Annotated in this window: 69 protein-coding genes and 1 other annotated feature (1 of these 70 running past the window's edge); of the genes, 4 read left to right on the plus strand and 65 right to left on the minus strand. The window is 40.1% G+C overall.

Going from position 1 to position 57,671, the window contains the following annotated elements; translation table 11 throughout:
• The first annotated feature begins 202 nt into the window (after positions 1-202).
• A complete protein-coding gene (locus ABS917_RS08560; RefSeq protein WP_350478616.1) occupies positions 203-847 on the plus strand; it encodes a hypothetical protein in 645 nt (214 codons plus the stop codon).
• Positions 848-918: 71 nt separating this feature from the next.
• On the opposite strand, the gene ABS917_RS08565 is transcribed toward ABS917_RS08560, so the two are convergent.
• Entirely contained in the window at positions 919-1,599 is a 681-nt protein-coding gene (locus tag ABS917_RS08565; RefSeq protein WP_350478617.1) for a KinB-signaling pathway activation protein, read from the minus strand.
• 148 nt (positions 1,600-1,747) lie between these two features.
• On the opposite strand from ABS917_RS08565, the gene gerD reads away from it, so the two are divergent.
• Complete coding sequence (gene gerD, locus ABS917_RS08570) at positions 1,748-2,362, plus strand: spore germination lipoprotein GerD (RefSeq protein ID WP_350478618.1); 615 nt, start codon at positions 1,748-1,750, stop codon at positions 2,360-2,362.
• A gap of 43 nt (positions 2,363-2,405) precedes the next feature.
• On the opposite strand, the gene ABS917_RS08575 is transcribed toward gerD, so the two are convergent.
• The 5 genes from ABS917_RS08575 to ABS917_RS08595 form a co-directional block, all read right to left on the minus strand.
• Positions 2,406-3,461 (minus strand): P-loop NTPase, encoded by a 1,056-nt coding sequence (locus ABS917_RS08575; RefSeq protein ID WP_350478619.1) that lies wholly within the window; start codon positions 3,459-3,461, stop codon positions 2,406-2,408.
• 73 nt (positions 3,462-3,534) lie between these two features.
• On the minus strand, positions 3,535-4,248 hold the full coding sequence (locus ABS917_RS08580; RefSeq protein WP_350478620.1) for an N-acetylmuramoyl-L-alanine amidase: 714 nt from the start codon (positions 4,246-4,248) through the stop codon (positions 3,535-3,537).
• 58 nt (positions 4,249-4,306) lie between these two features.
• Positions 4,307-6,115, minus strand: a complete 1,809-nt coding sequence (locus ABS917_RS08585; RefSeq protein WP_483316053.1) for an ABC transporter ATP-binding protein — start codon at positions 6,113-6,115, stop codon at positions 4,307-4,309.
• Positions 6,108-7,847, minus strand: a complete 1,740-nt coding sequence (locus ABS917_RS08590; protein WP_350478621.1) for an ABC transporter ATP-binding protein — start codon at positions 7,845-7,847, stop codon at positions 6,108-6,110. Before ABS917_RS08590 ends, ABS917_RS08585 begins: the two co-directional genes overlap by 8 nt.
• Positions 7,848-7,879: 32 nt before the next feature.
• Positions 7,880-8,164, minus strand: coding sequence for a 2-keto-3-deoxygluconate kinase (locus tag ABS917_RS08595; protein ID WP_350478622.1), 285 nt, complete (start codon positions 8,162-8,164; stop codon positions 7,880-7,882).
• Between the two features lie 167 nt (positions 8,165-8,331).
• On the opposite strand from ABS917_RS08595, the gene ABS917_RS08600 reads away from it, so the two are divergent.
• Positions 8,332-9,369 (plus strand): C45 family autoproteolytic acyltransferase/hydrolase, encoded by a 1,038-nt coding sequence (locus tag ABS917_RS08600; protein WP_350478623.1) that lies wholly within the window; start codon positions 8,332-8,334, stop codon positions 9,367-9,369.
• A 70-nt stretch (positions 9,370-9,439) separates the two neighbouring features.
• Here ABS917_RS08600 and rpsI read toward each other — a convergent pair whose 3' ends face one another.
• From rpsI to ABS917_RS08800, 40 genes are all read right to left on the minus strand, one after another.
• A complete protein-coding gene (rpsI, locus tag ABS917_RS08605) occupies positions 9,440-9,832 on the minus strand; it encodes a 30S ribosomal protein S9 (protein ID WP_008406708.1) in 393 nt (130 codons plus the stop codon).
• Positions 9,833-9,861: 29 nt separating this feature from the next.
• Positions 9,862-10,299 carry a 50S ribosomal protein L13 gene (rplM, locus tag ABS917_RS08610; protein WP_008406709.1) on the minus strand — a complete coding sequence of 146 codons (438 nt, stop codon included), beginning with the start codon at positions 10,297-10,299 and terminating at the stop codon, positions 9,862-9,864.
• A 230-nt stretch (positions 10,300-10,529) separates the two neighbouring features.
• Entirely contained in the window at positions 10,530-11,276 is a 747-nt protein-coding gene (gene truA / locus ABS917_RS08615) for a tRNA pseudouridine(38-40) synthase TruA (protein WP_350478624.1), read from the minus strand.
• A 12-nt stretch (positions 11,277-11,288) separates the two neighbouring features.
• Positions 11,289-12,086, minus strand: coding sequence for an energy-coupling factor transporter transmembrane component T family protein (locus tag ABS917_RS08620; RefSeq protein ID WP_350478625.1), 798 nt, complete (start codon positions 12,084-12,086; stop codon positions 11,289-11,291).
• Complete coding sequence (locus ABS917_RS08625; RefSeq protein WP_350478626.1) at positions 12,083-12,955, minus strand: energy-coupling factor ABC transporter ATP-binding protein; 873 nt, start codon at positions 12,953-12,955, stop codon at positions 12,083-12,085. The genes ABS917_RS08620 and ABS917_RS08625 overlap by 4 nt, the downstream gene beginning before the upstream one ends.
• On the minus strand, positions 12,931-13,776 hold the full coding sequence (locus ABS917_RS08630) for an energy-coupling factor ABC transporter ATP-binding protein (RefSeq protein WP_350478627.1): 846 nt from the start codon (positions 13,774-13,776) through the stop codon (positions 12,931-12,933). Before ABS917_RS08630 ends, ABS917_RS08625 begins: the two co-directional genes overlap by 25 nt.
• Before the next feature lie 443 nt (positions 13,777-14,219).
• Positions 14,220-14,597 (minus strand): 50S ribosomal protein L17, encoded by a 378-nt coding sequence (rplQ, locus tag ABS917_RS08635; protein WP_008406715.1) that lies wholly within the window; start codon positions 14,595-14,597, stop codon positions 14,220-14,222.
• 56 nt (positions 14,598-14,653) lie between these two features.
• Complete coding sequence (locus ABS917_RS08640) at positions 14,654-15,598, minus strand: DNA-directed RNA polymerase subunit alpha (RefSeq protein ID WP_008406717.1); 945 nt, start codon at positions 15,596-15,598, stop codon at positions 14,654-14,656.
• A gap of 144 nt (positions 15,599-15,742) precedes the next feature.
• The gene (rpsK, locus tag ABS917_RS08645; RefSeq protein WP_008406718.1) at positions 15,743-16,132 is read right to left on the minus strand and encodes a 30S ribosomal protein S11; all 390 of its coding nucleotides are present in this window, start codon (positions 16,130-16,132) and stop codon (positions 15,743-15,745) included.
• A gap of 26 nt (positions 16,133-16,158) precedes the next feature.
• Positions 16,159-16,524, minus strand: a complete 366-nt coding sequence (rpsM, locus tag ABS917_RS08650) for a 30S ribosomal protein S13 (protein ID WP_008406720.1) — start codon at positions 16,522-16,524, stop codon at positions 16,159-16,161.
• A 24-nt stretch (positions 16,525-16,548) separates the two neighbouring features.
• Positions 16,549-16,662 (minus strand): 50S ribosomal protein L36, encoded by a 114-nt coding sequence (gene rpmJ / locus ABS917_RS08655; RefSeq protein WP_000868344.1) that lies wholly within the window; start codon positions 16,660-16,662, stop codon positions 16,549-16,551.
• Positions 16,663-16,699: 37 nt separating this feature from the next.
• Positions 16,700-16,918, minus strand: coding sequence for a translation initiation factor IF-1 (gene infA, locus ABS917_RS08660; protein ID WP_008406932.1), 219 nt, complete (start codon positions 16,916-16,918; stop codon positions 16,700-16,702).
• Positions 16,919-17,331: 413 nt separating this feature from the next.
• Positions 17,332-17,985: an adenylate kinase gene (locus ABS917_RS08665; protein ID WP_251690856.1), complete on the minus strand. Its 654-nt coding sequence runs from the start codon at positions 17,983-17,985 to the stop codon at positions 17,332-17,334.
• Between the two features lie 62 nt (positions 17,986-18,047).
• Positions 18,048-19,343 (minus strand): preprotein translocase subunit SecY, encoded by a 1,296-nt coding sequence (gene secY / locus ABS917_RS08670; RefSeq protein ID WP_350478628.1) that lies wholly within the window; start codon positions 19,341-19,343, stop codon positions 18,048-18,050.
• On the minus strand, positions 19,343-19,783 hold the full coding sequence (rplO, locus tag ABS917_RS08675; protein ID WP_008406935.1) for a 50S ribosomal protein L15: 441 nt from the start codon (positions 19,781-19,783) through the stop codon (positions 19,343-19,345). The genes secY and rplO overlap by 1 nt, the downstream gene beginning before the upstream one ends.
• 33 nt (positions 19,784-19,816) lie before the next feature.
• Complete coding sequence (gene rpmD, locus ABS917_RS08680; protein ID WP_008406936.1) at positions 19,817-19,996, minus strand: 50S ribosomal protein L30; 180 nt, start codon at positions 19,994-19,996, stop codon at positions 19,817-19,819.
• A 14-nt stretch (positions 19,997-20,010) separates the two neighbouring features.
• Positions 20,011-20,511, minus strand: a complete 501-nt coding sequence (gene rpsE / locus ABS917_RS08685) for a 30S ribosomal protein S5 (RefSeq protein WP_008406937.1) — start codon at positions 20,509-20,511, stop codon at positions 20,011-20,013.
• A gap of 21 nt (positions 20,512-20,532) precedes the next feature.
• Positions 20,533-20,892 carry a 50S ribosomal protein L18 gene (gene rplR / locus ABS917_RS08690; RefSeq protein WP_350478629.1) on the minus strand — a complete coding sequence of 120 codons (360 nt, stop codon included), beginning with the start codon at positions 20,890-20,892 and terminating at the stop codon, positions 20,533-20,535.
• A gap of 42 nt (positions 20,893-20,934) precedes the next feature.
• Complete coding sequence (gene rplF / locus ABS917_RS08695; RefSeq protein ID WP_350478630.1) at positions 20,935-21,474, minus strand: 50S ribosomal protein L6; 540 nt, start codon at positions 21,472-21,474, stop codon at positions 20,935-20,937.
• A gap of 31 nt (positions 21,475-21,505) precedes the next feature.
• Positions 21,506-21,904 (minus strand): 30S ribosomal protein S8, encoded by a 399-nt coding sequence (gene rpsH, locus ABS917_RS08700; RefSeq protein WP_008406947.1) that lies wholly within the window; start codon positions 21,902-21,904, stop codon positions 21,506-21,508.
• A 30-nt stretch (positions 21,905-21,934) separates the two neighbouring features.
• Positions 21,935-22,120 carry a 30S ribosomal protein S14 gene (rpsN, locus tag ABS917_RS08705; RefSeq protein WP_008406949.1) on the minus strand — a complete coding sequence of 62 codons (186 nt, stop codon included), beginning with the start codon at positions 22,118-22,120 and terminating at the stop codon, positions 21,935-21,937.
• A gap of 21 nt (positions 22,121-22,141) precedes the next feature.
• Positions 22,142-22,681 (minus strand): 50S ribosomal protein L5, encoded by a 540-nt coding sequence (rplE, locus tag ABS917_RS08710; RefSeq protein WP_079523482.1) that lies wholly within the window; start codon positions 22,679-22,681, stop codon positions 22,142-22,144.
• Positions 22,682-22,709: 28 nt separating this feature from the next.
• Positions 22,710-23,018, minus strand: a complete 309-nt coding sequence (gene rplX, locus ABS917_RS08715; RefSeq protein WP_191701161.1) for a 50S ribosomal protein L24 — start codon at positions 23,016-23,018, stop codon at positions 22,710-22,712.
• A 37-nt stretch (positions 23,019-23,055) separates the two neighbouring features.
• A complete protein-coding gene (rplN, locus tag ABS917_RS08720) occupies positions 23,056-23,424 on the minus strand; it encodes a 50S ribosomal protein L14 (protein ID WP_008406955.1) in 369 nt (122 codons plus the stop codon).
• A 46-nt stretch (positions 23,425-23,470) separates the two neighbouring features.
• A complete protein-coding gene (gene rpsQ, locus ABS917_RS08725; protein WP_008406957.1) occupies positions 23,471-23,734 on the minus strand; it encodes a 30S ribosomal protein S17 in 264 nt (87 codons plus the stop codon).
• An 18-nt stretch (positions 23,735-23,752) separates the two neighbouring features.
• Entirely contained in the window at positions 23,753-23,953 is a 201-nt protein-coding gene (gene rpmC, locus ABS917_RS08730; protein ID WP_008406958.1) for a 50S ribosomal protein L29, read from the minus strand.
• On the minus strand, positions 23,943-24,377 hold the full coding sequence (gene rplP, locus ABS917_RS08735) for a 50S ribosomal protein L16 (protein ID WP_079523484.1): 435 nt from the start codon (positions 24,375-24,377) through the stop codon (positions 23,943-23,945). Before rplP ends, rpmC begins: the two co-directional genes overlap by 11 nt.
• Before the next feature lies 1 nt (position 24,378).
• Positions 24,379-25,035 (minus strand): 30S ribosomal protein S3, encoded by a 657-nt coding sequence (gene rpsC, locus ABS917_RS08740; RefSeq protein WP_008406961.1) that lies wholly within the window; start codon positions 25,033-25,035, stop codon positions 24,379-24,381.
• A 3-nt stretch (positions 25,036-25,038) separates the two neighbouring features.
• Entirely contained in the window at positions 25,039-25,383 is a 345-nt protein-coding gene (gene rplV / locus ABS917_RS08745) for a 50S ribosomal protein L22 (protein ID WP_008406963.1), read from the minus strand.
• Between the two features lie 22 nt (positions 25,384-25,405).
• A complete protein-coding gene (gene rpsS / locus ABS917_RS08750; protein WP_004233637.1) occupies positions 25,406-25,684 on the minus strand; it encodes a 30S ribosomal protein S19 in 279 nt (92 codons plus the stop codon).
• Positions 25,685-25,744: 60 nt separating this feature from the next.
• Positions 25,745-26,575 (minus strand): 50S ribosomal protein L2, encoded by an 831-nt coding sequence (gene rplB, locus ABS917_RS08755; RefSeq protein ID WP_008406964.1) that lies wholly within the window; start codon positions 26,573-26,575, stop codon positions 25,745-25,747.
• Positions 26,576-26,618: 43 nt separating this feature from the next.
• Entirely contained in the window at positions 26,619-26,903 is a 285-nt protein-coding gene (rplW, locus tag ABS917_RS08760) for a 50S ribosomal protein L23 (protein ID WP_008406966.1), read from the minus strand.
• Positions 26,903-27,526 carry a 50S ribosomal protein L4 gene (rplD, locus tag ABS917_RS08765; RefSeq protein ID WP_251690867.1) on the minus strand — a complete coding sequence of 208 codons (624 nt, stop codon included), beginning with the start codon at positions 27,524-27,526 and terminating at the stop codon, positions 26,903-26,905. The genes rplW and rplD overlap by 1 nt, the downstream gene beginning before the upstream one ends.
• Before the next feature lie 27 nt (positions 27,527-27,553).
• Positions 27,554-28,183 carry a 50S ribosomal protein L3 gene (rplC, locus tag ABS917_RS08770; RefSeq protein ID WP_008406969.1) on the minus strand — a complete coding sequence of 210 codons (630 nt, stop codon included), beginning with the start codon at positions 28,181-28,183 and terminating at the stop codon, positions 27,554-27,556.
• 51 nt (positions 28,184-28,234) lie between these two features.
• A complete protein-coding gene (gene rpsJ, locus ABS917_RS08775; RefSeq protein ID WP_008406970.1) occupies positions 28,235-28,543 on the minus strand; it encodes a 30S ribosomal protein S10 in 309 nt (102 codons plus the stop codon).
• Positions 28,544-28,904: 361 nt separating this feature from the next.
• Positions 28,905-30,224 carry a Na+/H+ antiporter family protein gene (locus ABS917_RS08780; protein ID WP_350478631.1) on the minus strand — a complete coding sequence of 440 codons (1,320 nt, stop codon included), beginning with the start codon at positions 30,222-30,224 and terminating at the stop codon, positions 28,905-28,907.
• Positions 30,225-30,349: 125 nt separating this feature from the next.
• The gene (locus ABS917_RS08785; protein WP_350478632.1) at positions 30,350-32,335 is read right to left on the minus strand and encodes an FtsX-like permease family protein; all 1,986 of its coding nucleotides are present in this window, start codon (positions 32,333-32,335) and stop codon (positions 30,350-30,352) included.
• The gene (locus tag ABS917_RS08790; protein ID WP_350478633.1) at positions 32,325-33,086 is read right to left on the minus strand and encodes an ABC transporter ATP-binding protein; all 762 of its coding nucleotides are present in this window, start codon (positions 33,084-33,086) and stop codon (positions 32,325-32,327) included. The genes ABS917_RS08785 and ABS917_RS08790 overlap by 11 nt, the downstream gene beginning before the upstream one ends.
• A gap of 97 nt (positions 33,087-33,183) precedes the next feature.
• On the minus strand, positions 33,184-34,155 hold the full coding sequence (locus ABS917_RS08795) for a sensor histidine kinase (RefSeq protein WP_350478634.1): 972 nt from the start codon (positions 34,153-34,155) through the stop codon (positions 33,184-33,186).
• A complete protein-coding gene (locus ABS917_RS08800) occupies positions 34,152-34,832 on the minus strand; it encodes a response regulator (protein ID WP_350478635.1) in 681 nt (226 codons plus the stop codon). The genes ABS917_RS08795 and ABS917_RS08800 overlap by 4 nt, the downstream gene beginning before the upstream one ends.
• A 119-nt stretch (positions 34,833-34,951) precedes the next feature.
• Between ABS917_RS08800 and ABS917_RS08805 the strand changes: the two genes are divergently transcribed.
• Positions 34,952-35,839, plus strand: a complete 888-nt coding sequence (locus ABS917_RS08805) for a LysR family transcriptional regulator (RefSeq protein ID WP_350478636.1) — start codon at positions 34,952-34,954, stop codon at positions 35,837-35,839.
• Between the two features lie 185 nt (positions 35,840-36,024).
• On the opposite strand, the gene ABS917_RS08810 is transcribed toward ABS917_RS08805, so the two are convergent.
• The 19 genes from ABS917_RS08810 to rlmB all read right to left on the minus strand — a co-directional run.
• A complete protein-coding gene (locus ABS917_RS08810; RefSeq protein WP_350478637.1) occupies positions 36,025-38,202 on the minus strand; it encodes a malate synthase G in 2,178 nt (725 codons plus the stop codon).
• 204 nt (positions 38,203-38,406) lie between these two features.
• Complete coding sequence (gene tuf / locus ABS917_RS08815; RefSeq protein ID WP_079523494.1) at positions 38,407-39,594, minus strand: elongation factor Tu; 1,188 nt, start codon at positions 39,592-39,594, stop codon at positions 38,407-38,409.
• A gap of 140 nt (positions 39,595-39,734) precedes the next feature.
• Positions 39,735-41,813 (minus strand): elongation factor G, encoded by a 2,079-nt coding sequence (fusA, locus tag ABS917_RS08820; RefSeq protein WP_350478638.1) that lies wholly within the window; start codon positions 41,811-41,813, stop codon positions 39,735-39,737.
• Positions 41,814-41,894: 81 nt separating this feature from the next.
• Positions 41,895-42,365, minus strand: coding sequence for a 30S ribosomal protein S7 (rpsG, locus tag ABS917_RS08825; protein ID WP_008406982.1), 471 nt, complete (start codon positions 42,363-42,365; stop codon positions 41,895-41,897).
• A 41-nt stretch (positions 42,366-42,406) separates the two neighbouring features.
• The gene (gene rpsL / locus ABS917_RS08830; RefSeq protein ID WP_008406983.1) at positions 42,407-42,826 is read right to left on the minus strand and encodes a 30S ribosomal protein S12; all 420 of its coding nucleotides are present in this window, start codon (positions 42,824-42,826) and stop codon (positions 42,407-42,409) included.
• Positions 42,827-42,926: 100 nt separating this feature from the next.
• Entirely contained in the window at positions 42,927-43,178 is a 252-nt protein-coding gene (locus ABS917_RS08835; protein ID WP_340802834.1) for a ribosomal L7Ae/L30e/S12e/Gadd45 family protein, read from the minus strand.
• Positions 43,179-43,358: 180 nt separating this feature from the next.
• The gene (gene rpoC / locus ABS917_RS08840; RefSeq protein ID WP_350478639.1) at positions 43,359-47,039 is read right to left on the minus strand and encodes a DNA-directed RNA polymerase subunit beta'; all 3,681 of its coding nucleotides are present in this window, start codon (positions 47,037-47,039) and stop codon (positions 43,359-43,361) included.
• A 274-nt stretch (positions 47,040-47,313) separates the two neighbouring features.
• Positions 47,314-50,868, minus strand: a complete 3,555-nt coding sequence (gene rpoB, locus ABS917_RS08845) for a DNA-directed RNA polymerase subunit beta (protein ID WP_350478640.1) — start codon at positions 50,866-50,868, stop codon at positions 47,314-47,316.
• A 243-nt stretch (positions 50,869-51,111) separates the two neighbouring features.
• Entirely contained in the window at positions 51,112-51,714 is a 603-nt protein-coding gene (locus ABS917_RS08850; RefSeq protein ID WP_350478641.1) for a class I SAM-dependent methyltransferase, read from the minus strand.
• Positions 51,715-51,904: 190 nt separating this feature from the next.
• Positions 51,905-52,267 carry a 50S ribosomal protein L7/L12 gene (gene rplL / locus ABS917_RS08855; RefSeq protein WP_079523499.1) on the minus strand — a complete coding sequence of 121 codons (363 nt, stop codon included), beginning with the start codon at positions 52,265-52,267 and terminating at the stop codon, positions 51,905-51,907.
• A gap of 72 nt (positions 52,268-52,339) precedes the next feature.
• Positions 52,340-52,840, minus strand: a complete 501-nt coding sequence (gene rplJ, locus ABS917_RS08860; protein ID WP_350478642.1) for a 50S ribosomal protein L10 — start codon at positions 52,838-52,840, stop codon at positions 52,340-52,342.
• 32 nt (positions 52,841-52,872) lie between these two features.
• Positions 52,873-53,019, minus strand: a sequence feature (ribosomal protein L10 leader region).
• 73 nt (positions 53,020-53,092) lie between these two features.
• A complete protein-coding gene (gene rplA / locus ABS917_RS08865) occupies positions 53,093-53,791 on the minus strand; it encodes a 50S ribosomal protein L1 (RefSeq protein WP_350478643.1) in 699 nt (232 codons plus the stop codon).
• 132 nt (positions 53,792-53,923) lie between these two features.
• On the minus strand, positions 53,924-54,349 hold the full coding sequence (rplK, locus tag ABS917_RS08870) for a 50S ribosomal protein L11 (protein ID WP_008406998.1): 426 nt from the start codon (positions 54,347-54,349) through the stop codon (positions 53,924-53,926).
• Between the two features lie 180 nt (positions 54,350-54,529).
• A complete protein-coding gene (nusG, locus tag ABS917_RS08875) occupies positions 54,530-55,069 on the minus strand; it encodes a transcription termination/antitermination protein NusG (protein ID WP_079523503.1) in 540 nt (179 codons plus the stop codon).
• Between the two features lie 180 nt (positions 55,070-55,249).
• The gene (gene secE / locus ABS917_RS08880; RefSeq protein WP_008407002.1) at positions 55,250-55,435 is read right to left on the minus strand and encodes a preprotein translocase subunit SecE; all 186 of its coding nucleotides are present in this window, start codon (positions 55,433-55,435) and stop codon (positions 55,250-55,252) included.
• 41 nt (positions 55,436-55,476) lie between these two features.
• Complete coding sequence (gene rpmG, locus ABS917_RS08885; protein WP_251690894.1) at positions 55,477-55,623, minus strand: 50S ribosomal protein L33; 147 nt, start codon at positions 55,621-55,623, stop codon at positions 55,477-55,479.
• 77 nt (positions 55,624-55,700) lie between these two features.
• Complete coding sequence (gene sigH, locus ABS917_RS08890) at positions 55,701-56,324, minus strand: RNA polymerase sporulation sigma factor SigH (RefSeq protein WP_350478732.1); 624 nt, start codon at positions 56,322-56,324, stop codon at positions 55,701-55,703.
• 94 nt (positions 56,325-56,418) lie between these two features.
• Positions 56,419-56,931, minus strand: coding sequence for an NYN domain-containing protein (locus ABS917_RS08895; RefSeq protein ID WP_008407006.1), 513 nt, complete (start codon positions 56,929-56,931; stop codon positions 56,419-56,421).
• A gap of 4 nt (positions 56,932-56,935) precedes the next feature.
• On the minus strand, positions 56,936-57,671 hold the 3' portion of the coding sequence (rlmB, locus tag ABS917_RS08900; RefSeq protein WP_350478644.1) for a 23S rRNA (guanosine(2251)-2'-O)-methyltransferase RlmB. Its footprint extends 128 nt past the window's final position; only the last 736 of its 864 coding nucleotides appear in the window; its start codon lies off the right edge, out of view; it ends in the stop codon at positions 56,936-56,938.

Genomic DNA, 57,671 nt, shown 5'->3' on the forward strand with positions numbered 1-57,671 from the left:
TGAAATCTATTGTTTGCTTCATTTAAGAAGCTTGTTTCATTAACGTTGCTTGTTCAGTTTTCAAGGTTCATTGTGTTTCGTTTATCGCGTCATCTCTTGGCGACCTACTTATAGTATCACCCCCTTGTTATATCCGTCAACACTTTTTCATAAGTTTTTTATATAATCGCGTTTAAAACTAATTGAAAGTGGGTAGTAAAGCATGTACAAAATGTTGGTATCACTGGTTTTATGCTTATTTTTAGTTTTTATTTATTTTGATGATAAAAATAGTATTTCCCCTGTATTTCAATTAACAGAAGCCCCTGCAGTCATCACAAAAGGTCAGTTTGGGCAAAGCTTAATCATTGAGTTAAGTTATTCCCATAAAGGTTTTGAGGACTGGATTACAAATCTTCGTGAACCATATCCGCTTATATTGGCTGATAGTGACTGGTTGTTACGGAGTCCCGATCTGGTAAAGATGCTGAGGGAGAAAAATATTCGTGTCGGATTGCTTGGTTCTAATAGTGATCAATACGAAGATAAGAATCTATTAAAAAAGGAAATCGCAATCTATGAAAAAACTTTTTACAAAAAACCACTTTGGTTTGCGACCGCTGATTATAAAGTCGATACTACCATGCAAACTGCTTTGCATGAGCTGGGAATCAACATTGTTGCTCCGACATATACGTTTCCTATAGAAGAAAATAAAATTCCTGAAGGTTCATTTGTAAGTATTCCTCTACATCGAGACAAGGAAGTTTCTTTTGAAGGTATTAACGAATTTATAAAAACGCATAAATTTGTACCTATAGAACAAAATATATTTGGCTATGAAATTTCTACAAAACGTTATCCTTAAGTTTGGGGAATCTACTATATAAATAAAAAAGGGCTGACACGAAATTTTTCATTTCTGTGATCGCCCTTTTTTTATGCTTTTACAGTTTTAGCTGTTTCTTTTCGTGCTTTGCGACGCTCTTCCAACCGTTTTCGATCTTCTTCTGACTGTGCATTGTATTTTGGCAGCATTAAAATTTGGTATGCATTAACGGCTACTAATGGGAATAATAATAATGCGACATATACATCTATATTATCTTGTCTTCCCATTAAAGCAATGATCCATTCCAAAGATGTAATAACAATCATGAAAAACAATGTTGAAATCAACACATGCGGTTTTTGCGTCATTTTGATTTTTTTAAATGCTGTCCATGTAGCCGAACCGACCAACACTGCAAGTAAGAAGCCGTAAAAAATCCAGTCTCCCGCTGCATTTGCTCCTGGTGCAAAACGGAAAACAACAATATCCGCTAACACGATAATTATTAATAATATTTGAATCCAATTCCAAAGTGTTAACGTTCTAAATATATTGACCCCGACTTGATGTAATGTTAAATAAGCGAAAAAGCCTGCTTGTGCCATTACACTCATCGTCATCCCTAATACGATATTCCAAACTACTGCAGCAAGAAATTCTGAGATTTCCCCATTCGCTAAGTATGGCTGGTAAAAGTCCCAACGAATAATTAACGAGGCAACTGCATTAACTAAACCACCGATTACTAATGCCCAAAAAGCAAACTTCACCCAGTTCCGTATCGTCACGAACAAATTCCCCCATTTTTTAATATATCTTGTATATTTTATCAATTTGGTTTCAAAAAAGCGACCTCTCTTAAAAGATGTTACATATAAATTATAAAATTGTGAACAATAAGCTAAAGCGCATAAATGAAGAAAGGACGTGAGAAAAGTGAAACGTTTGATCATACTAGCCTTTTCCCTCATTCTCCTTGCCGGTTGTAATGATGCTAAATCGACGACATTATCCTATGATGAAGTAAAGAAAATTATGGTCGATGCCATTCAAACAGAGGATGGGAAAAAAGCAATTCGCCAAATGTTTGAAGATAAGAATTTCCGGGAGTTGCTTATTTTAAATACGGAAGAAGTAAAAAAAGCGACCGAAGAGACAATGTTGTCAAAAGATGCGATGGATTTTTGGATTAAAACATTTGAAGACCCTAAATTCAAAGAGACATTTGCTAAAAGTATGCAGGATCAGCAGGAAGACTTAATGAAGAACTTACTGAACGACGCCAGCTACCAAGAATCTTTAACGTCTTTCTTCGGCCAGCCTGATATGCAAAAGCAGCTTGAAAGTATCATGAAAGGTGCTGTTATGCGAAAAGAGCTGGAGAAAATCGTAATGGAAACAATCGAAAATCCGCTTATGCAGACAAAATGGCAGGAGCTTATTAAGAAAAGCGGTGAAGCTACATCCGAAAAGGATTCTGGTTCGGGGTCTGAATCCGGATCTGGCTCAGGAAAGGAAAGCGGTGGCGGTAAAGACAGCGGTGGTGGATAAAAAACAACCAGTCGTCTCATTGAGACAACTGGTTGTTTTTTTGTTATTTATTTAACTCTGAAATAATTTCTTCAGCAATTTGCAAGTAGATTTTACCTGTTGGGTGCGTTTCTGCATATACAGAAGGTGCGAAGTCTTCCTCTGTCCAATCTGGTTGTCCTAACGGGATTTGCCCAAGTAATGTTGTGCGCAGTTCATCAGCCAGCTTCGGACCGCCGCCTTGACCAAATACGAATTCTTTTTCGCCTGATTTACTTTCATACCAAGCCATATTTTCAATAACACCTAGGATTTCATGATTTGTTTGTAATGCCATCGCACCTGCACGAGCTGCTACGAAAGCTGCTGTCGGGTGAGGTGTTGTCACAACAATCTCTTTTGAAGACGGCAGCATTTGGTGAATATCCAGTGCTACGTCTCCTGTTCCTGGTGGTAAATCCAATAGTAAGTAGTCTAAATCGCCCCACTCTACATCACGGAAGAACTGGTCCAATACTTTACCAAGCATCGGTCCGCGCCAAACGATTGGTGCATTGTTTTCAACAAAGAACCCCATTGAGATAACTTTTACACCAAGACGTTCCACCGGGTAAATACGGTCATCTTTTACGACCGGCATTTCTGTTACACCCATCATGTCCGGTACAGAGAAACCATAAATATCAGCATCGATTAAACCGACTTTTTTGCCTAGGCGTGCTAGTGCAACTGCCATATTTACAGATACCGTCGATTTACCTACTCCACCTTTACCTGAGGCAATTGAAATAAATTGTACGCTTGATAAAGGTGATAAAATATCTTGTGCTTCTGCTTCGGTCGCTTGTCCACGGAATGATTGCAGTACTTCTGCCGGTAGCTCTTCAAAACGAATCCCAACGGAAGCTGCGCCATTTTCTTTTAATACTTCAACAATTTTCATTTGAAGTGTCATTTGTTCAGGCGTATTAGTTTTTGCAATTGCAATACGAACACTAACATGCGCTTTTTCTGCTTTAATCGAAACGTTTGTTACACCTTTTGTTTCTGCTAGTGATTTATGTAAAAACGGATCTTGTAGTTCTCCTAATAGTTCTCGGACTTGTTCCTCATTTAACATATCAAACACTCCCCTGAATGAAATTACAATTGTTAGTATATCATAATCGATTCGTATTGTTATTACATGTTGCCTACTCGTATTTTACATGAATATAATTTTCAATTCCGCGGGCAATCGCAAATGCCATTTTTTCCTGATAGCTGTCATTTGCCAGTAAATCACGCTCTTCCTCATTACTTAAAAATCCTGTTTCTACTAATACAGCCGGTTTTTCAATTTTCTTTAATAAATAAACATTTTTAATCGCCAGTGCTTCGCGTTCCGTATTTTCCATCGTTTCTCGAATTGATTGCTGAACAGCCTGTGCGAGTGTCTCACTTTTCTCATGTCCAGTCTGATGGTAAAACACTTGCGCCCCTCGCCATTTACTATTTGGGATTGCATTTGCGTGAATCGTAACGAACAGATCCGGTTCATGAGATTCCACTAACGTTTCACGTAAAAAAATGTCCTGCTTTTTACGCTCACGAAGTGTTGGAAATGTCTCACTTGGTGCATGTTCACTTAATACATCTCCATCCGTTGAACGTGTTAATACTACTTCCGCACCTAAACGTGTCAATTGACGAGCTACTTTTTTTGTAATTGCCAGTGTCACGTCTTTTTCAATTACCTCTCCATTTGAAGCACCACCATCAATTCCTCCATGACCAGCATCTAACACAATTTTTACCCCACCTAATGGCTCGGGTAAAAAAAATCGCCGGTCGGATGCGTTCGTTTCATATACAACGACAAGCATCGAACAAAAAATTACGAATATGAGTGCAAGCCAACGTTTCAAAAAAAACACCGTCCTTTTTGCCTACTATACGCAAAAGGACGGCGGAATATTCACCTTATCATTGAGACTGGAGCTGACGTTGTAATGTGGCATAGAAACCTTGTTCATTCATTAAAGAAACATGATTTCCCTGTTCTAAAATTTGACCGTCTTTAATGACGAGGATCTGATCCGCATTTTCAATTGTTTTAAGACGGTGTGCAATGACAAAGCTTGTTCGCCCTTCCATCAAATTGTTCAAGCCTTTCTGAATATGCACCTCTGTCATCGTATCAACACTTGAAGTTGCTTCATCTAAAATTAAGATGTCGGGATCTTCTAGAATTGCACGGGCAATCGCTATAAGCTGACGCTGCCCCTGACTTAGATTTAAGCCTCCGCTTGTCAGCACAGTATCGTACTGTTCAGGCAAATACTTTATAAAATTATGTGCATACGCAATTTTTGCCGCTTGTTCAACTTCATCATCTGTTGCATGGAGCTTACCGAAACGGATATTCTCGCGTACTGTTCCTGAAAACAAGTACGTATCCTGCAGTACGACTCCGACATGATCACGCACATTTGTCATTTTGTAATGCTCAATTGGTTCGGCGTCCAATAAGATCCGGCCCCCTGTCGCATCATAAAATCGGGTTAACAGCTGAATGATTGTCGTCTTCCCTGAACCAGTAGGACCAACAATGGCAACTGTCTCTCCTGCTTTCGCTTCAAAATTAATTCCGTGTAAAACAGTCTTGCCTGTTTCATAGGCAAACTGTACGTTTTCGAACTTTACATCACCACTATACTGTTCTTTCGCTTTTGCATTTTCAATATCCGCTACTTCTTTCGCTTCATCCAGTACTTCAAAAACACGTTCGGAACCCGCAATGGCCGATTGAAACGTGTTGAGCAAGTTCGACAGCTGATTGATCGGTCGGAAAAACTGGCGGGTATACGTAACAAAGGATGCGATTACACCGATTGTAAGTCCGCTTGTTACAGCCATGATTGCACCTGCACCTATTACAAGACTTAAACCTAAGTTGTTCATAAAGTTATTGATTGGGCCCATGAAGCCAGAAATAATATCGGCTCGCATCGCTGAACCGCGCAATCGCTCATTGGCTTCCTTAAACTCAGTTAGCGTTGATTTTTCCTGACCGAACAGTGTAATAATATCCGCGTTCGAAATGGTTTCTTCAATATAGCCATTCAAATTGCCCAAATCCCGTTGACGTGCCTTGTAGTTCACGCTGCTTCGTTTAATAATCTGCTTCGTCGCATAAACGATGAGCGGAATAATAGTGAGCGTTACTAGTGCTAATCGCCAATCTAAATAAAAGAGTGCAAAGGCCGTCCCGACAATCGTTAAAAAACTCGAAACAATTTGTATGACACTTTGTGACAAAGCCGCATTTAAATTTTCGATATCATTTGTCATCCGGCTCATTAAATCGCCCTGCTGTTTTTTATCGTAAAAGGAGAGCGGCAATGACTGATACTGCTCAAACAGCTGTTGTCGCAACCTGCGAATAGTCTTCTGTGAAACCCGAATCATGACAAAGGTTTGAAGCCATGTGAGTATTGACGACGCGATATAGACACCGGCTAAAATAAGTGCCATCCGAATGGCCCCCGGAACATCTAGCTTCACAATATAATCATCGATTGTTTTCCCGATTAAAAATGGGCCGACTAAGCTTAACAATGTACTAATAATAACGAAAATGACGACACTGATCAGCTCTACCTTTTGTAAGCGTAAATAACTCCAAATACGGAGCAATGTTTCTTTTTGATTTTTCGGCTTCACAACTGGACCTGTAAAACGCCCACCTGGATGCCTCATTGGTACAGGCGGTTCCCCTTGATGTTTATTCACTTAAGGTCACCCCTTTTTCTGCCTGAGTTTTTGCCATCTCTTGATACAATGGACTTTCCTGTAATAATTGCTCATGTGTTCCTTGAGAGGCAATTTTCCCGTCGTCCATAACGAGTATTTGATCAGCATGACGAATGGAAGAGATTTTAGACGAGACAATCACTTTTGTGGCATCACTAAACTGTTCTTCAATTGCCTGTTGAATCGTTTTTTCAGAGATACTGTCAACCGCACTTGTCACGTCATCCAAAATTAAAATACTCGGCTTCCGGATAAAGGACCTCGACATTGCCAACCGCTGCTTTTGCCCACCTGACAAGTTTGTTGCCCCTTGTGTAAGTAAATGTTCTATTCCTGCATCTAGTTTATCGACAAACTCCTTCGCGTTTGCTGATTGCAATGCCCGCAAAATTTCCTCTGCCGTTGCATCGGATTTGCCGTAGCGTAAGTTGTGGGCAATCGTCTTGGAAAACAATGTTGCTTTTTGTGGCGCAAAACCGATCGACTGACGTAAATGTTCCAATGAATAGTTCCCTATCGGAAACCCGTCAATTTTTACGACGCCACTGTCAGGATCAAACAAGCGCGGAATCATTTTAACTAATGTCGATTTCCCGCTTCCTGTCATTCCGATAATGCCTACCGTTTCCCCCGCATTCGCGTGGAAGCTAACGTTTTTCAATACCGATTCTGTTTCTTTTAAATAAGAGAAACTTACATTTTCGAAACTTATACTTCCTTGAATTTCTTTCGTCTCTGGTTCTGAAGGGCTCGTTAAGTCGCTTTTCTCTTCTAGCACTTCTACGATTCGACCAGCGCTTGGTATCGCACGTGCCAGCTGTACAAGTACCATTGAAGAACTCATAAGCCCCTGCATGACCATCATTAAATAGTTGATAAAGGCAAGAATAACCCCCACTTGCAATGTGTTGTTATCTACTTTGATCGCACCCATCCAAAGTGCTGCTACAATACCTAAGTTCACAACAAACATTGTAAGCGGCGCAAGTACACCTATAATCTGATCGGCTGCCATACTGCGCTTCATCAGCTGTGTGTTCACTCCGGTAAACTGCTCAATTTGATGATTTTTCCGGTTGTAAGCCTTAATGACCCGAATACCTGCCAAGTTCTCCTGGACTTTCGTATTCACAACATCGACAACCTTCTGCACTTTATGAAAAAGCTTGCCTGATAGTGCTGTAAAATAGTACATACAAAATGCCAAAATCGGAACGACGACCAACAAAATCGGAAATAACTCGCGCGCTGTAATAAAGACAATGACAATGGCCCCTATAAACATCATTGGTCCACGGACAAATACTTTTAATAACATCGTCAGTGCACGCTGAAGCATTTCCATATCACTTGTTAAATTCGTAACAAGCTTTCCGAGTGTAAATTTATCTTTACTGCTATTCGAAAAATACGTAATCGTTTCATATAAATCCTGACGTAAATCGGTTGAAAAATTAACGGCCGTCCGGGAAGCATAAATCGAACACCCTACCCCGCCAATTAAGCCGATTAAGGATGTCGCTATCATTAAGCCAAACATTTTCACAATATATGACGTATCATTTTGAGCAATCCCCTCATCGATAATATGCTGTAATATTGTAGGCTGCAGTAAATCCATGCTTACCTCAATAACCATCATTACTGGAGCTATGATCGCAAATAGTATATAGGGCTTAATATATTTTGAGAGTTTCCATACAGCTTGCATTAAACAAGTTCACTTCCTTATGTTGTGAAAAATTATTCCTCTTCTGTTGCCTGTGTTTCTTCCAGCAATTCATTCAACTGAAATAAGCCTACAAAATCATTCATAATCGCTTCGGTCGCTTTCAGTTCTCCGGCAATGACAGGATGAATCGATTTCAACTCCGCAGACTCCAGCTGTTGTTTCAATGTTGAACGTTTCATTTCAAGTTGGCGGTAAAACTCCAGTGCACGCCCGCGACGGAATGTTTGGGCACCCTTTGAACGGCGATTACCATGTTCTCCTTCTCCTCGATGTCTCCCTCTAGCTTCTGATCTCATATTTTTCACCCCACCCTTTTTGAATACTATTGTATACTAACGTATACAAAAATACTACTTCAAGCAAAGTATTTAAGAGAAGTACTTTTCTCAAACCCTTTTATTTTGTTTGTCCAATAAATATCGTTACTATGAAAAAAACAGATTCATTTAAAGGGGTACATAAAATGAAAAACGTGACAAGCGATATTCTACAATTTAGAGGGTCGCATTATAAGTTTGGTATATATCAGGGAGAGCTTTTAAAGAATTCCCCTCTACTCTCTAATAGAGAAGAACTTTATCAACAACTGAATCATAGATTTTCTATAGATAAATCATATGTTAAACAACTTTTAGCCCGTTTTGGCCCAGGAATTGAAGAAGAAGTCGAAGGCCTCGCTTATACACTTGGTTATAAGGAAGAACAGGCTTTACTTCATTATGGCGGATATTATGCAGCACACAAAAAAAGCGGCTGCTCTATTACGACAAACCCTTCTTATATGATCCGCAACTATGACAATGACCCCAAAAGCTATGATGGGCGTTTTGTGTTATATGAACCAACTGACGGTGGCTATGCGGCACTCGGACCTTCCATGCAAATTACAGGAAGGATGGATGGGATGAATGAAAAAGGACTCGTCGTCGGTTATAACTTTGTAAATACGAAAAACAGTGCGGATGGCTTTGTATGCAATATGATCGGGCGTCTGCTACTGGAGCGTTGCGCAACTGTTGAAGAGGGGATTTCATTACTAAAAAATATTCCCCATAAACATTCATTTAATTATGTATTACTAGATGCAAAGCAAAAGATGGTTGCAGTAGAAGCATCTCCGCGCAATGTAGCTGTTCGGGACGCAACAGCCTGCACGAATCACTTTAAAGTCATGACAGAAGAAAATCGATATCGAACGGAAGATTCCTTAGCGCGTGAACATATTATTTCGAATGCCCAAGCAGATCCACTTACTTTTGAAAATGCGTTTAAATTAATGAATGGTATCGAAAATGGAGTCTTTGCGACAAAATACGGTGCATGGGATGGTACACTCCATACGGTTGGCTATGTACCAACTGAAGGTAAATGTATTATTGCTCTAGGTGGAGATGCATTGCCTGTAGTTATCGATTTTAAATCTTGGCTACGCGGAACTCATTTGCCTCTTTCAAAGATTAAAGGAAAACTTCATGCGACAAGTGGCTTTGCGAATGAATAAAGAAAAAACCCTTTCTCGGAAAAATTCCAAGAAAGGGTTTTGTAATTTCGCAAAATAGTAATCGTAAAGATTAACGTTTTGAGAACTGAGGTGCACGACGAGCGCCGCGTAGACCTGGTTTTTTACGCTCTTTCATACGTGAATCACGAGTTAATAGACCCGCTGATTTTAAAGCTGGGCGGAAGTCTGGATCAACTTGTAATAATGCACGTGCGATACCGTGACGGATTGCTCCAGCTTGACCTGTGAATCCACCACCGTTTACGTTAACGTGAACGTCATATGAACCTTTAGTTTCTGTAGCTACTAATGGTTGGTTGATAATTAAGTGTAAAGTTTCGTATGGTAGGTAATCTGCAACATCACGGTTGTTGATTACTACTTTACCTTCGCCTGGTACTAAACGTACGCGAGCAGTTGAGCTTTTACGGCGACCTGTGCCGATGTATTGTACTTGTGCCAAAGTTATTTCCTCCTATTATAGTTTATTGATTAACCACGTAACTCGTAAGCTTCTGGTTTTTGTGCAGCATGTGGATGTTCAGAACCAGTGTAAACGTTCAATTTAGAGAACATTTGACGACCTAAAGAGTTCTTTGGAAGCATACCTTTAATTGCTAACTCAAGCATTTGAGTTGGGTATTTTTCCTTCATTTCACCAGCTGTACGTTGTTTTAAACCACCAGCGAATTGAGTGTGACGGTAGTAAATTTTCTTTTGTAATTTGTTACCTGTTAACTCAATTTTATCAGCGTTGATGATGATCACATGATCTCCTGTATCAACGTTTGGTGTGAAAGTTGGTTTATGTTTACCGCGTAAGATAGAAGCTACTTCAGAAGCTAAACGACCTAACGTTTGGCCTTCTGCGTCAACTACTAACCATTTACGTTCTACTTCTTGACCTTTAGCCATGAAAGTTGTGCGCATGTTTGTATCCTCCTAATCGATATGAATTACCGTTATTTTTCATTATATACACTTTATAAGTTTCGGGGCTTATTATTGTGGTGGTAATGAAAATACCATACATCATCATATACTGGATCGCGTTTAAAGTCAAGATATTTAATTGAACACCTGGAGAGGTTGTTAACCCTTTTCACAAGCCGATTTCTCTAGGATTTTATAGAGAAAAGGAAAACTTTTTCAAAAATAAATTATAAATCCTGATAAAAAACTTGTTCTAAATATAGACCATGTGCTGGTGCTGTTTTACCTGCTTGTGCACGGTCCATCGAAGTGATCGTACTTCCTAGTGACGATGCTTCTCTTCGACCGATGCCAACTTCCCACAATGTCCCTGCAATAATTCGTACCATATTATATAAAAAGCCATTGCCGCTGATGGTCATATGCAGTTCTTCCCCATGCCAGGCAAGCTCCAGCGCTTCAACCGTACGCACTTTATCTACAACACTCGTATTTGCCGCGCAGAAACAACTGAAATCATGTGTCCCGACAATTGCTTGTGCTGCTTCACGCATTGCCTCTACATTCGGCTTCACTCCACCTGTCTCGACTGTATAGTGTCTTCTGAACGGACTTTGGACAGCGTTGCAATCCCAAATATACCGATAACGCTTGCCTGATACATCATAGCGGGCATGAAAGTCTTCCCTTACTTGCTCGATACTTTTTACACGAATATCACGCGGCAATTGGACATTTAATGCCTTTTGAAATTTTTCCGGCGGAATCATTAGAGCTGTATCAAAATGTATAACCTGACCAGTTGCATGGACACGCGCATCTGTACGGCCGCTTGCTGTAATCTTAACGTGTGTCCCTTTATGCATTGTTGTTAATACTTTTTCGATTTCAAGCTGTACTGTACGCTCACCCGGCTGTACCTGATAGCCAGCAAAACCGGTACCGTCATAGCTAATCGTTGCTTTTAATCTCATATTTTTACTCCTCTAACTGCGCAGCATCCATAAGAGGACGCCCAATAATACAAGTACGACTAAAATAGCCGTATCTCTTCCCATCCACTTTAACTGACGGTATTTCGTACGCCCTTCACCCCCGCGGTAGCCTCGCACTTCCATCGCAGTCGCTAAATCTTCTGCACGTTTAAATGCACTGACAAAGAGCGGTACTAACAACGGCACAACTGCCTTAAGACGATCTTTAATCGGTCCTGCACTTAAATCCGAACCGCGGGCCATCTGTGCTTTCATAATTTTATCCGTCTCATCCATTAATGTTGGAATGAAACGTAAAGAAATCGACATCATTAATGCAAGCTCATGAACAGGCAGCTTTAACTTTTTAAACGGATTGAGCAGTACTTCCAGACCGTCCGTAATTGAAATAGGGGAAGTAGTTAACGTTAAGATCGACGTCATAAAAACAAGCATTAAAAAGCGCATAGATATGAACATCCCTTGTCGTAAGCCTTCTTCGTATATTTTCATAAAGCCAAGATCAACCAATACAGGTCCTTCTCTCGTCATAAACAAATGCAAAATCAACGTGAAGAGCATTAAAAATATGACGGGTTTTAAGCCGTTGATTAAAAAATACAGACGGATTCTCGACAGTAAAATAACGAGTAATGTAAACGCCAAAAGCAGCGCATAGGTAACTACATTATTTGCAAAAAAGACTACGATAATAAATGCAAAAACAAAAAGCAGCTTTGAACGCGGATCTAACTTATGCACAAATGAATTGCCTGGTATATAGCGACCAAAAATCATTTTTTCCATCATTGCTGTTCACGCCCCTTTGGAATTGCCTGTCCAATTTCTACGGCAAGCTCTTCTTCAGTTAAGCATACTTTCGCTAATGGTTTCCCCATCATCTTCTCGACCTGATGCTGAAAGCGAACAATACGTGGCGGCTCCAGACGGAATTGGGCAAGTGTTTGACGATCGCTGAAGATCGTACGCGGATCTCCAGTTAACACACAACGTCCTTCATGCATAATGGCAACCGAATCCGCATAGCGTGCTGCATCTTCCATACTATGTGTAACAAGTATCGTTGTTAAACCACGCTCTTTATGTAGCTTATAAAACAACTCCATAATTTCCTTTTGGCCACGTGGATCAAGACCCGCTGTTGGCTCATCCAAAACGATTACTTCAGGATCCATTGCCAACACCCCCGCAATGGCAACACGGCGCATTTGACCACCGGATAGGTCAAACGGCGATTTGTCCAATATTTCTTCCGGCAACCCTACTAATGAGATCAGCTCACGCGCCCGTTTTTCCGCTTCTTTATCAGACACCCCAAAATTCATTGGACCAAACATAATATCCTTTAAAACGGTCTCCTCAAAAAGCTGGTGCTCAGGAAACTGAAACACGATGCCTACCTTTTGACGCACAGATTTTAAGTCTTTTGCCTTTTTCCCTGCTTCTATCATTCGATCCCCGATTTTTACGGTACCGCTCGAAGGTTTTAATAATCCGTTAAAGTGAAGGAGAATTGTTGATTTCCCTGAACCTGTATGTCCGATAATCGCCTGAAATGTTCCACTTTTAATTGTTAAGTCAACCTCATGTAAAGCTTGTTTTTCAAATGGAGTGCCTTTCGCATAGGCATAGCTTACTTGTTGAAGTTGGATGTCCATAAGTCATTCACCAGCTCTTCTTCTGTCATATGTTGTCCTACAAGATGTACACCTTGTGCTTGCAGCAGCTTCGTCATTTTCATCGCAAACGGCATATCCAAACCAAACTGTACGAGATCATCACCCAATGCAAAAATCTCTTCAGGCGTTCCTTCTGCGTATTTTTTGCCGGCATTCATAAAAATAATACGGTCTGCCAGTAAAGCTTCCTCAAGATCATGTGTTATCGCCAGTACCGTAAGACCAATTTCTTTACGCAGTGCTTCCACGATTGTTAACACTTCTTCACGGCCTTGAGGATCCAGCATAGATGTTGCTTCGTCCAATATTAAAATTTGCGGATGCATTGCCAAAGCCCCTGCAATGGCAACACGCTGCTTCTGTCCGCCTGATAAATGATGTGGCTCGTGATTAATAAAGTCTTCCATCTTCACTTGTGTGAGTGCATTGAGCACACGTTTAACCATCTCTTCATGCGGAACACCGTTGTTTTCGAGCGAGAAGGCAACATCATCCTGCACAGTAGCTCCTACAAACTGATTGTCCGGATTTTGAAAGACGATACCAATCTGCGAACGAATATCCCATATATTCTCTTCTGTGAGGATCTCACGTTTAATGCGGACTTCTCCTTGCTGTGGCATTAGTAAGCCACTCATCAATTTAGCCATTGTCGATTTTCCGGAGCCGTTATGACCGACAATTGTAATCCATTCCCCTTTATTAATGACAAAGGAAACATCCTCTACCGCATTGCGTGTATGAGGTTCTTCCGGTGTATAGGAGTAGGTTACTTGATTAAATGATAAAATTTCACTCATACGCAGCTAATCTCCCCTCTGCTTCGCTATAGTATGACATATTATTAGTTAACTTTAATTTCCCAGGAAATGATACCTATATAAAAATAAAGCACGTTTTCAAACAAGTTTTGCGCGAACGGCCACCTATTTAAACGTACTTTATGTTTGCATATGTATAGGGAATTTAGGGGCTCAACCCTTCATTCCAAAAATAAAAAAGCGCGCACCTCATTCAGAGAAATGCGCTTGTCGTTACATTTACAAAATTTACGGGTGCTCAAGCCCGAAAATTCGTTGAATGAGGTGCGGAGAGCTAAACGAGACGCCAGTAGTAAACTACCCCGCTCATCATAACGCTCAGCTTAATTATGTCGTATAAATCAATTTTGTTTATATAAAAAAGGGGTGCGGGTTCAACCGGTGAACCGGACACCCCTTTTCCACCTGTATGTTATTAAGAATTAAACTAATTCGATAACTACTACTGGTGCGCCGTCTCCACGACGAGGACCTACTTTAAGAATACGAGTGTAACCACCTTGACGCTCCGCATAACGAGGTGCGATATCGTCAAATAATTTTTGAAGTGCGAAAACAGTTTTTTCTTCTTCGCCTTCTCCAACTGTTACTAGCTCACGACGGATGAATGCTGCTGCCTGACGACGAGCGTGTAAATCTCCGCGTTTACCTAAAGTAATCATTTTCTCAACAGCTTTACGAGTTTCTTTAGCGCGCGCTTCAGTAGTTTCGATGCGCTCGTTGATGATTAAATCAGTAGCTAAGTCGCGTAATAATGCTTTACGTTGAGAACTTGTACGACCAAGTTTTCTGTAACCCATGGACGTTTCCCTCCTTTTAAATATATCTGATCTAGCTAAATTTTATAATTTTTCGCTTAGTCTTCTTTACGTAATCCTAAACCAAGCTCTTCTAACTTATGCTTAACTTCTTCAAGAGACTTACGACCAAGATTACGTACTTTCATCATATCGTCTTCTGACTTGTTAGCTAATTCTAATACCGTATTGATACCAGCACGCTTCAAGCAGTTGTAAGAACGAACAGAAAGATCAAGTTCTTCGATAGTCATCTCTAATACTTTTTCTTTTTGGTCTTCTTCTTTTTCGACCATGATTTCAGCAGTTTGTGCCTCGTTCGTCATGCCAACGAAGATATTTAAGTGTTCAGTTAAAATTTTCGCTCCAAGTGAAATCGCCTCTTTAGGACCGATGCTTCCATCTGTCCATACATCAAGTGATAACTTGTCGTAGTCAGAATTTTGTCCAACACGAGTGTTCTCTACTTGGAAGTTGACGCGTGAAACTGGAGTGTAAATAGAGTCGATCGGGATCACGCCGATAGGAAGATCCTCACGTTTGTTTTGATCAGCAGGAGTATAACCACGGCCACGTTGTGCGTACATACGCATACGTAAATGACCGTTCTTAGCGATTGTTGCGATATATAGATCTGGGTTTAAAATTTCTACATCACTGTCATGTGTAATGTCAGCTGCAGTAACCGTTCCGTCACCCTTTACATCAATCTCAATAACTTTTTCTTCGTCAGAGTAGATTTTTAAAGCTAGCTTTTTAACGTTTAAGATAATCGAAGCGACATCTTCTACAACGCCTTCTACAGTTGAGAATTCGTGTAATACGCCGTCAATTTGAATTGACGTAACAGCAGCTCCAGGTAATGAAGACAGAAGGATACGACGTAGAGAATTCCCCAAAGTATTACCATAACCGCGTTCAAGCGGTTCTACAACAAACTTGCCGTATTTGGCATCTTCGCTAATCTCCACTGTTTCAATCTTTGGTTTTTCAATTTCGATCATTCCAATTTACCCTCCTTCAAAACATCTAATGTATAGGTTCTTATCATCAAGTTGTTAATCTGAGTTAGACTATAAAATGCACAAGACTTTTGTACAAAGTAACATGATGTACGTAGAAGTAATTATACTTCTAAGCTGCACCCATTACACACGACGACGTTTTGGCGGACGGCAACCGTTATGAGGAACTGGAGTAACGTCTTTAATAGCAGTTACTTCTAATCCAGCAGCTTGAAGTGCACGTACTGCAGCTTCACGACCTGAACCAGGACCTTTAACTGTTACTTCAATGTTTTTTAAACCATGTTCCATTGAAGTTTTTGCAGCTGTTTCAGCAGCCATTTGAGCTGCGAATGGAGTTGATTTACGTGAACCACGGAAACCTAAAGCACCAGCTGAAGACCAAGATAATGCGTTACCTTGCATATCAGTGATCGTTACGATTGTATTGTTGAATGTAGAACGGATGTGAGCAACACCAGATTCGATGTTCTTTTTCACACGACGTTTACGAGTTTGTTGTTTACGAGCCATGTTAAGAAGGAACCTCCTTTACTTAATTATTTTTTCTTGTTCGCTACAGTCTTACGTGGACCTTTACGCGTACGCGCATTGTTTTTCGTATTTTGACCACGAACAGGTAAACCACGACGGTGACGGATACCACGGTTTGAAGCAATTTCCATTAAACGTTTGATGTTTAAAGAAACTTCACGACGTAAGTCACCTTCAGTTTTGTATGAATCTAATTGTTCACGAATTTGGTTTAATTGATCTTCTGTTAAGTCTTTAACGCGAGTATTTTCGTCAATACCTGCACCTGCTAATACTTTTTGAGAAGTAGTTTTACCAATACCGTAAATGTATGTTAATGAAATTACAACGCGTTTGTCGCGAGGAATATCAACACCAGCAATACGTGCCATTCGTTAGTGCACCTCCTTGATTAATTATCCTTGTTTTTGTTTGTGTTTAGGATTTTCACAGATTACCATTACTTTACCGCGTCGGCGAATTACTTTACATTTTTCGCAGATCGGTTTCACAGATGGTCTCACTTTCATCTAACCTAACCTCCTTAATAGTCCGGAGTGCAAAAGATTATTTAAAACGGTATGTGATACGACCGCGAGTTAAATCATAAGGAGATAACTCAATAGTAACCTTATCTCCAGGTAGGATACGGATAAAGTGCATACGGATCTTTCCAGATACGTGTGCAAGCACAGTGTGCCCATTTTCTAATTCTACCTTAAACATCGCGTTTGGCAAAGTCTCAAGAACTGTCCCTTCGACTTCAATTACATCGTCTTTCGCCATCTTCTCGACTCCCTTCTATATGCTTATATCAAAAAACTCATGCGAGCTCTTGCAACTGTTTCTCCTAATTAAGAAGCAACTCGTTTCAACATATGGTTTGGATTGCATGAGAGATGTAGAATAAGACGCTCGTCTGGTTTCGCTTCACACAATCCATGGAAACAGTATCCTATAAGGAACCGCATCCTTATGTTAACACGATAGCCGGAATGTCTTGATGAGAGATTCATACCCGTTACACAGATGCTTCCACGAAACCCATTATACGTTACAAAGATGTCATCACACTAATTAAGTGCTCAACCTTTATAGTATATACCGGGCACAATATGCTTTTGCAACTCTCAAAAAATTATGTTTCGTTGTTGCCTCCGCATGACTACCGCGGAAGCTGTCTAGCGCCCGGACGGATATCAGCTGCGGCTGCCCTGCAATAGAGCATCAAGATCAGCAAATACTTTTGAAATTTCTTGCTGTCCATTAATATTTGTAAGTACTCCCTTTGCTTTATAAAAATCAAGTAAAGGTTGTGCTTGGTTCATATTTACTTCCAGACGGTTTGTAACAGTTTCAGGATTATCATCTGCACGCGTGTATAACTCGCCACCATCTTTATCACAAATGCCATCCACTTTTGGTGGGTTGAACACTAAATGATAAGATGTACCACAAGTCTTACAAATACGACGACCACTTAAACGTGCGATTAATTCTTCTTTTTCAACTTGAACATTAATTGTATGCTCAACTGGGCGCCCTAATTCTTCAAGGATGCTATCTAAAGCTTCAGCTTGAGGAACTGTACGCGGGAATCCGTCTAATAAGAAACCTTTTTCGCAGTCTGGTTGTGAAAGACGTTCACGAACAATACCAATCGTTACTTCATCAGGTACTAATGCACCTTGATCCATAAATGATTTGGCCTGTAAACCTAATTCTGTACCTTCTTTAATAGCGGCACGGAACATATCGCCTGTAGAAATATGAGGGATTGCGTACTTCTCAACAATTTTGTCAGCCTGAGTACCTTTACCAGCACCTGGAAGACCCATTAAAACGATATTCATACGTAATACTCCCCTTTATAGCATAAGCCGGTAAGGAAACGAGAATGTTTCCTAAACCTGCATTATTTCATAAAGCCTTTATAATGACGCTTCACTAATTGAGACTCTAACTGTTTCATCGTTTCAAGTGCAACACCGACTACGATAATCATACTTGTTCCCCCGATTTGAGCCGAAGCTGGCAGGTTCATAAAGTTAATGAATAAAATCGGCATTACTGAAATAACTACTAAGAATAAAGCACCAACTAATGTCAAACGATAAAGAACTTTTGTTAAGTAAGCTTGAGTGTCATTACCTGGGCGGATACCCGGGATATAAGCACCTTGCTTTTTCAAGTTGTCTGCCACATTCTCCGGATTCACCTGAATGAATGCATAGAAGTATGTGAAGGCGACAATTAAAGCAACATAGATTAACATACCAACAGGTTTAGTATAGTCAAACGTGTTCGTAATAAACGCTGTTACATTATTATCTCCAAAGAATGTTGCTAAAGTTTGAGGTGTAACAATAAACGCAATTGCAAAGATTACCGGAATAACCCCTGCAGCATTTACTTTTAACGGTAAATGCGTTTGCTGTGCACCAACTTTAGGTGAATTCCCAGCAACTCGTTTTGCATATTGGATTGGAATTTTACGCAACGCTTGTTGAATATAAATAACTCCAACGACAACAGCAAGCAGCACTAGAACTAATAGAACTAAGATGGCAATATTGATAAACAATTGATCGCCGGCTCCATCAATTTGTTGTGCATAGATTTGGTTTACTGCGTTAGGAATCGCAGCTACGATACCAGCGAAGATAATAATAGAAATACCATTACCAACACCATATGCAGTAATTTGTTCAGATAACCACAATAGGAATGCTGTACCTGCAGTTAATACGATTGAAATCGTTAAGTATGATTGAATACTAGTATCGGTAATCAATGATCCGCCATAAAACTGGTTAAACCCGAAGCTCATTGCGAAAGATTGAATGAATGCTAATACAATCGTAAAGTAACGAGTGAATTGAGCCAACTTGCGTCGACCTACATCACCTTGTTTCGCCCATTCTGCAAACTTAGGAACAACATCCATTTGAAGTAACTGGACAATAATCGAGGCTGTGATGTACGGCATAATCCCCATCGCAAAGATCGAGAAGTTTGCCAATGCACCACCGCCAAACGTATTAAGGAAACCTACTAAGCTGAACTCATCAGTTGCCTTTAATACATCTGCGTTAACATTTGGTACCGGGATGAATGTCCCGAGACGAAAAATGATTAACATTAAAAGTGTGAAGATGATTTTATTTCGTATATCTCGAACGCGCATAAAGTTAGAGATTGTCTGAAACATTAGATCACCTCAGTTGTTCCGCCAGCGTTCTCAATTGCTTCTTTTGCAGAAGCTGAGAATTTGTGAGCCTTAACATTAAGCTTAACGCTTAACGTACCATGACCTAGAATTTTGATTCCAGCTTTTTCGTTGCTCACGATACCAGTTTCTAATAATAATGCAGGTGTTACTTCTGCACCATCTTCAAAACGGTTTAACGCGTCAAGGTTAACGATAGCGTATTCTTTACGGTTAATGTTCGTAAAGCCACGTTTAGGTAAACGACGGAAAAGTGGGTTTTGACCCCCCTCAAATCCTGGGCGAACGCCGCCGCCAGAACGAGCGTTTTGACCTTTATGACCTTTACCAGAAGTTTTACCGTTACCAGAACCGATACCACGACCAACGCGGTTACGTACTTTACGTGAACCTTCTGCTGGTTTTAACTCATGAAGTTTCATTTGGGTGGCACCTCCTTGTTCGTATAATTGAAATTAAATTTCTTTAACAGTAACTAAGTGAGCTACTTTTGTAATCATACCGCGGATTGCAGCGTTATCAGCTTGTTCCACAGTTTGGTTTAATTTACGTAATCCTAAAGCCTCAACAACTTTACGTTGGTTAGGTTTAGTACCGATGACAGATTTATTAAGGGTAATTTGTAATTTAGCCATTATAATTCCCCCCCTTATCCTAATAACTCTTCCACTGATTTACCGCGTAGTTTTGCAACTTCTTCTACACGTTTTAATTCAGTTAAACCTGCTACAGTTGCACGCACCATGTTGATTGGTGTGTTTGAACCAAGAGATTTTGAAAGAATATCAGTAATACCAGCTAGTTCAAGTACGGCACGTACTGGACCACCAGCGATAACTCCTGTACCAGGAGCTGCAGGTTTGATTAAGATTGAACCTGCACCGAAGCGACCTTGCACTAAGTGTGGAGTAGTTCCACCCACGCGTGGTACTTCGATTAAGTTTTTCTTCGCGTCTTCAACAGCCTTACGGATTGCATCTGGAACCTCTTGGGCTTTACCAGTACCAAATCCTACATGACCATTTTTATCTCCTACTACTACTAGAGCAGAGAAGCGGAAGCGACGACCACCTTTAACAACTTTAGCAACACGGTTAATTGTAACTACGCGTTCTTCAAGTTCTAATTTGTTTGCGTCAATGCGACTCATGAAGTATGTCCCTCCTTCTTATTAAAATTCTAAGCCGTTTTCACGTGCAGCTTCTGCTAAAGCTTTTACACGTCCGTGATATAAGTAACCGCTACGGTCAAATACTACTGTAGTAATATTTTTTTCAGCAGCGCGTTTAGCGATTGTTTCACCGATTTTAGCAGCAGCTTCTACGTTTGCGCCCATACCTTCGAAAGCATTTTCTTGAGTATTAGCAGAAACTAAAGTTACGCCAGCTACGTCATCGATTAGTTGTGCATAAATGTTCTTGTTAGAACGGAATACGTTTAAACGTGGACGTTGTGCAGTACCCGAAATTTTAGAACGAACACGCCCATGACGTTTTTTACGAACTTGATTTTTATCTTGTTTCGTAATCACAGTGGTCACTCCTTTCAAAATTTAATGCGGTTTTATGCCGCATTATTTACCTGTTTTACCTTCTTTACGGCGAACGAATTCACCTTCGTAACGGATCCCTTTGCCTTTGTATGGCTCTGGTGGACGTACGTCACGGATGTTAGATGCTAATGCACCAACACGCTCTTTAGAAATACCTTTAACGATGATCTTCGTGTTCGAAGGAACTTCGACCTCTAATCCTTGCTCAGGTGTAAACTCAACTGGGTGAGAGTAACCAACGTTTAGTACAAGCTTAGTACCTTGTAACTGTGCACGGTAACCTACACCGACAAGTTCTAGAGTACGAGTGAAGCCTTCAGAAACACCTGTTACCATGTTAGCTAGTAACGCACGAGTTGTACCGTGGTTTGTACGGTGTTCTTTAGAATCAGAAGGACGAACAACTGAAAGTGTGTTGCCTTCTTGCTCGATTTTCATATCTTGGTTGAATTGACGAGTTAATTCGCCTTTAGGACCTTTAACAGTAACAACGTTGTCAGCAGCGACTTCGATTGTTACGCCAGCAGGTACCTCGATAACTTTTTTACCTACGCGAGACATTTATATTGCACCTCCGTTCTTTTCTTACTAATTACCAAATGTATGCTAAGATCTCTCCGCCAACTTGTTTAGCGCGAGCTTCTTTGTCAGTTAATAAACCGTTTGAAGTAGATACTAAAGCGATACCAAGACCGTTTAATACTTTAGGTACTTCGTTTGTTTTAGCATATACACGTAAACCTGGTTTAGAAATACGTTTTAGACCAGTGATAACACGCTCGTTCTCTTTACCGTATTTTAAGAAAATACGGATGATACCTTGCTTGTTGTCTTCTACATATTCTACATCACGTACGAAACCTTCACGCTTTAAAATTTCAGCGATCTCTTTCTTTACGTTAGAAGCAGGAACTTCTAACTTCTCGTGACGAACCATGTTCGCATTACGAATGCGTGTAAGCATATCTGCAATCGGATCAGTCATTGTCATGAAAATTTACCTCCTTCCCAAATTAGGGGATTACCAGCTGGCTTTTTTAACGCCAGGAATTTGTCCCTTATATGCAAGTTCACGGAAACAAATACGGCAAAGTTTAAATTTGCGGTATACAGAGTGTGGACGGCCACAGCGTTCACAACGTGTATATTCTTGAACTTTAAATTTTTGCGTGCGTTGTTGTTTAACGATCATTGATTTTTTTGCCACGTCTTCGCCCTCCTTATTTTATTACTTTTGGAACGGCATACCGAACTGTGTTAATAACTCGCGAGCTTCTTCGTCAGAATTCGCAGTAGTTACGATCACGATGTCCATACCGCGTACTTTTGAAACTTTATCGTAATCGATTTCTGGGAAAATTAATTGTTCTTTAACACCTAATGTATAGTTACCGCGACCGTCGAATGCTTTTTTAGAAACACCACGGAAGTCACGTACACGTGGAAGTGCGATAGAGATTAATTTATCCAGGAATTCATACATACGCTCACCGCGTAATGTAACTTTAGCACCGATCGCTTGACCTTCACGTAAACGGAAACCTGCGATAGATTTTTTCGCTTTAGTTACTACTGGTTTTTGACCAGTAATTGTTGTTAATTCTTCAACAGCTACATCAAGAGCTTTTGAGTTTTGAACAGCGTCACCAACACCCATGTTGATTACGATTTTCTCCACTTTTGGAACTTGCATAACTGATTTATATTCGAACTTGCTCATAAGAGCAGGTGAAACTTCGTTTAAATACTTTTCTTTTAGGCGGCTCATGTGTGTACCTCCCTTCTCAATTTACTTATTAGTCGATTACTACACCTGATTTTTTTGCAACACGAACTTTTTTGCCATCTTTGATCTCAATACCTACACGAGTCGGCTCGCCAGATTTAGGATCGATTAGCATTACGTTCGAAACGTGGATTGCAGCTTCTTGAGATACAATTCCACCTTGTGGGTTAAGTTGGTTAGGTTTAACGTGTTTCTTAACGATGTTTACACCTTCAACAAGAACGCGGTCTTGTTTAGGGAAAGCAGCTAAGATTACGCCTTCTTTACCTTTGTCTTTACCAGTAATTACCTTTACTTTATCGCCCTTTTTAACATGCATTATGTGTCGCACCTCCTTGATTGGTACTGTCATGAAATTAAAGAACTTCTGGAGCTAGAGAAACGATTTTCATGAAGTTGCCATCACGTAATTCACGTGCAACTGGTCCGAAAATACGAGTTCCGCGTGGTGATTTATCATCTTTGATAATTACGCAAGCATTCTCATCAAACTTAATGTAAGTACCGTCTTTACGACGAGCACCTGATTTTGTGCGAACGATAACAGCCTTAACAACGTCACCTTTCTTGACAACGCCACCTGGTGTTGCTTTCTTAACCGTACAAACAACGATATCACCGATGTTTGCAGTTTTACGTCCAGAACCACCAAGTACTTTAATAGTTAAAACTTCACGTGCACCTGAGTTGTCAGCAACTTTCATACGACTTTCTTGTTGAATCACTTAGGTTACCTCCCTTCGGAAATATATTTTATTCCGAAATGTGTTATTAAATAATAACCGCTTTTTCTACAACTTCAACTAAACGGAAGCGTTTAGTAGCTGATAGCGGGCGAGTTTCCATGATACGTACGATATCACCGATATTCGCAGTGTTTAGCTCATCATGAGCCTTAAACTTTTTCGAGTATTTTACACGCTTGCCATAAAGCTTGTGCTTTTTATGAGTTTCAACTAAAACAGAAATTGTTTTATCCATTTTGTCTGAAACGACACGGCCCGTGTAAACTTTGCGTTGGTTACGCTCAGTCATACTTAAAACCCTCCTTTATCAGTTATTTGCACTGATTTCTCTTTCACGAATCACAGTTTTCATACGTGCGATCGCTTTGCGAACTTCACGGATGCGAGCTGTGTTTTCTAATTGACCAGTCGCCAATTGGAAGCGAAGGTTGAAAAGCTCTTCTTTCAGTGATTTCACTTTTAATTCAATTTCATTAGTGGCAAGGTCACGGATTTCATTAGCTTTCATTAGATTCACCACCAGTTTCTTGACGTTTTACAATCTTACATTTAACAGGAAGTTTGTGTGATGCTAAACGAAGTGCTTCACGTGCCACCTCTTCAGATACACCAGCAATTTCGAACATTACTTTTCCTGGTTTTACTACTGCTACCCAACCTTCAGGAGAACCTTTACCAGAACCCATTCGGACTTCTAGAGGCTTTTTCGTGTAAGGCTTATGTGGGAAGATTTTGATCCAAACTTTACCGCCACGTTTCATGTAACGAGTCATTGCGATACGAGCAGATTCGATTTGACGGTTTGTAATCCATGATGCTGTAGTAGCTTGTAAGCCCCACTCACCGAAAGATACTTCTTTACCGCCTTTCGCTTCTCCACGCATGTTACCACGGTGTTCACGACGATATTTTACGCGTTTAGGTAATAACATATTATTTGCCTCCTTCCACAGAGTTCTTTTTAGTAGGAAGGACTTCACCACGGTAGATCCAAACTTTAACGCCTAGTTTACCGTAAGTAGTATCAGCTTCTGCATGTGCATAATCAATGTCAGCACGTAATGTATGAAGCGGAACAGTTCCTTCGCTATAGTGTTCAGCACGCGCGATATCAGCGCCACCTAAACGACCAGATACTTGTGTTTTAATACCTTTTGCACCAGCGCGCATTGTGCGTTGGATTGATTGTTTTTGAGCACGACGGAATGATACGCGGTTCTCAAGTTGACGAGCGATGTTTTCAGCTACTAATTTAGCGTCAAGATCTGCACGTTTGATTTCAATAATATTGATATGCACACGTTTGCCAGTTACTTCAGTTAAGTGTTTACGTAAGTTTTCAACTTCCGTACCACCTTTACCGATAACCATACCTGGTTTCGCAGTGTGAATAGTGATGTTTACGCGATTTGCAGCGCGTTCGATTTCTACTTTAGATACAGATGCATCTTTAAGTTTAGTTTCGATATATTTACGTACTTTGATGTCTTCGTGTAATAAGTTAGCGTAGTCTTTCTCAGCGAACCACTTTGACTCCCAGTCACGAATAACACCAACACGTAGTCCTATTGGATGTACTTTTTGACCCACGGATTAAACCTCCTTCTTCTCAGATACCACGATTGTAATGTGGCTTGTACGTTTGTTGATTGCCGACGCACGACCTTGTGCACGTGGACGGAAACGTTTTAATGTTGGACCTTCATCAACAAAGATTTCAGATACAACTAAGTTATTAACATCTAACTCATAGTTATGTTCAGCGTTAGCAACTGCAGATTTTAATACTTTCTCAACGACTGGAGACGCCGCTTTTGGAGTATGACGTAAAATTGCAACTGCTTCACCAATTTGCTTGCCTCGGATTAAGTCTACTACTAGACGTACTTTACGAGGAGCGATACGAACTGTACGAGCGATAGCTTTAGCTTGTGTCATTAGGATTTACCTCCTCTCAAAATTAGCGTCTTGTTTTCTTGTCATCTGCACCGTGACCTTTATAAGTACGAGTTGGTGCGAACTCACCAAGTTTATGACCTACCATATCTTCAGTTACGTATACAGGAACGTGTTTACGTCCATCATATACAGCGATTGTTAAACCGATGAAGTTAGGGAAGATAGTAGAACGGCGAGACCAAGTTTTAATAACCTGTTTTTTCTCAGAAGCCTCTTGTGCTTCCACCTTTTTCATTAGGTGGTCATCAACAAAAGGTCCTTTCTTTAAGCTGCGACCCATTTAGGAACCTCCCTCCGTGATACGACCACGGCTCTCGAACTGAACCGTAGTTTTACCACATTATTTTTTACGTCCACGAATAATAAATTTAGATGATTTATTTTTCTTGCTACGAGTTTTGTAACCAAGAGCTGGTTTGCCCCATGGTGTCATTGGAGATTTACGTCCGATTGGAGAACGTCCTTCACCACCACCGTGTGGGTGATCGTTAGGGTTCATTACAGAACCACGTACTGTTGGGCGTTTACCTAACCAACGAGAACGACCTGCTTTACCGATGTTGATAAGTTCGTGTTGCTCGTTACCAACTTGACCGATTGTTGCACGGCAAGTAGCAAGGATTAAACGTACTTCACCAGATTGTAAACGAACGATTACGTACTTACCTTCACGACCTAATACTTGCGCAGAAGTACCAGCTGAACGTACTAATTGTCCACCTTTACCAGGTTTCATTTCGATGTTATGGATTGTAGTACCCATTGGAATGTTTGCTAATGGTAATGCGTTACCTACTTTGATATCCGCTTCTGGACCTGAATAAATAGTTTGACCTACTTCAAGACCTTTCGGAGCTAAGATGTAACGTTTTTCACCGTCAGCATAGTTAATTAAAGCGATGTTCGCAGAACGGTTTGGATCGTACTCGATTGTAGCAACGCGTCCTGGAATGCCGTCTTTAAGACGTTTAAAATCGATAACACGGTATTGTTTCTTGTGACCGCCACCGTGATGACGAACAGTAATTTTACCCTGGTTGTTACGACCAGCTTTGCGTTTAGTCGGTTCTAATAAAGACTTTTCAGGTTTATTAGTAGTGATTTCAGCAAAGTCAGATGATGTCATGTTACGACGACCATTTGAGGTTGGCTTATACTTTTTAATCGCCATTTGTATTCCCTCCTTCTTTAAGGTTACTTATATAAATTTAGAATTAGATTTCGAATAATTCGATTTCTTTTGAATCAGCAGTTAATTTAACAATCGCTTTACGACGTTTGTTAGTGTATCCACCGAATTTACCAACGCGTTTGAACTTACCTTTGTAGTTCATTACGTTTACTTTCTCAACTTTAACACCGAAGATTTCTTCAACAGCGTCTTTAACTTGAGTTTTGTTAGCGCGAGTGTCTACTTCGAAAGTATACTTTTTCTCTGCCATAATTTCTGAAGAACGCTCAGTAATGACCGGACGTTTTAAGATATCACGTGCTTCCATTATCCAAGCACCTCCTCAACTTTTTTTACAGCATCTTGAGTGAATACAACTTTATCGTGACCTAATAAGTCTAATACGTTGATTCCTTCAGCTGTTAACACTGTAACACCAGGGATGTTACGAGCAGATAAAATAGCGTTTTCGTTAACTTCAGCAGTTACGAATAATGCTTTTTTGCTGATTTCTAAAGCAGCTAGTACTGATTTGAAATCTTTTGTTTTTGGTGCATCAAATGATAATGCATCAAGTACTACTAAGTTTTGCTCTAATACTTTCGTAGATAAAGCAGACTTAATTGCTAAGCGACGAACTTTCTTAGGTAGTTTGTAAGCGTAGCTACGTGGAGTAGGACCGAATACAACACCACCACCACGCCATTGTGGAGAGCGGATCGAACCTTGACGAGCACGACCAGTTCCTTTTTGACGCCATGGTTTGCGACCACCACCAGCAACTGCAGAACGGTTTTTAACTTTGTGATTACCTTGACGTAAAGAAGCACGTTGTGCAACTACAGCGTCGAATAATACAGCTTCGTTTGGCTCGATTCCGAAAATCGCATCGTTTAATTCGATTTCACCAACTGAAGCACCTGTTTGACTAAGTACTGAAACCTTTGTCATTCCTGTTTCCTCCTTTCTTTAAGAGAATTATTTTGATTTAATAGCAGTTTTAACTGTTACTAATGCTTTTTTAGAACCAGGAACATTACCTTTAACAAGTAGTAAGTTGCGCTCTACGTCAACCTTAACGATTTCAAGGTTTTGAATAGTAACAACTGTGCCACCCATTTGACCAGGTAATTTCTTTTGTTTGAATACGCGGTTCGGGGCAACTGGACCCATTGAACCAGGACGACGGTGGTAACGAGAACCGTGGGACATAGGGCCGCGAGATTGACCATGACGTTTAATAACACCTTGGAAACCTTTACCTTTTGTTACACCTGTTACATCGATTACATCGCCTTCAGCGAAAATTTCAACCTTGACTTCTTGACCAACTTCGTAAGTCGCAGCTTCTAAGTTGCGGAACTCACGGATGAAGCGCTTAGGAGCAGTATTTGCTTTTGCTACGTGACCTTGTTCAGGTTTGTTTGAAAGCTTAACGCGCTTATCTTCAAAACCTAATTGGATCGCTTCGTAGCCATCAGTTTCAACAGATTTCTTTTGTAAAACTACGTTTGGAGTAGCTTCGATTACTGTTACTGGGATAAGATCTCCGTTTTCAGCGAAAACTTGAGTCATACCAATTTTTCTACCTAAGATTCCTTTAGTCATTTGTCACACCTCCTGTAAATTTTAGAAAAAGTTTTATATTTGTTTTTACCATTAAAGTTTGATTTCGATATCAACGCCAGATGGTAAATCAAGCTTCATTAACGCATCAACAGTTTGTGGTGTCGGGTTAACGATGTCGATAAGACGTTTATGTGTGCGCATTTCAAATTGCTCACGAGAATCTTTGTACTTATGAACCGCACGTAAGATCGTGTATACAGATCTTTCAGTTGGTAGTGGGATCGGACCCGATACTCCAGCACCTGAACGTTTCGCAGTTTCAACGATTTTCTCAGCAGATTGATCAAGGATACGGTGATCATATGCTTTTAAACGAATACGAATTTTTTGTTTTGCCATTACTTTCCCTCCTTCTCGCCTATTTTCTAGACATTCTCCACGAAAATTTCTCCTACACACCGCCATGGCAAAGCGGCCGGGTGTGTCGGCAACCTCTCGCTTCATCGCAGTCAAAGACCAACATTCAACATTATATACAATAAAAAAGAAGTTCGCAAGTCTTTTAGCAAAATTCTTTTCATAATGTTTTATTCTTTATAAATAGGTTCGCTCTTTTTGAGCCGTTTTCTAGTATATAAGTTTCTGACGATGAAAGCAACTGAAAAGGGAGTAATATGTTTTAAATATATTATTCTGAAAACTAAAGGTTCAGAAAACGAAAAAATCGCCGCTTTCTATTTGCTGAAAGCGACGACTATTACTATAAGAAGAAAACGACTGCAATCCAGCCGAAAATAATCTGCGGAATATTATAGAAGATAAATGTAGGTACACATGTGTCCCAAATATGGTTGTGCTGCCCATCGACATTTAGCCCCGCTGTCGGACCTAATGTAGAATCGGATGCCGGGGAGCCCGCATCACCAAGTACGCCCGCCGTTCCGATTAAGCAGATGATGGCTAATTCGCTTAGTCCCAGTTCCATTGCGATTGGAACAAAGATTGCTGCAATGATTGGAATCGTCGCAAATGAAGAACCAATTCCCATTGTGACAATTAAACCGACAATTAACATAATTAAAACGGCTACACTTACATTCCCGTTAAAAATGTCCATTGCACCGGATACTAGTGTTTCAACATCCCCTGTAGCATTTATGACAGCCGAAAATCCGTTCGCTGAAATCATGACGAAGCCGACAAACGCCATCATACGCATTCCATCGGATAGAACTGCATCTGCTTCTTTTACTTTTAGTGCACCTGTAATATATAAAATGATAATACCGGCAATCGATCCGACAATCATAGAATCCGTCATTACTTGTACTACTATAGAAGTGATCAATGCTACGGCAGCAAAAATAATGTGTAGTGTATTTACTTCTTTATTTAAATCATTCGATGTTTCCAGTTCGATAATTTCATACTGTCTTGGTTTACGGTAGGCAACAAAGGCTCCTGCAAGCCCTACAACCATCCCTAACGCTACAATAGCCATTGCCTTAGGAACATCGCTCAAAGCAACGTCAAGCCCTGCTATGGCCATCTGATCAACAATAATGCCCTGATAGATTAAACCGAACCCTGCAGGTATGAACATATAAGGCATAACTAAACCGAACGTTAAAATACATGCGATTAAACGGCGGTCAATTTGCAGCATGTTCATAATTTTGATCATCGGAGGTACGATTAAAGGAATAAATGCGATATGCACCGGTATCAAGTTTTGCGACATGATTGCCATAGCAAGCAATACTAAGAAGATTAATGCTTTGGCAGCACCTTTCTTTTGAGAGTCACCTTCACGCTGTACGATTTTTAAAATTGCTTTTACTAACACTTCAGGTATACCAGTACGAGATATTGCGAGTGCAAATCCACCAAGCAGTGCATAGCTTAGCGCAATTGTTGCACCCCCACCAAGACCGTCTACAAAGGCCTTGATTGTCTCTGTTATATTTAATCCGCCGGCAAGACCACCAATAATTGCCCCTACCGTCAAGGATAAAACCACATTTATACGCAGTAGGCTTAAAATAAGCATAACCCCTACCGCTACTAAAACAGCATTCATGTTGTACACTTCACTTTCGTCTGCTAAATTACTAATGTGTTAAAGTTACAAGAAAATTGGTCGCGCGTCAACGGATATAGATAAAATAAAACCGTCAAATAAGAGAAAATTGACGGTTTGAAGTATTATAAAGCCTGTTTTATTATTTTTCTGTAATAATTGATTGTTAATGCAGCAAATATGATATACATGGCGATATATAATGCCATTGTTACAAGTAGAGGGGTCGTCAATTCTGTACCGAATAAAAACCAGCCGGATTTCACTGCAAAGTAGCTGTGCAACAGTCCGATCAGTAACGGTACCCCAAAGTTAAATAACTGTTTCATCATTATACCGCGCGTTAATTCCTCTTGTGTAAAACCGATTTTGCGAAGAATTTTATAGGATTCCATCTCTTCATCCGCTTCAGACATCTGCTTAAAATATAAAATGCTGCCCGTTGCCAGTAAAAATGCTAAACCTAGAAACGCCGTTGTAAATATTGAAGTCCCATAAAGGTTTAAATTGTATTCCACAGTTGATTGTTGTGAACTCAATTTATTTATTCCCCGGTTTGCTTCATCATCTTCATACAGTATATTGGCACCTGTTTGTTTGTATAGCTTTTCAACAACTTGATATGTTTCATCATCCGCGTCAATCAAGTTAACCGACGTTTGCTCTTTTGTTGTATAGCCAATAGCATGTTCTTCATTTAGCTGCTGCAACTTTTCGAAAACCGTATCTTCAACGATAACAACAAAACCGCCTGCTGTAATACGCCATGCTACAACCGATGTATTATTTACTTCCTTAACTTTTAAAGGAAATTGGTGTTCTTGGTGCAAGAACGTTAAATCCAAAGGTGCTTCAAGCGGCATTAAATTCGCCTGAAAGCCATTATACCCTGCAATAATTGCTTCACCCTCAGAAAGCTTTACATCTGAATCAAGCTGTTGGTAGTCCGAAAGCGGAATCATTATCACATCCGCTAATGTATTCCCTTGAAGCATATCTACTATTTCACCAGAAAAGAAGTCTGTCATATCAAACTGTGCACTTGTTAGTCTAAATGTCTTCTCCTCAAATGCAATCTCTTCTTGCTCCAGCGTTTCAATGAATGCCTCTCCACGTCCATCTACTATTATATAATCTGCTGGTATAGAATTTTCCGCCGTACTATTTGCTGAATAATAGCTAATATAGGAAAGTGTCGTAATTGCAAGAGACACTGCTGTAATAACAGTAATAAGCGTAAGAGATTTAGCATTGCCCTTCATTCGGTGCATAATTGGTGTAAGCGCCAGAACATCTGTCAGATTTAAATGCCCTTTCTTTCTTAGACGGAACAGATTTAATATGAATGCAACCGAATAGCGGAATACAAAGTAAGTCCCGCCAATTGTCGTTGCTAAAATAATGATCATACTTAAAAATAAATTTGTTGTATGCCCTGAAAATAATAACGTGCTTTCATAGTAGCCATAAATAATCAACGCTAACCCAATAGCGCCCATCGCCATAGGGAATACACTAAAGCGTTTTACACGCTCGTCCGCCTGCTTGGATGCGTTGAATAACGAAAGCAATGTTGTTCTGTATACCATAAAGGCCATTTGCACTAAAATGATTACTAACAGAATGCCAAATACAATTAACGTATTCACAACCGCAACTTTACTGATACTCAATGTTACAACCGCTTCAAATTTCAATAGCTTCAGTAAAATCATCGCAAATAAACGTGAACTTAAAAACCCTAATAAAATTCCGACGCTTACAGCACCAGCAAATAGTAGGATGTTTTCAAAGGCAATGAGGCGTGTTACAAGCCCTTTTGTCATGCCGACTAATTGATACAACCCAATCTCCTTGCTGCGGCGCTTAATAAATAAGTGATTGGCATACAGTACGAAGAACAGAACAATAAAATACAGCATATACGAAGCCGCTTCAAATCCTGAAGCTGCAGTACCACTTGCTTTTGTCGCTTCAATGACAGATTCATTGTACTGCAGTGTCACAAATGAGAAAAACAGCGTCACACTGAAAATGAGTGCGAAAAAGTATAAGTAATAGTGACGCATATTTTTTATCATGCTTTTAATAACGAGTTGACTAAGCTTCACTCTGCTCACCGCCTAGAACACTTTGCGTATTTAATATTTGCTGGAAAAACTCATTGCGTGACTTATCGCCCTTATACAGTTCCGTATAAATTTGACCGTCTTTTAAAAACAGTACACGTGAACAGAAGCTTGCGGCAATGGCATCATGTGTAACCATCATAATCGTTGCGTTTTTTGCTTTGTTGATTTTTGCTAAATTATCGAGCAGTGCCGTGGCGGCTTTTGAATCAAGTGCCCCTGTTGGCTCATCTGCAAATACAAGTGATGGATTGGATATTAAGGCTCTAGCTGCGGATGTACGCTGCTTTTGACCACCGGAAATTTCATTCGGGTATTTCGTTAAAATATCTGCAATCCCTAAAATCGATACGAGCTCCTTTAAACGTTGCTCTGCTGCTGCTTTAGGAATGGAGCTAAGCGATAATGGTAGTAGAATATTTTCCTTTACCGTCAATGTATCCAGTAAGTTATAGTCCTGGAAGATGAAGCCGAGCTCATCACGTCTAAACTTCGCTAATGTACGCTCCTTCATCCCCTGAAGCTTTTGCCCATTAATTTCGACAAATCCGTCTGTCACCTGGTCTATGGAGCAGAGTACATTTAATAACGTTGTTTTCCCCGAACCAGAAGCACCCATAATGCCGACAAATTCACCTTTTTCTACTTCCAAATCTATGCCCTTTAATACTTCCTGTGCAAGCGAGCGCTTACCATATGTTTTTCGAACTTTACGTGCGATTAAAATGCTCATTGTATCCCATCCTTTCTTGATACTTTTATTCTACATGTTCCGTTAATCGGAATCGTTAGATTTACATGACAAAAACGCCCGGTAAGTGACAAGTTCGTCACATTCCAAGCGTTTTCTGGTATTCATTCATTTTAGGGAAAGTAATTTTTACAGAAGTACCTACCCCTTCTGTTGATTCGATTGCCAGAAGAATATGCAGTGATTGTGCCGCCTGTTTAGCAAGGTACAGCCCCATTCCTGTAGCAGCACTCGTTTCACGACCAATTGTTCCAGTGTAGGATTTCCGGAATACACGCGGCAAATCTTCTCGCTTTATACCGATTCCTTCATCTTGAATGATGAGAACTGCCTGCTCATTAACCATATAAGCGGATAATCTGATTTCTCCCCCGATATCACTATACTTTACCGCATTCGATAAAACTTGCCGTACGATAAAACCTAGCCACTTTGCATCTGTCTGTACAGTCAGATCGTCCACTTCCAGATCAATGGCGATTTGCTTTTCAAAACACCAGCTGCGCAATGCTTTAATTTCTTGAATAAGTACTTCCTTCACCTTTACTTTTTCAATTCGGTTATCAAGCTCGATCGTCATAAGACGCGTTGCATGAAGCTGCTGGTCTAATAACAAATAAAGGCGCAGCCATTCATTTTCGATACGTTCCTTTACTTCGCTTTTCTCTACTTTTTCCATCAACAGCTGCATTGCCGTTAATGGGGATTTCATTTCATGTACCCACGCCAAAAGCTCATCCTGCCGTTCTAATACAATCTGCTTCTGTTCCTGTATTTTTGCATTCTTATTAGCCAGCTGCTCTTTATAATCTTCATGAATAACGGCATAGTAAGTTCCACTAAACTTCGCATACGGCTTCATCAATTTCCTGTCTTTCACATAGCGTAAACTGAAATAACCGGCTACGAGCGTAAACCAGATAATATTTAAATAAAGCAGGGAAACATCATGAAATCCTGTATCGAGAAATAATATTAAATTCATCAGCAACTGAAGTAGAATTACAAATAGGATGGCGGTTATATATTGTCTTATAAACAAGCGGATCATGCATCCACCGCCAAATAGCCAAGGCCTTTTTTTGTCATTATGACATTGATAAGCCCAATATCCTCTAAACGTTGGCGTAAACGGTTTACATTGACCGTTAATGTATTGTCGTTTACGAAGCGCTCATCATCCCATAATTTACGCATTAGTTCATCCCGGGAGACGATTTGTCCTTTCTCCTTGACCAGCACCTTTAAAATAAACAGCTCGTTTTTTGTTAACTCTACCTGTTTCTCTTTATAGTGAACAATCGCGCGGTCATAATGTATTTCAGCTCCATTCCATTTTTCAATATCACTTTGCTGTGTTTCCTGATAATTGTATGCACGACGAAGCAATGCCTGTACTTTTGCGACTAATACTTCCGTATGAAAAGGTTTTTGAACAAAGTCATCCGCTCCCATTTGCATCGCCATGATCATATCCATCGGGTGATCGCGTGAGGAAAGAAATAAAATAGGGACATTCGATACCGCTCTTATTTCACGACACCAATGGAAGCCATCAAATGCAGGCAACTGAATATCAATAATAATAAGCTGGGGCTCTTCTTCTTTAAATGTCCCCATTATATGTTGAAAGTCTTTCGGTCCAACTACTTGTATATTCCATTGTGCTAAACGTTCACCTATCAGTTCAAATATGGAGACATCATCTTCTATTAATAATACCTTCAAAGAACACCACTCCTTCTATATACTTCCATTATACAAAAAACTAACAGTCCAACCCTTACAATCTTTGCTATAATCAATTCAATTACAGGAATTATAGGTGAAAAGGTGGGGAAAGAGAAATGGATCTACGCCAAATCGAATATTTTGTTGAAGTGGCCAAGCATTTAAGTTTTACGAAGGCTGCCGCAACTTTGCATGTGTCACAACCATCTATTAGTAAAGCAATCCAAAACTTTGAGTCAGAGCTGGGTGTACCGTTATTTTACCGTTCATCCAAACAGCTTGAGCTGACGGATGCCGGTCAAGCCGTTCTTGTAAATTCGATGCAAGTACTTGAATCATTTCAAAATCTGCGTTCGGAATTAACGGATTTGATGGAATTAAAGAAAGGCCAAATCCGCATCGGCATTCCACCAATCGTTGGGGCCGAGTTTTTTTCAAAATTGATTAGCTATTATAAAGAGCTTAATCCATATATCGAAATTTTATTAACGGAAGTCGGGACGAAACGCATACGCCAGGAAATTGAGGCAGGTGAATTGGATGTCGGGTTAGTATGCAGTGTGACTTCCTCGAACGAATCTTTGGAAACGATACGGTTTTTAAAAGACCCTTTAATGTTAATCGTCCATGAAAGTCATTCTTTAGCAGCAAAAGAAAAGATACAGCTAAAAGAATTAGCAAATGAGACATTCATTATTTACCGGAAAGATTTTATTTTGTATGACCGCATTATCGAGGAATGTTCTAAACACGGATTCTTCCCTACTATTGCCTGTGAAACGACTCAGAAAGATTTGTTTATCGAAATGGTTCAGGCAAAACTGGGGATTGCGCTGCTTCCGGAAAAGCTTGCAGAAAAAATCCCATACACTTCGATTAAATGCATCCCTTTTCTGGAAGAAGCAATCCACCTTGAACTGGGGGTTACATGGAAGAAAAATAAGTACTTGCCTTTTGCTGTACGGGAATTTATTAAACTTGCCCGGGAATTTGTTTCCCAATAAAAAAGTTGCCTAGAAATTTCAGTATCTCTAGGCAACTTTTTTAATCTGTTTGCATACATAATACGGCTGTTCTGATCGTTCGCTTCTGTAAGGAAACCGTTATTGCTTGGGAAATTTTCTATCCCAGAACTCGTTCTTAAAAAAAGACTACTATTTCAAAGGAAATAGTAGCAACTTAGAAAATCTTATGCGTTTACTTTTTGTTTTGCTTTAGCTTCAATACGCTTTTTGTGTAGAATTGGCTCTGTATAGCCATTTGGCTGTTCATAACCTTTAAATATCAATTCGCTTGCAGCTTGGAAAGCTACAGATTCCTCGTAATTTGCTGACATTGTAGAGTATTCCGGATCATCGGCATTTTGCTCATCTACAACTTTTGCCATACGGTTCAGCGATTCCTCTACTTGTTCTTTTGTACAAATACCGTGATGCAGCCAGTTTGCTACATGCTGACTTGAAATACGCAACGTTGCGCGGTCTTCCATTAAACCGATATCATTAATATCCGGCACTTTCGAACAGCCCACACCATGCTCCACCCAGCGAACAACATAGCCTAGAATTCCCTGAACATTATTATCTAGTTCATGTTGAATTTCTTCCGGTGACCAGTCTGTATTTGCAGAAACCGGAATTTTCAAAATCGCGTCCTGTAAATCTTCCGATGTCACAATACCTTTTTGAACCTCTTTTACATTTACTTCATGGTAATGAGTAGCATGTAAAGTTGCTGCTGTCGGCGAAGGTACCCAGGCAGTGTTCGCTCCTGCTTTCGGATGATTGATTTTTTGTTCAATCATATCCGCCATTAAGTCCGGCATTGCCCACATACCTTTACCGATTTGTGCACGGCCTTGCAAGCCCGCATTTAACCCAACAACGACATTGGATTTTTCATAAGAAGTTAGCCATGTTGATGTTTTCATTTCACCTTTGCGAATCATTGGACCTGCTTCCATCGATGTATGGATTTCATCACCTGTACGATCCAGGAATCCAGTATTAATAAATACGATACGGTTTTTCACTTCACGAATACATGCTTTTAAGTTAAGTGATGTACGACGTTCCTCATCCATAACACCGATTTTTAACGTAAACCGTTCCAACCCGATTAAATCTTCTACACGCTCAAATAGTTTATTTGCAAACGCTACTTCCTTTGAGCCGTGCATTTTCGGTTTTACAATATAAATAGAACCTTTTTGTGAGTTTTTATACTGGCCATTACCGATTACTTCATGCTTCGCTATTAAGCTCGTTACGACACCATCGATAATTCCTTCAGGCACTTCGCTACCATCTTTATCTAAAATAGCCGGATTTGTCATCAAGTGACCTACATTGCGGATAAACATTAACGAACGCCCGTTTAATGTTACCTCATCACCATTAACTCCCGTATATATACGGTCTGGATTCAGTGTACGCGTTACCGTTTTTGAGCCTTTTTCAAAAGTTGCCTTCAAGTCGCCTTTCATTAGCCCTAACCAGTTCGCATATACTTCTACTTTATCTTCGGCATCTACTGCCGCTACCGAGTCCTCGCAATCCATAATTGTTGTAATTGCGGACTCTAAATAAATATCTTTTACACCAGCTGCATCATCTTTTCCGATTGGATGATTGCGGTCTATTTGAATTTCAATGTGTAAATCATTATTTTTCAGTAAAACCGCAGTCGGCTGTTCTGCTGTTCCTTGATAGCCCACTAACTTTTCAGGTCCCGTCAATGTCGTTGTTTCACCATTTGCCAGTGTCACTACTAATTTGCCTTCTGCAATTTTATAGGTTGTCGCTTCTTTATGTGAGGCTGCTGTTAAAGGAGCCGCTTGATCTAAAAACTTTTTCGCATAATCGATTACTTTGTTACCACGTATCGGATTATAACCCTTGCCTGCTTCAGCACCATCTTCGAAACTGATGGCATCCGTACCATAAAGCGCATCATAGAAACTTCCCCAACGTGCATTTGCAGCATTAATCGCATAACGTGCATTGCTTACAGGTACAACTAGTTGCGGACCAGCCTGATATGCAATTTCTGCATCCACGTTTTCTGTTTCCACTTGGAATTTTTCTGCTTTTGGTTCTACATAACCGATCTCTTCCAAGAATGCTTTATAGTCGGCAAATTGGAAATTCCCCTTATTCCCTTTATGCCAATCATTGATTTTTGCCTGCAGTGTATCCCGCTTAGCAAGCAATGCTTTATTTTCAGGTGCCAGCTCATGAACTAGCTGATCAAAGCCGTCCCAAAAAGCCGTTTGCTCTACTCCGCTATTCGGTAATACTTGTTCATTAATAAACTGAAATAATACTTCCGCTACTTGTAAGTTCCCCGCTTGCACGTAATTTGTCACTATTAAATCCCCCTTTTAAATGAACATTTCTAATAAATAATTAGAATCCCCTGTTCTTATGATTCATTATACAAGAGTAATAGTATATAAATGAAATACATATATTGAATAAACATTATGCTTCTACGCTATAAAGGGTACAAAAAAAACACCTTGCAAGCGTCCCTGCAAGGTGTTTTTTAGAAAATTAGCGATTAGCTAAAATTATTTTTGGATAGATGCTACTACGCCAGCGCCTACAGTACGGCCACCCTCACGGATAGAGAATTTAGTACCTTCTTCTAAAGCGATTGGAGCGATTAATTCAACAGTCATTTCGATGTTGTCGCCAGGCATAACCATTTCTACGCCTTCTGGTAACATGCAGATACCAGTTACGTCAGTTGTACGGAAGTAGAACTGAGGACGGTAGTTAGAGAAGAATGGAGTATGACGTCCACCCTCTTCTTTTGATAATACATAAACTTCAGCTTTGAAGTTAGTGTGTGGAGTGATTGAACCTGGTTTAGCTAATACTTGACCACGTTGGATATCTTCACGAGCAATACCACGTAATAAAGCACCGATGTTGTCACCAGCTTCAGCGTAATCTAATAATTTACGGAACATTTCTACACCAGTTACAGTTGTAGTTTTAGCTTCTTCTTCGATACCGATAACTTCTACAACGTCACCAACTTTAACTTGACCACGTTCAACACGGCCAGTTGCTACTGTACCACGACCAGTGATAGAGAATACGTCCTCTACTGGCATCATGAATGGTTTGTCAGTTTGACGTTCTGGAGTTGGGATGTAAGAATCTACAGCGTCCATTAATTCAACGATTTTTTCTTCCCATTCTGCTTCGCCTTCTAAAGCTTTTAATGCAGAACCTTTGATTACTGGAACATCGTCGCCTGGGAAGTCATATTCAGATAGTAAGTCACGGATTTCCATTTCTACTAACTCTAATAATTCTTCGTCGTCAACCATATCACATTTGTTCATGAATACTACTAAGTAAGGAACACCTACTTGTTTAGAAAGTAAGATGTGCTCACGAGTTTGTGGCATTGGGCCGTCAGCAGCAGATACTACTAAGATACCGCCGTCCATTTGTGCAGCACCAGTGATCATGTTTTTAACATAGTCAGCGTGACCTGGGCAGTCAACGTGTGCATAGTGACGAGTTGCAGTTTCATACTCTACGTGAGAAGTATTGATTGTGATACCGCGCTCTTTTTCTTCTGGAGCGTTGTCGATGTCAGCGTAAGATTTAGCTGCGCCACCCATTTTTTTAGAAAGAACTGTTGCGATAGCAGCAGTTAAAGTTGTTTTACCATGGTCAACGTGTCCGATTGTACCAACGTTAGCATGCGTTTTTGAACGGTCAAATTTTTCTTTAGCCATTAGAAAATGCCTCCTCAGAGATATGTTTTATTTTTTTTAAAATTATTTATTCTAAGATGCCGACTATAAACGGGCCCCATCTATAGTCAGTCAATCATAGCTTACAAATTATTTATACTTGATGCAAGGTGAAATTTCAATTATTCACCTTTATTTTTTTTGATGATATCTTCTGCAATTGATTTTGGTACTTCTTCATAGTGATCAAATGTCATAGAGAATACACCGCGACCTTGAGTTGCAGAACGTAAAGTTGTAGCATATCCGAACATTTCAGATAGTGGAACCATAGAACGTACTACTTGAGAGTTACCACGAGCTTCCATACCCTCTACGCGACCGCGACGAGCAGTAATGTTACCCATAATATCACCAAGGTACTCTTCTGGAATTACAACTTCTACTTTCATCATTGGCTCTAAGATTACTGGGTTACATTTTTTAGCTGCTTCTTTTAATGCCATAGATGCAGCGATTTTGAACGCCATTTCACTTGAGTCAACGTCATGGTAAGAACCGAATACTAATTTTGCTTTAATGTCGATTAGTGGGTAACCAGCAACAACACCGCGGTCAAGAGAGTCACGTAGACCCGCTTCTACTGCAGGGATGTATTCACGAGGTACAACACCACCAACGATAGCGTTTTCGAATTCGAAACCTTTACCCTCTTCGTTTGGAGAGAACTCGATCGTTACGTCACCGTATTGACCGCGACCACCAGATTGACGAGAGAATTTACCTTGAACTTTAGCTTCGCTACGGAATGTTTCACGGTAAGATACCATTGGAGCACCCACGTTAGCTTCAACTTTAAATTCACGTTTCATACGGTCAACTAAGATATCAAGGTGAAGTTCACCCATACCAGAGATGATTGTTTGACCTGTTTCAGTGTCAGTATGAGCACGGAATGTTGGATCTTCTTCTTGTAGTTTTTGTAAAGCTTGACCCATTTTATCTTGGTCAGCTTTAGATTTTGGTTCTACAGAAAGAGAGATTACTGGCTCTGGGAATTCCATTGACTCTAAGATAACAAGGTTTTTCTCGTCACATAGAGTATCACCTGTTGTAGTATCTTTAAGACCTACAGCAGCAGCGATGTCACCAGCGAATACTTTTGAGATCTCTTCACGAGAGTTAGCGTGCATTTGTAGGATACGACCTACACGCTCACGTTTACCTTTAGAAGAGTTTTGTACGTAAGAACCTGAATCCAATGTACCTGAGTACACACGGAAGAATGTTAACTTACCTACGAATGGGTCTGTCATTACTTTGAATGCAAGAGCTGAGAATGGCTCATCATCAGAAGAATGGCGGATGATTTCTTCGTCGCCATCAACGTCAGTACCTTTAATAGCTTCTACATCTGTCGGAGCTGGAAGGTAATCAACAGCCGCATCAAGCATTTTACGAACACCTTTGTGTTTGAATGCTGTACCACAAAGTACTGGGTAGAATTCTACCGCGATAGTAGCTTTACGGATTGCTGCTTTTAATTCTTCTTTAGTAATTTCTTCGCCTTCTAAGTATTTCTCCATAAGCTCTTCATCAACACTTGCAACAGCGTCGATTAGTTTCTCACGGTACTCTTCAGCTTGATCCATGAATTCTGCAGGGATTTCTCCTACAGTTACGTCTGTACCTTCGTCGTTACCGTAGAAAGTAGCGTTCATTTCGATTAAATCGATAATTCCGCGGAACTCATCTTCAGCACCGATTGGTAATTGGATTGGGTGAGCATTAGCTTGTAAACGCTCATGTAATGTGCCTACAGAATATAGGAAGTCTGCACCCATTTTATCCATCTTGTTGATGAATACGATACGAGGAACTCCGTATGTTGTAGCTTGACGCCATACTGTTTCAGTTTGAGGCTCAACACCAGATTGAGCATCTAATACTGTTACAGCACCATCAAGTACGCGTAAAGAACGTTCAACTTCAACAGTGAAGTCTACGTGTCCTGGAGTATCGATGATGTTAATACGGTGACCATTCCATTGAGCTGTTGTTGCAGCAGAAGTGATCGTGATACCACGCTCTTGCTCTTGCTCCATCCAGTCCATTTGAGAACCGCCATCATGAGTTTCACCGATTTTGTGAATCTTACCAGTGTAATAAAGGATACGCTCAGTAGTTGTTGTTTTACCAGCATCAATGTGAGCCATGATCCCAATATTACGTGTATTCTCTAGAGAGAATTCGCGTTTCATAGGAAATTTCTCCTTCCATATTGGGTTAACTGTATAGATGGTAAAAATCTTAGCCCCAGCAATGCTAGAGCAAAGATCAAATTACCAACGGTAGTGAGCGAATGCTTTGTTCGCTTCTGCCATTTTGTGCATATCTTCACGTTTCTTAACTGAAGCACCTGTGTTGTTAGATGCATCTAAGATTTCGTTAGCTAAGCGCTCTTCCATCGTTTTTTCTCCACGAAGACGAGCGTAGTTTACTAAATAACGTAAACCTAAAGTTGTACGACGTTCTGGACGAACTTCTACTGGTACTTGGTAGTTAGAACCACCAACACGACGAGCACGTACTTCTAGTACAGGCATTACGTTGTTTAATGCAGCTTCAAATACTTCTAAAGCATTTTGACCCGAACGCTCTTGAACTAATTCGAAAGCTCCGTATAAAATCTTTTGAGAAGTACCTCTTTTACCATCAATCATCATTTTGTTGATTAAACGAGTTACTAGTTTTGAATTATAAAGTGGATCTGGTAACACGTCACGTTTGGAAACAGGACCTTTACGAGGCATGTGTTTTCCTCCTTTCAAATCGTTGTATATTTAAACTTGAATTATTTTTTTTCTTTAGGGCGTTTAGTACCGTATTTAGAACGAGATTGTAAACGACCGTTAACACCAGCTGTATCAAGTGCACCACGAACGATGTGGTAACGTACTCCAGCTAAGTCTTTTACGCGTCCGCCACGGATAAGAACTACACTGTGCTCTTGTAAGTTGTGACCTTCACCTGGGATATACGCAGTAACCTCAAGTTGGTTAGTTAAGCGTACACGAGCGTATTTACGTAAAGCCGAGTTCGGTTTACGTGGTGTCATTGTACCTACACGAGTACAAACTCCGCGTTTTTGAGGAGACTTAACGTCAGTTAAAGATTTTTTAAATGAGTTATATCCTTTGTTTAACGCTGGAGATTTTGATTTCGTGCTTTTAGATTGACGAGGCTTACGTACTAATTGGTTAATTGTAGGCATCGATTTGTCCTCCCTTCATTTTTTCCTTGTTTCAATACCACACATCCAGGTGGTTCATTTTTTGGGTAAAAACAAAGTCTTTGTGTACTTTACACAAAAACTACATCGCAGTAATCGCAACAACTGCAGCTCCAACATGAATGCCGCAAGCTTTACCAAGTTCTTTCTTTGAATCGACGTATTTGACTGGTACACCGATTTCTTTCGCGAGAAGAATGGCCGGATCGGTTACCCATTTGTCTGCATCGATTGCGACAAAAAGAGCTGTTACTTGTCCAGCATACATTGCTTTCACTGCTTGCTTTATACCTATGATTGTTTTACTGGCCTGTTTTACTTGATCGTAAGACATTTTCATATCCTCCTAAGTACAGACAGTTAACTATCAACCTTCAATATATTATCATTCCAAACTTACACTGTCAACAGATTTCTTATGAAAGTATGTTGGTTAATATTTAATCCAAGGAAATTCCAAAGAAAATCTCCCGGCTGAGAATGGTCTCTGCCGGGATCTCTTCATTATATACTGCTATTCAGCTGTAATTACTTCTGCTGATTCTTCTTGCTCCATACGGATTTGACGGTAGCGTTGCATACCAGTACCAGCCGGAACCAGTTTACCGATAATTACGTTTTCCTTCAGACCTAGAAGCTCATCACGTTTACCTTTAATTGCAGCATCCGTTAACACACGTGTTGTTTCCTGGAATGATGCAGCTGATAAGAATGATTCTGTTTCAAGAGAAGCTTTTGTAATACCTAAGATGACAGGACGGCAAGTTGCTGGAGTTTTTCCGCTAAGTACGGCTTCAGCATTTGCCTCAGAGAATTGGTGGATATCAAGAAGTGACCCTGGTAATAGCTCTGTGTCACCTGCTTCAATCACGCGCACTTTACGAAGCATTTGGCGAACCATTACTTCGATGTGTTTGTCTCCGATTTCTACCCCTTGCATACGGTATACTTTTTGTACTTCTTTTAATAAATATTCTTGAACTGTCGATACATCTTTAACTTTTAATAATTGCTTCGGATCGATAGAACCTTCAGACAATGTTTGACCCGCTACAATTGTGTCGCCTTCTGTTACTTTTAGACGCGCATTGTAAGGTGCTTGGTATTTACGTGTTTCCACATCACCTTGGATCGTTACTTCTTTAAGACCTTCACGAATTTCTTCGATTTCGATTACTGTACCAGTAATTTCAGAAATGACTGCTTGACCTTTAGGGTTACGAGCCTCGAAAATTTCCTGGATACGTGGAAGACCTTGTGTAATATCGTTACCGGCTACCCCGCCTGTATGGAATGTACGCATCGTTAACTGTGTACCTGGCTCACCGATAGATTGTGCAGCAATAATACCAACTGCTTCACCAACTTCTACCTCTTCACCAGTAGCTAAGTTCATACCGTAACATTTTTTACATACGCCGTGTTTTGTATTACATGTAAATGCAGAACGGATTGTAATTTCTTCGATATTTGCATCTTCGATAACGCGGGCAATATCTTGTGTAATTAAACCATCACGCTCTACGATAACCGCTCCTGTTTCTGGATGGCGAACTGTTTTCTTCACGTAACGACCAACAATACGTTCGTCTAACGCTTCGATCAATTCGTTTCCTTCCATTAATGAACCGATTAATAAACCGCGGTCAGTACCACAGTCGTCTTCACGAACGATAACATCTTGTGCTACGTCTACTAAACGACGAGTTAAGTAACCTGAATCGGCAGTTTTTAGTGCTGTATCGGCAAGACCTTTACGCGCACCGTGTGTAGAGATGAAGTACTCTAATACTGTTAAACCTTCACGGAATGAAGACTTGATTGGTAACTCGATAATACGACCAGCCGGGTTGGCCATCAGACCACGCATACCAGCTAACTGTGTAAAGTTCGATGCGTTACCACGGGCACCAGAGTCAGACATCATGAAGATCGGGTTAGTTTTTTGTAAAGATTTCATCAGCTTGCCTTGAATTTCATCTTTCGCAGCTGTCCATACGTTAATAACTCGGTTATAACGCTCTTCCTCAGTAATTAAACCGCGGCGGAACTGGATCATTACTTTATCTACTTTGCCTTGGGCTTCATCTAAGATTACACCTTTATCCGGTAATACGACGATGTCAGATACACCTACTGTAATACCTGCACGAGTAGAATATTTGAAACCTAAGTTTTTCATGCGGTCAAGCATCTTAGAAGTTTCTGTAATGTGGAACTCTTTGAATACTTCAGCAATAACATTTCCTAAGAATTTTTTACGGAAAGGATCTACTACAGGTATATTTGTGAAGTGCTTCGCTAAAATAGCGCGGCGTTGTGCTTCAACTTTTTCCGATTCAGATAAATCAGCATAACCTTCTGTTGCTTCGATTTCTTTCAGTAACTCTTCGTCGATTGTTAAGTTCACGAAGTATTTTTCAGGTGTTTTTTGCTCTAAGTTGACTGAAGTAGGCTCATTAATATAAGGGAATGAGCGTGGTAAAATTTCATTGAAGATTACTTTACCTACAGTCGATAATAAGAACATTTTATTTTGTTCTTCTGTAAATGTCGGGTTATTTAATGAACTTGCTTTAATTGCAATACGAGAGTGTAAATGTACATGACCGTTTTGGTAGGCGATTAACACTTCGTTTGAATCATTAAATATTGCCCCTTCACCACGGGCACCTTCACGCTCAAGTGTTAAGTAATAGTTACCTAATACCATATCCTGAGATGGAGTTACTACTGGTTTCCCGTCTTTCGGGTTAAGGATGTTTTGCGCCGCTAACATAAGTAAGCGAGCTTCTGCTTGTGCTTCAGCTGATAATGGAACGTGAACCGCCATTTGGTCACCATCGAAGTCAGCGTTATAAGCTGTACATACTAATGGGTGAAGACGGATTGCACGGCCTTCTACTAGTGTAGGCTCGAATGCTTGGATACCAAGACGGTGTAATGTCGGTGCACGGTTAAGTAATACCGGATGCTCACGAATTACATCTTCTAATACATCCCAAACTTCATTGTGTAAACGCTCAATTTTACGTTTTGCACTCTTAATGTTATGGGCAAGGCCACGCTCTACTAACTCTTTCATTACGAAAGGTTTGAATAGTTCGATTGCCATTTCTTTTGGAAGACCACATTGGTACATTTTTAAGTTAGGACCTACTACGATAACCGAACGACCAGAGTAGTCTACACGTTTACCAAGTAAGTTTTGACGGAAACGACCTTGTTTCCCTTTCAGCATATGTGAAAGTGATTTTAAAGGACGGTTACCAGGACCTGTTACAGGACGACCGCGACGACCATTATCAATTAATGCGTCAACCGCTTCTTGTAACATACGTTTTTCGTTTTGAACGATAATGCTCGGTGCACCAAGGTCAAGTAAACGTTTTAAACGGTTGTTACGGTTAATAACACGACGGTAAAGGTCATTTAAGTCAGATGTAGCAAAACGTCCACCATCTAATTGCACCATCGGACGAAGCTCTGGCGGAATTACCGGTAGTACATCTAAAATCATCCACTCTGGTTTGTTGCCTGAGTTACGGAATGATTCTACTACTTCTAAACGTTTAATCGCACGTGTACGGCGTTGGCCTTGTGCAGATTTTAACTCTTCTTTTAAAACTTGTGTTTCATCTTCTAAGTCGATTTTCTCTAAAAGACGTTTAATCGCTTCAGCACCCATTGCTGCTTCGAATTCGTTACCATACTTTTCACGGTATGCACGGTATTCTTTTTCAGAAAGTAAGTCTTTATAGCCTAAAGACGTTTGACCTGGGTCGACTACTACATATGAAGCAAAGTAAATTACTTCTTCCAATGCACGTGGAGACATATCTAAAATAAGACCCATACGGCTTGGAATACCTTTGAAGTACCAAATATGTGATACAGGTGCTGCTAGTTCGATATGTCCTTGACGCTCACGGCGAACTTTCGAACGCGTTACTTCTACGCCACAACGGTCACAAACGACACCTTTATAACGTACACGTTTATATTTACCACAGTGACATTCCCAGTCTTTTGTTGGTCCAAAAATACGTTCACAGAATAGACCATCTTTTTCTGGTTTTAATGTACGGTAGTTAATTGTTTCTGGTTTTTTTACTTCTCCGTATGACCAAGAACGGATCTTGTCAGGTGAAGCTAAACCAATTTTCATATATTCAAATTCATTAACATCGATCAAGGAGCCTACCTCCCTTTAGTTATAAGTCGTAAATGACTTTTAATGTAGCTCTACACTTACAAAATTTCATATTAGGCCATAATGAAACTTGCATTTTCAATCAATTACGCCCCGGCGTAATTGCGTCCAGATTTTTTGAGTTTACTCAAAAAAACCTTTAAAAATCTGTGACATCTGCCAGAGGCCATATATTCATTCAGCGAGTGTCTTAAACAATCGCTGAATGAATAAAGAAAAACCGGGCAGGGCATATACCTGCCCGATTCAATTGAAGTTATTCAAATGATTCTACTGGGTCTTCTTCTTTGTCATTAGATCGTTCGACTGGTGCAGCTACTTCATCTTCATCGTCAAGGTCGCGTAATTCCACTTCCTCGTCATTGATTGTAAGCATCTTCACATCCATACCTAATGATTGAAGTTCTTTAATTAATACTTTAAATGATTCTGGAACACCTGGTTCTGGAACACTTTCACCTTTTACGATTGCTTCGTATGTTTTCACACGACCTACAACGTCATCCGATTTTACAGTTAAAATCTCTTGTAACGTGTAAGCAGCACCGTATGCTTCAAGTGCCCAAACCTCCATCTCACCGAAGCGCTGACCACCGAATTGTGCTTTACCACCAAGCGGCTGTTGCGTTACTAATGAGTAAGGTCCAGTTGAACGTGCATGAAGTTTATCGTCAACCATGTGCGCTAGTTTGATCATGTACATGACACCAACAGAAACGCGGCTATCGAATGGCTCACCTGAACGTCCATCATAAAGAATTGTTTTACCGTCACGGTTCATACCAGCTTCTTCCATCGTTTCCCAAACATCGGCTTCGTTGGCACCATCGAATACTGGTGACGCCATATGAATACCTAAGTAACGAGAAGCCATACCTAAGTGTAGCTCAAGCACTTGTCCGATGTTCATACGGGAAGGTACCCCTAGTGGGTTAAGCATGATATCTACTGGTGTTCCGTCCGGCATGAACGGCATATCCTCTTCCGGTAAGATACGTGAAATTACACCTTTGTTACCGTGACGTCCGGCCATTTTGTCACCAACGCGGATTTTACGTTTTTGAACAATATAAGCACGAACTAATTGGTTTACACCTGGTGGTAATTCATCGCCGTCTTCACGGTTGAATACTTTTACATCTAAAATGATACCGCCAGCTCCGTGTGGTACACGTAGAGAAGTATCACGTACTTCACGCGCTTTTTCACCGAAGATAGCATGTAATAAACGCTCTTCCGCAGTTAACTCTGTAACTCCTTTAGGCGTAACTTTACCTACTAGAATGTCACCGTCGCGAACTTCTGCACCGATACGGATAATTCCGCGGTCGTCCAAGTTACGAAGTGCATCTTCACCCACGTTTGGAATATCACGTGTGATTTCTTCAGGTCCAAGCTTAGTATCACGAGACTCTGATTCATATTCTTCAATATGAACAGAAGTATATACATCGTCTTTAACAAGGCGTTCGCTCATAATTACAGCATCCTCGTAGTTGAAGCCGTCCCATGTCATGAACGCAACAAGTACGTTTTGACCAAGTGCTAATTCGCCTTTTTCCATAGATGGACCATCAGCTAAAATATCACGAGGTTTTACACGGTCGCCAACTTTTACGATTGGACGTTGGTTATAAGAAGTACCTTGGTTTGAACGAATGAACTTTTGTAATTTATATTTTGTTAAATCGCCTTTTACTTCTTTACCATCTACTACTTCAATACGACGTACGTGAATTGAACGTGCTTCAACATGTTCAACAATACCATCGAATTTCGCTACTACAGCAGCACCAGAATCACGTGCATCTACGTGCTCCATACCCGTACCAACGAATGGTGCGTTTGGATATAGTAATGGAACAGCTTGACGTTGCATGTTCGCTCCCATTAACGCACGGTTTGAGTCGTCGTTTTCCAAGAAAGGAATACAAGCTGTCGCAGCAGATACTACTTGTTTAGGAGATACATCCATGTAGTCGATGCGGTCTTTAGAGAATACAGTGTTGTCACCACGGAAACGTCCAACAACTTCTTCATTCGTGAAAGTACCGTCTTCATTTAAGATTGAGTTCGCTTGTGCAACTACATAGTTATCCTCTTCGTCAGCAGTTAAGTAGTGGATCTCACTCGTTACAGCACCTGTTTCTGGATCAACACGGCGGTAAGGAGTTTCGATGAAGCCAAACTTGTTAACTTTTGCGAATGAAGATAATGAGTTGATAAGGCCGATGTTCGGTCCCTCAGGAGTCTCGATCGGACACATACGACCATAGTGAGAGTAGTGAACGTCACGTACTTCCATACCAGCACGCTCACGTGTTAAACCACCAGGCCCTAATGCAGAAAGACGACGCTTATGCGTTAATTCTGCTAACGGGTTTGTTTGGTCCATGAATTGAGACAATTGAGAGCTACCGAAGAACTCTTTAATCGAAGCGATAACAGGACGGATATTGATTAATTGCTGTGGTACGATTGCTGCTGTGTCATTAATTGACATACGCTCACGTACTACACGCTCCATACGAGATAAACCGATACGGAATTGGTTTTGCAGTAATTCACCAACAGAACGTAAACGACGGTTACCTAAATGGTCAATATCATCTGTGTTACCAACGTCATATAATAAGTTAAAGAAGTATGATACTGAAGCCAATACATCGGCTGGAGTAATATTTTTCACTTCTTCATCTACATAGGCGTTTGAAATAACATTAATTTCTTTTTGTGCTTCATCATTTGGTGCAAAGATTTTAACCGATTGAATTGTAATATCATCTTCCAATACACCACCAACTTGGTTTAATGTACGGAATCCGACACCACTTTCTAAATAAGGAATTAACTTATCCAAATTACGGCGGTCTAATAATGTACCTGCTTCTACGATAATTTCTCCTGTGTCAGGATCCACTAACGTTTCTGCAATCGTTTGGTTAAATAAACGATTTTTGATGTGAAGCTTTTTGTTCATTTTGTAACGACCAACATTCGCTAAATCATAGCGTTTTGCGTCAAAGAAGCGAGAATATAATAAGTTCTTCGCAGACTCAACTGTTGGTGGTTCACCTGGACGTAAACGTTCATAGATTTCAAGAAGGGCCTTTTCAGTACCTTCCGTATTATCTTTTTCTAACGTATTACGTAAATATTCATTGTCGCCAATGATATCTAAAATTTCTTGATCCGAGCCAAAACCTAATGCACGTAAAAGTACTGTTACCGGTAATTTACGTGTACGATCAATACGTACATATACAACGTCTTTAGCATCTGTTTCATATTCAAGCCATGCTCCACGGTTTGGAATAACCGTTGCACCAAAGCCTTTTTTACCGTTTTTATCCGTTTTTTCGTGGAAGTATACACTTGGAGAACGAACTAACTGTGAAACGATAACACGCTCAGCACCGTTAATAATAAACGTACCTGTTTCTGTCATTAATGGGAAGTCACCCATAAAGACGTCTTGCTCTTTCACTTCGTTTGTTTCTTTGTTGTGCAAACGTACTTTTACACGTAATGGTGCAGCATAAGTAACGTCACGCTCTTTACACTCATCCACATCATACTTAGGATCTCCTAAAGTATAGTCGACGAATTCTAATGAAAGATTACCTGTAAAATCTTCGATTGGAGAAATGTCGTGGAACATCTCGCGCAACCCTTCTTCAAGGAACCACTCATAAGATGCTGTTTGGATTTCGATTAGATTCGGAAGTTCCAGCACCTCACTAATACGCGCAAAGCTTCTACGCTGGCGGTGTTGTCCGTACTGAACTAGTTGACCTGTCAACTCATTCACCCCTCAATAAAGCGATAATAGGTCTTTGCAAAAACATACAAATAGTGTATGATTTCGAAAGACAAAAAGAAAACGAGACTTTTTTTAAACCTCATTTTCGGTTAAACTTAATTTATTCTTAGCAGTATACCCGTAAATTTGAATATTTAATGCAAAAGGGCATACTACCTCAAAATAATAATTTTGCATTTTATTATGTTATCATATTCGATTTGTCAAGTCAATATTGGAAACTAATCTTACTTATTTTTTTGCACGAATAATCCAATATCCTTTTTTCTTCTCAATGACATCTACTTCTGAAAACATTCCTTCTAAATGACTAATAGTTGATGGAGCGCCTTGCTTCTTCTGAATGACAATCCACAGCTCACCATTTTCCACTAACAATTCATATGCACCTTCATAAAATTTGAAGATTGTTTCTTTACCTGCACGAATTGGAGGGTTTGTTAATACTGCGGCTACTTTCGTTCCAGGTTCTACAGCAGCTAATCCATCGCTTTCAAAAATACGTACATTTTGAACCCCGTTAAGCTGGGCATTTTTTTGAGACAAACTAACTGCTCGTGAATTAATATCCATCATGTAAACTTCACGATCAGTGTTGTTTTTTGCAATCGATAATCCGATCGGTCCATAGCCACAACCTACATCAAGCAAAACACCATCAATTTTAGGCATTTCAAACACATCGATTAGTACACGGGAACCAAAATCTACTTCGCTTTTACTGAATACACCCGTATCCGTTTCAAACGTAAATGTATTGCCTAATAAAGTGAATTTCCATTGGCGCGGTTTACTCTCAGTTTGAGGCTTATTTGAATAATAATGTTCAGACACGCAACACGCCTCCTTAGAAAAAGTACATTTTGCGCTAATTATGCAAAATGATATCTTTCATGTGGAATACTAAAAAAAACAATATTTTCATATCCACAAAAGTTAAATAAAGAAAAGCCCGCCGCAAAATTGTGACGAGCTTTCCTTATTAAACTAAGCTAAAAGCCTAGCAATTAAAGTTAAACTGAAATTATTTAACTTCTACTGAAGCGCCAACTTCTTCAAGTTTAGCTTTGATAGCTTCAGCTTCGTCTTTAGAAACGCCTTCTTTAAGAGCTTTAGGAGCGTTATCAACAACTTCTTTAGCTTCTTTTAAGCCTAAACCAGTGATTTCACGAACCACTTTGATTACTTTGATTTTTTCTCCACCAGCAGAAGCTAATACTACGTCAAACTCAGTTTTTTCTTCAGCAGCGCCTGCAGCACCACCAGCAACTACTGCTACTGGAGCAGCAGCTGTTACACCGAATTCTTCTTCGATTGCTTTTACTAAATCGTTTAATTCTAGAACTGTCATAGCTTTGATAGCTTCTAAGATTTGCTCATTGTTCATTTTAATTTCCTCCTATGGAATGTTTATTAGTTTTAGGCAGTTTGCCTGATTTTTGAAGTTATTAGGCTACTATTAAGCGCCTTGCTCTTCTTTTTGTTCTGCAACAGCTTTTGTTGCAAGTGCGAAGTTGCGCACTGGAGCTTGAAGTACAGATAAAAGCATTGATAATAGACCTTCGCGAGATGGAAGTTCTGCAAGAGCTTTAACGTCTTCAACTGATGCCACAGTACCTTCGATGATACCGGCTTTAATTTCTAACGCTTCGTTTTTCTTAGCGAACTCGTTAATAATTTTAGCAGGAGCTACTACGTCCTCGTTAGAGAATGCGATAGCGTTAGGACCAGTTAAGAATTCATTGATTCCTTCTAAACCAGCAGCTTCAGCAGCACGGCGAGTTAAAGTGTTTTTGTAAACTTTGAACTCAACACCTGCTTCACGTAATTGCTTACGTAATTCAGTTACTTGCGCTACAGTTAAACCACGGTAATCTACTACTACTACAGAACCAGCAGCAGAGAATTTATCAGCGATTTCTTGAACTTGAACTTTTTTAGTTTCGATTGCTTTGCTCATGATGACACCTCCTATTAGAATGAGTCATTTATACCGACAAAGAAAAGCCTCTATATCAATAATAGACATAGAGGCTGAAAGTACATCATCTTAAAAAGAATCCGAACTCCTATGTCCTCGGTAGGATCATTAAGTGCATATGGCACCCCTACTGTCTTCGGTACAAATGGATGATTCACAACAGCATTCATCTTACCAAGTAAGAAGCGCGTTGTCAACAAATTTTATTTTACGGCTTTTAAAAACCGGAAATTATTTAACTGATACGTTAGCAGCGTCAACTTTTACAGCAGGACCCATTGTAGTTGTAACGTTTACAGACTTCATGTAAGTACCTTTTGCTGCAGCTGGCTTAGCTTTTTGAACTACTTCAAATACAGCTAAGAAGTTTTCTACTAATTTTTCTGTATCGAAAGAAACTTTACCGATTGGAGCGTGGATGATACCAGACTTTTCAGCACGGTATTCTACTTTACCAGCTTTGATTTCTTCGATTGCTTTTGTTACGTCAAATGTAACTGTACCTGTTTTAGGGTTTGGCATTAAACCTTTAGGACCTAATACACGACCTAATTTACCAACTTCACCCATCATGTCAGGAGTTGCAACGATTACATCGAAATCAAACCAACCTTGTTGGATTTTTTGGATGTATTCTGCATCGCCTACATAGTCTGCGCCAGCAGCTTCTGCTTCTTTAAGTTTTTCGCCTTTAGCGAAAACTAATACGCGTTGAGTTTTACCAGTACCGTGTGGTAATACTACCGCACCACGGATTTGTTGGTCGTTTTTACGAGTATCGATACCTAATTTGAATGCTACTTCTACAGTTGCATCAAAGTTTACAGTGCTTGTTTTTTGCGCTAACGCTACTGCTTCTTCAACAGAGTATAAAGTTGCGCGGTCGATTAATTTAGCTGCTTCTTGCAGTTTTTTACCTTTTTTAGCCATTATAATTTCCTCCTTGATTGTGGTTGTAACGGATTTGACCTCCCACGAATAAAGGTTGCGCACTCATCAAACAAGTATCCGAGTGCAGCAACCTTCCAAAAACAAAAACATCATCAAGTGTTGAAGATGGGATTAGTCTTCGATCGTAATACCCATGCTTCGCGCAGTACCTTCAACCATTAACATAGCAGCTTCAACTGAAGCAGCGTTAAGGTCTGGCATTTTTTGTTCAGCGATTTCGCGAACTTTATCACGTTTAACCGTTGCGACTTTTTTACGATTTGGTTCACCAGATCCAGATTGGATACCAGCAGCTACTTTAAGTAATACTGCAGCTGGTGGAGTTTTCGTAATAAAAGTGAATGAACGGTCTTCAAATACTGAAATTTCAACTGGAATGATAAGACCAGCTTGATCAGCAGTACGAGCGTTAAATTCTTTACAGAATCCCATAATGTTTACACCTGCTTGACCTAATGCAGGACCAACCGGTGGCGCTGGGTTTGCTTTACCAGCAGGGATTTGAAGTTTTACAACTTTAATAACTTTTTTAGCCACGAGACACACCTCCTTAAGTCCGTGATGTGGTAACTGGGTTGCCCCTCCCACTCAAATATCTGTTCGTCAGCTAACTTGCCGATAACATTAAAACTAATTATAATCACACGCCCAAAACTTGGACAGTCTGACCTTTGAAATGATAACACTTTTAAATTACTTAATCAAGTGTAAATAATTCTATATTTTTTGAACTTGGTTAAAGTCTAGCTCCATTACCGTTTCGCGACCGAACATATCAACAAGAACTTTTAATTTTGCTTTGTCGACATCCACTTCTTCTACGCGGCCTTGGAAATGTGCAAATGGCCCTTCAAGAACTTCTACAACCTCACCAACAGTAATTTCAACTTCACCTAGTAAAGTTTCATTCATACCCATTTGTGCAAGCAGACGTTCCGCTTCTTCCGGTAATAATGGAGTCGGTTTTACACCGCCGCCTGAAGAACCGATAAACCCTGTGACACCAGGTGTATTACGAACGACATACCAAGCATCATCTGTCATAATCAATTCTACTAAAACGTAACCAGGGAAAATTTTACGCATTACTGCTTTTTTCTTACCGTCTTCTTTTACATCGATTTCTTCATGCTCAGCTACGATTACACGGAAAATTTTATCTTGCATCCCCATCGTTTCCACGCGTTTTTCAAGATTTGCTTTTACTCGGTTCTCATAACCAGAATACGTATGAACTACATACCAATTTTTCTCCATATAGGTAGGACTAAATCGTCCGTCCCTCCTTTACATTAAGTGTGTTAGGGTATATATTTCCCTGTTCACAAAACTTCAATAATCTATTTCTTTAAATTAAGCCGTCAGCATTTTTTAACAAATGAAAAAACCCGTTATATGGCATGGACGGGCTATTTCGAAATATTAACATGATATTGCTTACAGAGACAAGAACCAACGGAATAATTCTGAGATTCCTAAATCTATTGCTGTAAAGAATAACGCCATCACGATAACCGTTGAAACAACTACTACCGTATACTTCGTTAACTCTTTACTTTTCGGCCAACTTGTTTTGCGCATTTCCGAGCCGACTTCTTGTAGAAAGTTTGTTACTTTACTCATCTTTGCCTAACCTCCGAACAACGAATTAATCTATGTTTCATTTATAACGTTTGTTTATGCATTGTATGCTCATTGCAATGAGAGCAAAATTTCTTCAGTTCTAAACGCTCGGTTGACCCTTCTTTTTTCGGGACATTGTAGTTTCTTGAACCGCATTTTTCACAACTTAAAACGACTTTCTTTGCCATGTTTATCACCTTTTCGGCAGTTTGTCCTTTAAAGACTAACACCTAAATTTCCCACTGTCAATAAAGGCTCGTGGTGTTTAAGTCATTTCTTTTAATTCAATATGACGCTCCAATTTGCGCTTCACCCGCTGTAATGCATTATCGATGGATTTTACATGGCGGTCCAATTCTTCAGAAATTTCATTATAGGATTGTCCTTCCAAATAACGAACCAATACTTGCTGTTCGAGTTCGCTTAACACTTCGCCCATCTTCTCTTCCAAATAAAGATAATCTTCACGATTGATCATCAAATACTCAGGATCGTCCGAAATCGGACTCGTAATAATATCCATTAACGTACGCTCTGATTCTTCATCGTAAATTGGCTTATCTAAAGAAACATATGAATTTAGCGGAATATGCTTTTGTCTAGTAGCCGTTTTAATTGCCGTAATAATTTGCCGTGTAATGCAAAGTTCTGCAAAGGCACGGAATGACGCCAGCTTGTCCTCTTTAAAATCCCGAATCGCCTTATATAAGCCAATCATTCCTTCTTGGATAATATCTTCTTTGTCTGCACCAATTAAAAAATACGACCGCGCTTTTGCCTTAACAAACAATCGGTATTTTGAAATTAAAAAATCTAGCGCATCTGTATTGCCTAGATGCACTTGTTCTACAAGCTCTTCATCTGTCAAATGTTCAAAACGCAGTACCATTTGTAACTTCTCACTTTTAAGCAATGAAAATCACCTCAGTTACGCTAGAATAATTAGGAATAGTATAACTTAATTGGAAATTGCGGGCAATCTATTACTTGAGCCCTCTTCTCCATTTTTCAAACTGTAGTTCCACTTCTTTTGATAGCTTAATTCTTGAGGCCGGTTTTTCGTCGGTTGATTCTTTTACTTTGGATGAAATTTTAGACTGAATAATTTGCATTTCAATTTCAAGCTCGCGTGCCGATTTTCTTAGAGCACCATGTCCAAATACAACGTTTTGTTCAGTCATATCGGATGTTGCGACGTGTATTTGGATTTTCCGTCCCTTTAATTCGTTCGATAATTTTTCAATGCGCTCGTCCGCTGTTTCGTTTTTACGTGTATAAAGCACTTCCACAGCATGCTGAATATACAGTTGCTCAGTGCCTGGGACAAGATGGGCGTCAAATACAACGATAACACGCCAGCCTGTATGCGCTTTATACTCCGCCATTCGTTCAATTAACCGATCACGTGCATCTTCAAAGTGAGGTTCGCGTAACGGACGAAGCTCACTCCATGCACCGATCATGTTATAGCCGTCTACTAGCAATATGTTCTGCATGACCTCATCCGTTAGCTTCGTGTCGTTTGCGGTACACTTCATACATAAGTAATGCCGCTGCTACGGAAGCATTCAATGATGTTACATGACCGACCATTGGCAAGTGATATAAGAAGTCACATTTATCTTTTAAAAGACGGCTCATTCCCTTACCTTCACTACCAATAATTAATGCAAGCGGTAATGTTGCATCCATTTTACGATAATCTGCCGAACCTTTTGCATCTGTCCCGGCAATCCATACACCGCGGTCTTTTAGCTCATCAACCGTTTGGGCTAAATTGGTTACACGCACAACAGGTACATGCTCGATAGCACCTGTAGAAGCTTTAGCAACAACTGCCGTCAAACCAACAGCGCGACGCTTTGGAATAATGATACCATGTGCACCGATCGCATCTGCTGTACGCATAATCGATCCTAAGTTATGCGGATCTTCCAGCTCGTCCAGTATTAAAAAGAACGGGTCTTCGTTCTTTGCCTTCGCTGCGTTAAATAGATCATCCAATTCTGCATAGTCATATGCCGCAACGGATGCCACAATACCCTGATGATTTTCTGCAAGCTTGTCGACTTTTTGCTTTGGTACAAACTGCACGAGGACACCTTGCTCTTTCGCTAAGTCCATTAACTCCTGTACACCTGTTTTCTTAACGCCTTCGGCAATCCATAACTTATTGATTTCCCGGCCTGCGCGAAGTGCCTCAAGTACCGGGTTTTTTCCTGCAATCATTTCTCCT

It is taken from the genome of Solibacillus sp., from assembly GCF_040273735.1.
Lineage (GTDB): Bacteria > Bacillota > Bacilli > Bacillales_A > Planococcaceae > Solibacillus.

Coding starts and splice junctions, on each gene's coding strand:
- ABS917_RS08790 (WP_350478633.1), bottom strand. CDS start 33,086: ATGAGCATTTTAATCGCACGTAAAGTTCGAAAAACATATGGTAAGCGC.
- rpmC (WP_008406958.1), bottom strand. CDS start 23,953: ATGAAAGCTAATGAAATCCGTGACCTTGCCACTAATGAAATTGAATTA.
- rplD (WP_251690867.1), bottom strand. CDS start 27,526: ATGACAAAGGTTTCAGTACTTAGTCAAACAGGTGCTTCAGTTGGTGAA.
- ABS917_RS08575 (WP_350478619.1), bottom strand. CDS start 3,461: ATGTTAAATGAGGAACAAGTCCGAGAACTATTAGGAGAACTACAAGAT.
- rpsS (WP_004233637.1), bottom strand. CDS start 25,684: ATGGGTCGCAGCTTAAAGAAAGGACCTTTTGTTGATGACCACCTAATG.
- sigH (WP_350478732.1), bottom strand. CDS start 56,324: ATGGTACTGCGTTTTGAACATTTGACAGATGAAGAGCTTGTAGAACAA.
- rpmJ (WP_000868344.1), bottom strand. CDS start 16,662: ATGAAAGTGAGACCATCTGTGAAACCGATCTGCGAAAAATGTAAAGTA.
- rplW (WP_008406966.1), bottom strand. CDS start 26,903: ATGGAAGCACGTGATATCTTAAAACGTCCGGTCATTACTGAGCGTTCT.
- rplQ (WP_008406715.1), bottom strand. CDS start 14,597: ATGGGTTACAGAAAACTTGGTCGTACAAGTTCTCAACGTAAAGCATTA.
- ABS917_RS08600 (WP_350478623.1), top strand. CDS start 8,332: ATGAAAAACGTGACAAGCGATATTCTACAATTTAGAGGGTCGCATTAT.
- rplC (WP_008406969.1), bottom strand. CDS start 28,183: ATGACTAAAGGAATCTTAGGTAGAAAAATTGGTATGACTCAAGTTTTC.
- rplP (WP_079523484.1), bottom strand. CDS start 24,377: ATGTTATTACCTAAACGCGTAAAATATCGTCGTGAACACCGTGGTAAC.
- nusG (WP_079523503.1), bottom strand. CDS start 55,069: ATGGAGAAAAATTGGTATGTAGTTCATACGTATTCTGGTTATGAGAAC.
- ABS917_RS08560 (WP_350478616.1), top strand. CDS start 203: ATGTACAAAATGTTGGTATCACTGGTTTTATGCTTATTTTTAGTTTTT.
- fusA (WP_350478638.1), bottom strand. CDS start 41,813: ATGAAACGCGAATTCTCTCTAGAGAATACACGTAATATTGGGATCATG.
- rpsG (WP_008406982.1), bottom strand. CDS start 42,365: ATGCCTCGTAAAGGTCCTGTTTCCAAACGTGACGTGTTACCAGATCCA.
- tuf (WP_079523494.1), bottom strand. CDS start 39,594: ATGGCTAAAGAAAAATTTGACCGTTCAAAAACGCATGCTAACGTTGGT.
- rpsQ (WP_008406957.1), bottom strand. CDS start 23,734: ATGACTGAGCGTAACCAACGCAAAGTTTACACGGGCCGTGTCGTTTCA.
- rpmD (WP_008406936.1), bottom strand. CDS start 19,996: ATGGCTAAATTACAAATTACCCTTAATAAATCTGTCATCGGTACTAAA.
- ABS917_RS08780 (WP_350478631.1), bottom strand. CDS start 30,224: ATGAATGCTGTTTTAGTAGCGGTAGGGGTTATGCTTATTTTAAGCCTA.
- ABS917_RS08590 (WP_350478621.1), bottom strand. CDS start 7,847: ATGCAAGCTGTATGGAAACTCTCAAAATATATTAAGCCCTATATACTA.
- ABS917_RS08665 (WP_251690856.1), bottom strand. CDS start 17,985: ATGAATATCGTTTTAATGGGTCTTCCAGGTGCTGGTAAAGGTACTCAG.
- secE (WP_008407002.1), bottom strand. CDS start 55,435: ATGAGTAAAGTAACAAACTTTCTACAAGAAGTCGGCTCGGAAATGCGC.
- truA (WP_350478624.1), bottom strand. CDS start 11,276: ATGAGATTAAAAGCAACGATTAGCTATGACGGTACCGGTTTTGCTGGC.
- ABS917_RS08895 (WP_008407006.1), bottom strand. CDS start 56,931: ATGCAGAACATATTGCTAGTAGACGGCTATAACATGATCGGTGCATGG.
- rpsL (WP_008406983.1), bottom strand. CDS start 42,826: ATGCCTACAATTAACCAATTAGTACGTAAGCCTCGTCAATCTAAAAGC.
- secY (WP_350478628.1), bottom strand. CDS start 19,343: ATGTTTCAGACAATCTCTAACTTTATGCGCGTTCGAGATATACGAAAT.
- ABS917_RS08595 (WP_350478622.1), bottom strand. CDS start 8,164: ATGAGATCAGAAGCTAGAGGGAGACATCGAGGAGAAGGAGAACATGGT.
- rplV (WP_008406963.1), bottom strand. CDS start 25,383: ATGACACAAGCTAAAGCTATCGCTCGTACAGTTCGTATCGCTCCTCGT.
- infA (WP_008406932.1), bottom strand. CDS start 16,918: ATGGCGAAAGACGATGTAATTGAAGTCGAAGGGACAGTTCTTGAGACT.
- rplX (WP_191701161.1), bottom strand. CDS start 23,018: ATGCATGTTAAAAAGGGCGATAAAGTAAAGGTAATTACTGGTAAAGAC.
- ABS917_RS08795 (WP_350478634.1), bottom strand. CDS start 34,155: ATGATCCGCTTGTTTATAAGACAATATATAACCGCCATCCTATTTGTA.
- rpsK (WP_008406718.1), bottom strand. CDS start 16,132: ATGGCTCGTAAACAACAAACTCGTAAACGTCGTGTGAAAAAGAACATC.
- rplB (WP_008406964.1), bottom strand. CDS start 26,575: ATGGCGATTAAAAAGTATAAGCCAACCTCAAATGGTCGTCGTAACATG.
- ABS917_RS08620 (WP_350478625.1), bottom strand. CDS start 12,086: ATGATGGAAAAAATGATTTTTGGTCGCTATATACCAGGCAATTCATTT.
- rpsM (WP_008406720.1), bottom strand. CDS start 16,524: ATGGCACGTATTGCTGGTGTTGATATTCCTCGCGACAAACGCGTTGTA.
- rplE (WP_079523482.1), bottom strand. CDS start 22,681: ATGAGCCGCCTAAAAGAAAAGTATTTAAACGAAGTTTCACCTGCTCTT.
- rplO (WP_008406935.1), bottom strand. CDS start 19,783: ATGAAACTTCATGAGTTAAAACCAGCAGAAGGTTCACGTAAAGTACGT.
- rpsH (WP_008406947.1), bottom strand. CDS start 21,904: ATGACAATGACTGATCCGATTGCAGATATGCTTACACGCATTCGTAAT.
- rpsJ (WP_008406970.1), bottom strand. CDS start 28,543: ATGGCAAAACAAAAAATTCGTATTCGTTTAAAAGCATATGATCACCGT.
- ABS917_RS08625 (WP_350478626.1), bottom strand. CDS start 12,955: ATGGACATCCAACTTCAACAAGTAAGCTATGCCTATGCGAAAGGCACT.
- ABS917_RS08630 (WP_350478627.1), bottom strand. CDS start 13,776: ATGAGTGAAATTTTATCATTTAATCAAGTAACCTACTCCTATACACCG.
- ABS917_RS08640 (WP_008406717.1), bottom strand. CDS start 15,598: ATGATCGAAATTGAAAAACCAAAGATTGAAACAGTGGAGATTAGCGAA.
- ABS917_RS08805 (WP_350478636.1), top strand. CDS start 34,952: ATGGATCTACGCCAAATCGAATATTTTGTTGAAGTGGCCAAGCATTTA.
- rpmG (WP_251690894.1), bottom strand. CDS start 55,623: ATGGCAAAGAAAGTCGTTTTAAGTTGTGAAAAATGCGGTTCAAGAAAC.
- rplJ (WP_350478642.1), bottom strand. CDS start 52,840: ATGAGCAAAGCAATCGAAACTAAAAAAGTTCAAGTTCAAGAAATCGCT.
- ABS917_RS08835 (WP_340802834.1), bottom strand. CDS start 43,178: ATGTCTTACGATCAAGTAAAACAGGCCAGTAAAACAATCATAGGTATA.
- rplL (WP_079523499.1), bottom strand. CDS start 52,267: ATGAACAATGAGCAAATCTTAGAAGCTATCAAAGCTATGACAGTTCTA.
- rplA (WP_350478643.1), bottom strand. CDS start 53,791: ATGGCTAAAAAAGGTAAAAAACTGCAAGAAGCAGCTAAATTAATCGAC.
- rplF (WP_350478630.1), bottom strand. CDS start 21,474: ATGTCTCGCGTAGGTAAAAAAGTTATCGAGGTACCTGCTGGCGTAACA.
- rplM (WP_008406709.1), bottom strand. CDS start 10,299: ATGCGCACAACTTTCATGGCTAAAGGTCAAGAAGTAGAACGTAAATGG.
- rpsE (WP_008406937.1), bottom strand. CDS start 20,511: ATGAGTCGCATTGACGCAAACAAATTAGAACTTGAAGAACGCGTAGTT.